This is a genomic window from Streptomyces sp. NPDC037203 (assembly GCF_055605065.1).
The window spans coordinates 481,532-536,799 of sequence record NZ_JBVJUC010000001.1 but is presented as its reverse complement, the minus strand read 5'-3'; the positions used below and the strand labels follow the sequence as shown (position 1 = coordinate 536,799).

51 protein-coding genes (1 of these 51 cut by a window edge) are annotated in these 55,268 nt (G+C 73.8%); 23 read left to right on the top strand and 28 right to left on the bottom strand.

The genetic code is table 11. From position 1 onward, the window contains the following. Positions 1-110: 110 nt before the first annotated feature. On the top strand, positions 111-575 hold the full coding sequence (locus tag ACZ7EC_RS02240) for a pyridoxamine 5'-phosphate oxidase family protein (protein WP_471056578.1): 465 nt from the start codon (positions 111-113) through the stop codon (positions 573-575). Between the two features lie 20 nt (positions 576-595). On the opposite strand, the gene ACZ7EC_RS02235 is transcribed toward ACZ7EC_RS02240, so the two are convergent. Both ACZ7EC_RS02235 and ACZ7EC_RS02230 read right to left on the bottom strand, forming a co-directional pair. After that, complete coding sequence (locus ACZ7EC_RS02235; RefSeq protein WP_471056575.1) at positions 596-949, bottom strand: DUF4235 domain-containing protein; 354 nt, start codon at positions 947-949, stop codon at positions 596-598. 28 nt (positions 950-977) lie between these two features. After that, a complete protein-coding gene (locus ACZ7EC_RS02230) occupies positions 978-1,994 on the bottom strand; it encodes a glutathione S-transferase family protein (protein ID WP_471056572.1) in 1,017 nt (338 codons plus the stop codon). Positions 1,995-2,129: 135 nt separating this feature from the next. On the opposite strand from ACZ7EC_RS02230, the gene ACZ7EC_RS02225 reads away from it, so the two are divergent. Continuing rightward, complete coding sequence (locus ACZ7EC_RS02225) at positions 2,130-3,185, top strand: cation diffusion facilitator family transporter (RefSeq protein ID WP_471056569.1); 1,056 nt, start codon at positions 2,130-2,132, stop codon at positions 3,183-3,185. Positions 3,186-3,264: 79 nt separating this feature from the next. Here ACZ7EC_RS02225 and ACZ7EC_RS02220 read toward each other — a convergent pair whose 3' ends face one another. Continuing rightward, entirely contained in the window at positions 3,265-3,714 is a 450-nt protein-coding gene (locus tag ACZ7EC_RS02220) for a nitroreductase family deazaflavin-dependent oxidoreductase (RefSeq protein ID WP_471056566.1), read from the bottom strand. Between the two features lie 192 nt (positions 3,715-3,906). Between ACZ7EC_RS02220 and ACZ7EC_RS02215 the strand changes: the two genes are divergently transcribed. The 3 genes from ACZ7EC_RS02215 to ACZ7EC_RS02205 all read left to right on the top strand — a co-directional run bounded on the left by ACZ7EC_RS02215 (position 3,907) and on the right by ACZ7EC_RS02205 (position 5,985). Beyond that, positions 3,907-4,341 carry a nuclear transport factor 2 family protein gene (locus ACZ7EC_RS02215; RefSeq protein ID WP_471056563.1) on the top strand — a complete coding sequence of 145 codons (435 nt, stop codon included), beginning with the start codon at positions 3,907-3,909 and terminating at the stop codon, positions 4,339-4,341. Between the two features lie 183 nt (positions 4,342-4,524). Continuing rightward, the gene (locus ACZ7EC_RS02210) at positions 4,525-5,754 is read left to right on the top strand and encodes a cytochrome P450 (protein ID WP_471056560.1); all 1,230 of its coding nucleotides are present in this window, start codon (positions 4,525-4,527) and stop codon (positions 5,752-5,754) included. 12 nt (positions 5,755-5,766) lie between these two features. Then, positions 5,767-5,985, top strand: a complete 219-nt coding sequence (locus ACZ7EC_RS02205; protein WP_471056557.1) for a ferredoxin — start codon at positions 5,767-5,769, stop codon at positions 5,983-5,985. Positions 5,986-6,271: 286 nt separating this feature from the next. On the opposite strand, the gene ACZ7EC_RS02200 is transcribed toward ACZ7EC_RS02205, so the two are convergent. Together ACZ7EC_RS02200 and ACZ7EC_RS02195 are read right to left on the bottom strand one after the other, a co-directional pair. After that, on the bottom strand, positions 6,272-6,829 hold the full coding sequence (locus ACZ7EC_RS02200) for a carboxymuconolactone decarboxylase family protein (RefSeq protein ID WP_471056554.1): 558 nt from the start codon (positions 6,827-6,829) through the stop codon (positions 6,272-6,274). A 50-nt stretch (positions 6,830-6,879) separates the two neighbouring features. Continuing rightward, on the bottom strand, positions 6,880-8,334 hold the full coding sequence (locus ACZ7EC_RS02195) for a CoA transferase (protein ID WP_471056551.1): 1,455 nt from the start codon (positions 8,332-8,334) through the stop codon (positions 6,880-6,882). A gap of 154 nt (positions 8,335-8,488) precedes the next feature. Between ACZ7EC_RS02195 and ACZ7EC_RS02190 the strand changes: the two genes are divergently transcribed. From ACZ7EC_RS02190 to ACZ7EC_RS02180, 3 genes are read left to right on the top strand one after another with little or no spacing between them, the layout of a single operon-like run. Further along, the gene (locus tag ACZ7EC_RS02190) at positions 8,489-8,752 is read left to right on the top strand and encodes an acyl carrier protein (RefSeq protein ID WP_397982547.1); all 264 of its coding nucleotides are present in this window, start codon (positions 8,489-8,491) and stop codon (positions 8,750-8,752) included. A gap of 25 nt (positions 8,753-8,777) precedes the next feature. Then, positions 8,778-13,298, top strand: coding sequence for a type I polyketide synthase (locus ACZ7EC_RS02185; RefSeq protein WP_471056547.1), 4,521 nt, complete (start codon positions 8,778-8,780; stop codon positions 13,296-13,298). Further along, positions 13,295-14,857, top strand: a complete 1,563-nt coding sequence (locus ACZ7EC_RS02180) for a long-chain-fatty-acid--CoA ligase (RefSeq protein WP_471056544.1) — start codon at positions 13,295-13,297, stop codon at positions 14,855-14,857. Before ACZ7EC_RS02185 ends, ACZ7EC_RS02180 begins: the two co-directional genes overlap by 4 nt. Before the next feature lie 149 nt (positions 14,858-15,006). Here the strand turns inward: ACZ7EC_RS02180 and ACZ7EC_RS02175 are convergent, their stop codons facing one another. From ACZ7EC_RS02175 to ACZ7EC_RS02165, 3 genes are all read right to left on the bottom strand, one after another. Next, positions 15,007-15,972 carry an alpha/beta hydrolase gene (locus tag ACZ7EC_RS02175; protein ID WP_471056541.1) on the bottom strand — a complete coding sequence of 322 codons (966 nt, stop codon included), beginning with the start codon at positions 15,970-15,972 and terminating at the stop codon, positions 15,007-15,009. A gap of 229 nt (positions 15,973-16,201) precedes the next feature. Next, a complete protein-coding gene (locus ACZ7EC_RS02170; RefSeq protein WP_471056538.1) occupies positions 16,202-17,656 on the bottom strand; it encodes a flavin-containing monooxygenase in 1,455 nt (484 codons plus the stop codon). A 393-nt stretch (positions 17,657-18,049) separates the two neighbouring features. Beyond that, a complete protein-coding gene (locus ACZ7EC_RS02165) occupies positions 18,050-18,919 on the bottom strand; it encodes an AfsR/SARP family transcriptional regulator (protein ID WP_471056535.1) in 870 nt (289 codons plus the stop codon). 348 nt (positions 18,920-19,267) lie between these two features. Here ACZ7EC_RS02165 and ACZ7EC_RS02160 point away from each other — a divergent pair, with 348 nt between their 5' ends. The 3 genes from ACZ7EC_RS02160 (at position 19,268) to ACZ7EC_RS02150 (ending at position 21,646) form a co-directional block, all read left to right on the top strand. Continuing rightward, entirely contained in the window at positions 19,268-20,266 is a 999-nt protein-coding gene (locus ACZ7EC_RS02160) for an LLM class flavin-dependent oxidoreductase (RefSeq protein WP_471056531.1), read from the top strand. Then, positions 20,263-21,039, top strand: a complete 777-nt coding sequence (locus ACZ7EC_RS02155; RefSeq protein WP_471056528.1) for a thioesterase II family protein — start codon at positions 20,263-20,265, stop codon at positions 21,037-21,039. The genes ACZ7EC_RS02160 and ACZ7EC_RS02155 overlap by 4 nt, the downstream gene beginning before the upstream one ends. Positions 21,040-21,103: 64 nt before the next feature. Then, positions 21,104-21,646 carry a flavoprotein gene (locus ACZ7EC_RS02150; RefSeq protein WP_471056525.1) on the top strand — a complete coding sequence of 181 codons (543 nt, stop codon included), beginning with the start codon at positions 21,104-21,106 and terminating at the stop codon, positions 21,644-21,646. Here ACZ7EC_RS02150 and ACZ7EC_RS02145 read toward each other — a convergent pair. Continuing rightward, entirely contained in the window at positions 21,643-22,500 is an 858-nt protein-coding gene (locus ACZ7EC_RS02145; protein ID WP_471056522.1) for a hypothetical protein, read from the bottom strand. The genes ACZ7EC_RS02150 and ACZ7EC_RS02145 overlap by 4 nt on opposite strands. Positions 22,501-22,639: 139 nt before the next feature. Continuing rightward, a complete protein-coding gene (locus ACZ7EC_RS02140; protein ID WP_471056519.1) occupies positions 22,640-23,446 on the bottom strand; it encodes an endo alpha-1,4 polygalactosaminidase in 807 nt (268 codons plus the stop codon). 101 nt (positions 23,447-23,547) lie between these two features. Here ACZ7EC_RS02140 and ACZ7EC_RS02135 point away from each other — a divergent pair, with 101 nt between their 5' ends. Further along, entirely contained in the window at positions 23,548-24,516 is a 969-nt protein-coding gene (locus tag ACZ7EC_RS02135) for an aldo/keto reductase (RefSeq protein ID WP_471056517.1), read from the top strand. 93 nt (positions 24,517-24,609) lie between these two features. On the opposite strand, the gene ACZ7EC_RS02130 is transcribed toward ACZ7EC_RS02135, so the two are convergent. From ACZ7EC_RS02130 to ACZ7EC_RS02115, 4 genes are all read right to left on the bottom strand, one after another. Beyond that, the gene (locus ACZ7EC_RS02130) at positions 24,610-25,101 is read right to left on the bottom strand and encodes a universal stress protein (protein ID WP_471056514.1); all 492 of its coding nucleotides are present in this window, start codon (positions 25,099-25,101) and stop codon (positions 24,610-24,612) included. 15 nt (positions 25,102-25,116) lie between these two features. Then, positions 25,117-26,370 (bottom strand): SLC13 family permease, encoded by a 1,254-nt coding sequence (locus ACZ7EC_RS02125; protein WP_471057808.1) that lies wholly within the window; start codon positions 26,368-26,370, stop codon positions 25,117-25,119. A gap of 101 nt (positions 26,371-26,471) precedes the next feature. Beyond that, positions 26,472-27,170: a DUF4232 domain-containing protein gene (locus tag ACZ7EC_RS02120; protein ID WP_471056511.1), complete on the bottom strand. Its 699-nt coding sequence runs from the start codon at positions 27,168-27,170 to the stop codon at positions 26,472-26,474. Between the two features lie 159 nt (positions 27,171-27,329). Next, positions 27,330-28,715 carry a serine/threonine-protein kinase gene (locus ACZ7EC_RS02115; RefSeq protein ID WP_471056508.1) on the bottom strand — a complete coding sequence of 462 codons (1,386 nt, stop codon included), beginning with the start codon at positions 28,713-28,715 and terminating at the stop codon, positions 27,330-27,332. A gap of 46 nt (positions 28,716-28,761) precedes the next feature. On the opposite strand from ACZ7EC_RS02115, the gene ACZ7EC_RS02110 reads away from it, so the two are divergent. After that, positions 28,762-29,310, top strand: a complete 549-nt coding sequence (locus ACZ7EC_RS02110; protein ID WP_471056505.1) for an RNA polymerase sigma factor — start codon at positions 28,762-28,764, stop codon at positions 29,308-29,310. 46 nt (positions 29,311-29,356) lie between these two features. On the opposite strand, the gene ACZ7EC_RS02105 is transcribed toward ACZ7EC_RS02110, so the two are convergent. Continuing rightward, positions 29,357-31,735, bottom strand: coding sequence for a SpoIIE family protein phosphatase (locus ACZ7EC_RS02105; RefSeq protein ID WP_471056502.1), 2,379 nt, complete (start codon positions 31,733-31,735; stop codon positions 29,357-29,359). Positions 31,736-31,903: 168 nt separating this feature from the next. Between ACZ7EC_RS02105 and ACZ7EC_RS02100 the strand changes: the two genes are divergently transcribed. The 3 genes from ACZ7EC_RS02100 to ACZ7EC_RS02090 all read left to right on the top strand — a co-directional run bounded on the left by ACZ7EC_RS02100 (position 31,904) and on the right by ACZ7EC_RS02090 (position 33,394). Then, positions 31,904-32,143 carry a hypothetical protein gene (locus ACZ7EC_RS02100; protein WP_471056499.1) on the top strand — a complete coding sequence of 80 codons (240 nt, stop codon included), beginning with the start codon at positions 31,904-31,906 and terminating at the stop codon, positions 32,141-32,143. A 3-nt stretch (positions 32,144-32,146) separates the two neighbouring features. Then, on the top strand, positions 32,147-32,524 hold the full coding sequence (locus ACZ7EC_RS02095) for a toxin Doc (protein ID WP_046426714.1): 378 nt from the start codon (positions 32,147-32,149) through the stop codon (positions 32,522-32,524). A 435-nt stretch (positions 32,525-32,959) separates the two neighbouring features. Further along, positions 32,960-33,394 carry a protease inhibitor gene (locus ACZ7EC_RS02090; protein WP_471056495.1) on the top strand — a complete coding sequence of 145 codons (435 nt, stop codon included), beginning with the start codon at positions 32,960-32,962 and terminating at the stop codon, positions 33,392-33,394. Positions 33,395-33,609: 215 nt separating this feature from the next. Here the strand turns inward: ACZ7EC_RS02090 and ACZ7EC_RS02085 are convergent, their stop codons facing one another. The 5 genes from ACZ7EC_RS02085 to ACZ7EC_RS02065 form a co-directional block, all read right to left on the bottom strand. Beyond that, complete coding sequence (locus ACZ7EC_RS02085) at positions 33,610-33,825, bottom strand: CDGSH iron-sulfur domain-containing protein (RefSeq protein WP_471056491.1); 216 nt, start codon at positions 33,823-33,825, stop codon at positions 33,610-33,612. Continuing rightward, on the bottom strand, positions 33,806-34,480 hold the full coding sequence (locus ACZ7EC_RS02080) for a HemK2/MTQ2 family protein methyltransferase (protein ID WP_471056488.1): 675 nt from the start codon (positions 34,478-34,480) through the stop codon (positions 33,806-33,808). The genes ACZ7EC_RS02085 and ACZ7EC_RS02080 overlap by 20 nt, the downstream gene beginning before the upstream one ends. Before the next feature lie 14 nt (positions 34,481-34,494). Then, positions 34,495-35,490 carry an iron-containing redox enzyme family protein gene (locus tag ACZ7EC_RS02075; protein ID WP_471056481.1) on the bottom strand — a complete coding sequence of 332 codons (996 nt, stop codon included), beginning with the start codon at positions 35,488-35,490 and terminating at the stop codon, positions 34,495-34,497. Positions 35,491-35,518: 28 nt separating this feature from the next. After that, positions 35,519-35,710, bottom strand: a complete 192-nt coding sequence (locus tag ACZ7EC_RS02070; protein WP_471056477.1) for a hypothetical protein — start codon at positions 35,708-35,710, stop codon at positions 35,519-35,521. Positions 35,711-35,905: 195 nt separating this feature from the next. Beyond that, positions 35,906-37,411: an MFS transporter gene (locus tag ACZ7EC_RS02065; RefSeq protein WP_471056474.1), complete on the bottom strand. Its 1,506-nt coding sequence runs from the start codon at positions 37,409-37,411 to the stop codon at positions 35,906-35,908. A gap of 257 nt (positions 37,412-37,668) precedes the next feature. On the opposite strand from ACZ7EC_RS02065, the gene ACZ7EC_RS02060 reads away from it, so the two are divergent. The 3 genes from ACZ7EC_RS02060 to ACZ7EC_RS02050 are packed head-to-tail and all read left to right on the top strand — an operon-like array spanning position 37,669 to position 40,192. Continuing rightward, positions 37,669-38,520 carry an SDR family NAD(P)-dependent oxidoreductase gene (locus tag ACZ7EC_RS02060; protein ID WP_471056471.1) on the top strand — a complete coding sequence of 284 codons (852 nt, stop codon included), beginning with the start codon at positions 37,669-37,671 and terminating at the stop codon, positions 38,518-38,520. Between the two features lie 6 nt (positions 38,521-38,526). Then, positions 38,527-39,438, top strand: a complete 912-nt coding sequence (locus tag ACZ7EC_RS02055) for a DMT family transporter (RefSeq protein WP_471056468.1) — start codon at positions 38,527-38,529, stop codon at positions 39,436-39,438. A 43-nt stretch (positions 39,439-39,481) separates the two neighbouring features. Next, positions 39,482-40,192, top strand: coding sequence for a polysaccharide deacetylase family protein (locus tag ACZ7EC_RS02050; RefSeq protein ID WP_471057805.1), 711 nt, complete (start codon positions 39,482-39,484; stop codon positions 40,190-40,192). 27 nt (positions 40,193-40,219) lie between these two features. Here the strand turns inward: ACZ7EC_RS02050 and ACZ7EC_RS02045 are convergent, their stop codons facing one another. Beyond that, on the bottom strand, positions 40,220-41,284 hold the full coding sequence (locus ACZ7EC_RS02045) for an MGDG synthase family glycosyltransferase (RefSeq protein WP_471057802.1): 1,065 nt from the start codon (positions 41,282-41,284) through the stop codon (positions 40,220-40,222). A gap of 238 nt (positions 41,285-41,522) precedes the next feature. On the opposite strand from ACZ7EC_RS02045, the gene ACZ7EC_RS02040 reads away from it, so the two are divergent. Continuing rightward, positions 41,523-42,344, top strand: coding sequence for a ribonuclease BN (locus tag ACZ7EC_RS02040; protein WP_471056465.1), 822 nt, complete (start codon positions 41,523-41,525; stop codon positions 42,342-42,344). Here the strand turns inward: ACZ7EC_RS02040 and ACZ7EC_RS02035 are convergent. The 5 genes from ACZ7EC_RS02035 to ACZ7EC_RS02015 form a co-directional block, all read right to left on the bottom strand. After that, positions 42,341-45,166: an NHLP bacteriocin export ABC transporter permease/ATPase subunit gene (locus ACZ7EC_RS02035; RefSeq protein ID WP_471056462.1), complete on the bottom strand. Its 2,826-nt coding sequence runs from the start codon at positions 45,164-45,166 to the stop codon at positions 42,341-42,343. The two genes, ACZ7EC_RS02040 and ACZ7EC_RS02035, sit on opposite strands and share 4 nt — an antisense overlap. Beyond that, positions 45,166-47,391, bottom strand: a complete 2,226-nt coding sequence (locus tag ACZ7EC_RS02030; protein WP_471056459.1) for an NHLP family bacteriocin export ABC transporter peptidase/permease/ATPase subunit — start codon at positions 47,389-47,391, stop codon at positions 45,166-45,168. The genes ACZ7EC_RS02035 and ACZ7EC_RS02030 overlap by 1 nt, the downstream gene beginning before the upstream one ends. Next, positions 47,388-48,194 (bottom strand): hypothetical protein, encoded by an 807-nt coding sequence (locus tag ACZ7EC_RS02025; protein WP_471056456.1) that lies wholly within the window; start codon positions 48,192-48,194, stop codon positions 47,388-47,390. Before ACZ7EC_RS02025 ends, ACZ7EC_RS02030 begins: the two co-directional genes overlap by 4 nt. A gap of 103 nt (positions 48,195-48,297) precedes the next feature. Then, a complete protein-coding gene (locus ACZ7EC_RS02020; protein WP_037652534.1) occupies positions 48,298-48,513 on the bottom strand; it encodes a hypothetical protein in 216 nt (71 codons plus the stop codon). A gap of 547 nt (positions 48,514-49,060) precedes the next feature. Then, the gene (locus tag ACZ7EC_RS02015) at positions 49,061-51,208 is read right to left on the bottom strand and encodes a SpoIIE family protein phosphatase (protein ID WP_471056453.1); all 2,148 of its coding nucleotides are present in this window, start codon (positions 51,206-51,208) and stop codon (positions 49,061-49,063) included. A gap of 191 nt (positions 51,209-51,399) precedes the next feature. Here ACZ7EC_RS02015 and ACZ7EC_RS02010 point away from each other — a divergent pair, with 191 nt between their 5' ends. Further along, positions 51,400-51,687, top strand: a complete 288-nt coding sequence (locus tag ACZ7EC_RS02010) for a hypothetical protein (RefSeq protein ID WP_471056450.1) — start codon at positions 51,400-51,402, stop codon at positions 51,685-51,687. A gap of 67 nt (positions 51,688-51,754) precedes the next feature. Continuing rightward, the gene (locus tag ACZ7EC_RS02005; protein ID WP_471056447.1) at positions 51,755-52,123 is read left to right on the top strand and encodes a DUF6479 family protein; all 369 of its coding nucleotides are present in this window, start codon (positions 51,755-51,757) and stop codon (positions 52,121-52,123) included. Between the two features lie 448 nt (positions 52,124-52,571). Here ACZ7EC_RS02005 and ACZ7EC_RS02000 read toward each other — a convergent pair whose 3' ends face one another. After that, entirely contained in the window at positions 52,572-53,156 is a 585-nt protein-coding gene (locus ACZ7EC_RS02000; protein ID WP_471056444.1) for a hydrolase, read from the bottom strand. 101 nt (positions 53,157-53,257) lie between these two features. Beyond that, entirely contained in the window at positions 53,258-53,695 is a 438-nt protein-coding gene (locus ACZ7EC_RS01995) for a MarR family winged helix-turn-helix transcriptional regulator (RefSeq protein ID WP_471056441.1), read from the bottom strand. A 190-nt stretch (positions 53,696-53,885) separates the two neighbouring features. Here ACZ7EC_RS01995 and ACZ7EC_RS01990 point away from each other — a divergent pair, with 190 nt between their 5' ends. After that, a protein-coding gene (locus tag ACZ7EC_RS01990) for an FAD-binding and (Fe-S)-binding domain-containing protein (RefSeq protein WP_471056438.1) crosses the window boundary here: on the top strand, positions 53,886-55,268 show its start. 1,692 nt of this gene lie beyond the right edge of the window; 1,383 of the gene's 3,075 nt are visible here — the first part of the coding sequence; the start codon lies at positions 53,886-53,888; the stop codon falls past the right edge of the window.

Here is a 55,268-nt window from a genome sequence, read left to right as displayed (position 1 = left end):
CCGGGCGCCCTGCGGGGACGCGCCGTCGCACCGCGTGCGTACGCCCGGCCCCGGCCGCCACACTGGAGCGCATCCGCGTCCCGGAGCGCACGCACAGGAGGCCGACCACGATGACCCCGCCCCCCGCCCGCACCGCCGAGCAGCGCAAGAAGGACACCCTGCACCGACTGGACCACGACGAGGACGCCTGGGTGGCCACGGCCGGCCCCGACGGCGGCGCGCCCCACCTGGTGCCGCTGTCCTTCGTCTGGGACGGCGCCCTGCTGCTGCTCGCCACCGCGGCCGACAGCCCCACCGGCCGCAACCTCGTCGACAGCGGCCGGGTCCGGCTCGGCATCGGGTCGACCCGTGACGTCGTCCTCGTGGACGGCAGCGTGCAGGCGGTGACGCCGGAGGAGCTGCCGGAGGAGGACGCCGAGGTCTTCGCCGGCAAGACCGGCTTCGACCCCCGGCGGCTCGCCACCCGCTGTCTGTACTTCCGGGTCGTCCCCGAGCGGATCCAGGCCTGGCGCGAGGCGAACGAACTGCCCGGCCGGGACCTCATGCGCGACGGCCGCTGGCTGCCCGCGGACTGAGACCGGCCGGGGCGGCGCCGTCAGCGCCGACCGCGCTTGCCGCCCTTCGCCGCCTTGCCTTCCCCGCTGTGCTTGTCCTTGTCCGTGTCCTCGGCCACCGGCCACACCCCCGTGGAGCGGGCGATGGCCTTGGCGCCGGTGCGGTCCACGGCGCTGCGCACCACCGCGAAGATCGCGCCCTGGATGGCGGCGGCCAGCAGGATGTCGCGCATCCGGCGGTCCTCGTCCAGGGCGCTGGGTGCGTCGTCCTCGTGCCGTATCGCCTTCCACGCCTGCTTGAACGCGAGGCTGGCGACCGCGCCGCTCGCCCAGCTGAGCACGAAACCGATCGGCTGGTAGACGAAGGGGAGCTTGTTCTTCTTCGACTTGGACATGGGTGACTCCTTCCTCGTCAGTGCGTTCTCATACCGCGCGGCCCGCGGGCGCCACCTCTTCGCCCGGCGGCACTGGGCCCGGCGGCGTCCCGTCGCCGAACGGGCGGCCGCCCAGCTCCTCGCGGTGGTGCGGACTCAGCCAGGACGCGAGATCCGGGCCGAGCGGCACGATGCCGGTCGGGTTGATCCCGCTGTGCACCTGGTAGTAGTGCCGCTTGATGTGGTCGAAGTCGACCGTGTCCCCGAACCCCGGCGTCTGGAACAGGTCGCGGGCGTACGCCCACAACACCGGGTCCTCCGCCAGCTTCCAGCGGTTGCACTTGAAGTGGCCGTGGTAGACGGGGTCGAACCGGACCAGCGTGGTGAACAGCCGGATGTCCGCTTCCGTGAGGGTGTCACCGACCAGATACCGCTGTCCGGCCAGCCGTTCGGCGATCGTTTCCAGCCGCCGGAAGACGCCCGCGCACGCCTCCTCGTACTCCTTCTGGTGGGTGGCGAACCCGGCCCGGTACACGCCGTTGTTGACGTCCTCGTACACCTCGGCCATCACCGTGTCGATCTCGTCCCGCCGGGCCGCCGGATACAGGGCGGGGGCGCCCTCGCGGTGCAGGTCCGTCCACTCGGTGGCGAGGTCCAGGGTGAGCTGCTGGTAGTCGTTGGTCACCAGCTTCCCGCTCTCCACGTCCACCACGGCGGGCACGCTCACGCCGCCCGGATAGCCGGTCTCCCGGCGGTCGTACGCCTCGCTGAGGTAGCGGATGCCGAGCACCGGGTCCCGGCCGTCCGGGTCCAGGGTGAACCGCCAGCTGCGGTCGTCCTGGATCGGGTCGGCGACCGCCATCGGCAGCGCCTTCTCCAGCCCCAGCAGCCGGCGGGAGATCACCGCCCGGCTCGCCCAGGGGCATGCGCGCGACACCACCAGCCGGTAGCGCCCCGCCGCCACCGGCCAGCCGTCCCGCCCGTCCGCCGTGATCCGGTCCCGGAAATGGCTGCGCGACCGGCTGAACGTCCGGTGGCCGTAGGCGCGGTTGCCGTCACCGCCCATGTCTCCTCCTCGCCGCCGGGCCCCGAAAGCTCGCCGCCGGGCCCCGGCGCACCGACTTCTCCGTCGCAGCACCGACTTCCCCGTTTCCGGGCGCCCGCACGGTGTGATTCCCCCGCCTCCGGGCAGTCGGGCCCCGTGAGCGGAACATCATCGAAGCGACAGGAGCACCAGGCCGCCCCGGCGGCCACCACCCCCGCCGACGGGCCCACCGAGAGCCGTCTGAAGGCCCGCGCCCGGCGCACACGGGCCACCGACCGCCGTACCCGCGTCACCGTCCTCGTCGCCCTCGGCGCCAATCTGCTGATCGCCGCCGCCAAGGCCGCCGGCGGTGCCCTCTCGGGCTCACCCGCGCTGCTGTCGGAGGCCGCGCACTCGGTCGCCGACGCCTTCAACGAGGTGTTCCTGCTGGCCGCCCTGCGGCGCAGCCGCCGCCCCGCCGACGCACGGCATCCCTTCGGCTACGGCAAGGAGCGCTTCTTCTGGTCCCTGCTCGCCGCCGTCGGGATCTTCGTGATGGGCGGCTGCTTCTCCTTCTTCCAGGGCGTCGAGGCGCTGCGCGAAGGCACACAGGAGACGAGCCGCGGCTATGTGGCGGGCCTGATCGTGCTGGGCGTGGCGCTGCTCGCCGAGGGCGGCTCGCTGCTGCGGGCGCTGCACCAGGTGCGCCGCCGGGGCGGCCGGGCGGCGCTGCGCGATCCGGCGCTGCGCACGGTGGTCGCCGAGGACGGCACGGCCGTGCTCGGCGTGCTGCTGGCGATCGCCGGGATGGCCCTGCACCTGGTCACCGGGCAGGTCGCCTGGGAGGCGTCCGCCTCGCTCGCCATCGGGGTCCTGCTGGTCTACGTCGCCTACCGGCTGGGCCGCGAGGCCCGCGACCAGCTCATCGGGCAGTCCGCCGACCCGGAGCTGAGCGGCCGTATCCGCGCGCTGCTGCGGGCGCAGCCGGAGATCGACAGCGTGGAGGCGCTGTTCACCATGAAACTGGGCCTCGACTCCACCCTGGTGGCCGCCCGCATCGACCTCGCGCCGGGCCTGGACAGCGAACGCGTCGAGGAGGTCGCCGACCGCGTCAAGCGCTCGCTGGCCGCGATGTTCCCGGCCGCCGACCAGATCTTCCTCGACGTCACCGACGGCCGCGACGGCGAGGCACGACAGAGCCCCGCCGCGACGGGGGAACGCGGCGGGGCCTGACGCCACGACTGCCCGCCCGGAAGGCGGTTCACACCTTCCGGGCGGGGAATTCTCCGGCGGGCGGGGCCGGGCGGACCGGTCAGCTGCCCTCGACCGGCTCCAGCACGAACACCGGGATCTCCCGGTCGGTCTTGCGCTGGTACTCCGCGTACGGCGGGAACGCGGCGACCGCCCGCTCCCACCACTCGGCCTTCTCGGCTCCGGTGACCTCACGCGCCCGCATGTCCTGTTTGACCGGGCCGTCCTGGAGCTCGACGTGCGGATCGGCCTTGATGTTGAAATACCACACCGGATGCTTGGGCGCGCCGCCCTGCGAGGCGACCACCGCGTACCTGCCGTCGTGCGCCACCCGCATCAGCGGCGTCTTGCGGATCTTCCCGCTTTTCGCGCCGCGGGTCGTCAGGATGATGACCGGCAGCCCCGTGTCCCGCAGGGTGTTCCCCTTGGTCCCGCCGGAACTCTCGTACAACTCCACCTGATCGCGCACCCACTGCTCCGGGCTCGGCTCGTACTCACCATCGAGAGGCATGGATCCGTCCCCTTCGTCGTTCCCGCGCATGCGCGCGCACCGGTTCTCGGTGCCGGCGCCCGCATGCCTCGTCCGTACGGTGCTTCCCCGCACCGCAGCGATCATTACCCCGGAGGTCATCGCGTCACCCTCACCGCCCTTGGCACAGTGGGCTCCGTCCGAGACCGGCACCGACTCCAGGGAGCGCCCGCCATGACGTACGACCCCGCCGCCGCCACCCGCGCCACGGTCCGTGAACTGCTCGCCAGGATCGGCGCGGGCGCCCCGGAGCGGATCGCCGAGCTGTACGCCGAGGACTGCGACTGGCGGCTGAACTGGCCGGAGGAGGAGCACGGCCGCCCGCAGACCCCGTGGATCCGGCACCGCGCCACCCGCGCCGACGCCGCCGACCACTTCCGGGAGCTGGCCGCCCACCACGTCCCGGAGAAGGCGGACACCGCCGTGGAACGCGTCCTGACCGACGGCGAGGACGCGGTCGTCCTCGGCGTCATACGGCAGACGGCCGCACCGACCGGCCGCTCCTACACCGCCCGGTTCGCCCTGCACCTCACCGTCCGCGACGGCTTCGTGGTGCGCCACCACGTGTACGAGGACAGCCTCGCCGTGGCCCGCGCCTTCGCCCCGTAGGGGAGCGCCGGGACGCGCTGAGCGGCGGTTGCGCCGTCTGGCCGGAAACGGACCTCCGTACCTTCGCGATCCGGACGGATCGGGGGGATCCTTGAAGTGGCCGAACTTGCCATCGACCCATAGGTGCCTGAGGCATCTAATGAAGATCGGCACGCTGCACCTCTTCGTCTGCGAGGTCTTTCCATGACGGAACTGACGGACATCACCGGCCCGGCGACCCCGGCCGACCCCGTCGCCTTCCCGCAGGACCGCACCTGTCCCTACCACCCGCCGACCGGATACGCGCCGCTGCGCGAGCAGCGGCCCCTGGCCCGCGTCACCCTGTACGACGGCCGCGAGGTCTGGATGGTCACCGGCCACGCCATCGCCCGCGCCCTGCTCGCCGACCCCCGGCTGTCCAGCGACCGGCGCCGCGCCGAGTTCCCTTCGGTCTCCCCCCGCTTCGAGGGGGTCCGCGACCGCCGGGTGGCCCTGCTCGGCCAGGACGACCCCGAGCACCAGCGGCAGCGGCGGATGATGATCCCGTCGTTCACCCTCAAACGCGCCGGCGGGCTGCGGCCCGGCATCCAGCGGATCGTGGACGGGCTGCTGGACGCCATGATCGAACAGGGCCCGCCCGCCGAGCTGGTCTCCGCCTTCGCGCTGCCCGTGCCGTCGATGGTGATCTGCGATCTGCTCGGTGTGCCCTACGCCGACCACGAGTTCTTCGAGGAGCAGTCCCGACGGCTGCTGCGCGGCCCCACCGCCGAGGACAGCCAGGGCGCCCGCGACCGGCTGGAGGAGTATCTCGGCGGCCTCGTCGACGCCAAGGCCCGCCAGAGCGAGCCCGGCGACGGCGTCCTCGACGACCTCGTCCACCAGCAGCTCGCCCAGGGCACCCTGGAGCGCGCCGACCTCGTCTCGCTCGCGGTGATCCTGCTGGTCGCGGGCCATGAGACCACCGCCAACATGATCTCCCTCGGCACCTTCACACTGCTCCAGAACCCCGGCCGGCTGGCCGAGCTGCGCGCCGATCCGGCGCTGCTGCCCGCGGCCGTCGAGGAGCTGATGCGGATGCTGTCCATCGCCGACGGGCTGGCGCGGGTGGCACTGGAGGACATCGAGATCGGGGGCACCACCATCCGGGCCGGCGAGGGCGTCTTCTTCTCGACCTCGGTGATCAACCGGGATCCGGGCCAGTACGCGGACCCCGACGTCCTGGACTTCCACCGGCCCACCCGGCACCACGTGGCGTTCGGCTTCGGCATCCACCAGTGCCTGGGCCAGAACCTGGCCCGCGCGGAGCTGGAGATCGCCCTCGGCACGCTGCTCGCCCGGCTGCCGGGCCTGAAACTGGCGGCACCCGCCGAGGAGATCCCGTTCAAACCCGGCGACACGATCCAGGGGATGCTGGAACTCCCCGTGACCTGGTAAGAGGCTCAGCTCATGCACATCGAGATCGACAAGGACGTCTGTATCGGCGCCGGCCAGTGCGCGCTGACCGCACCGGGCGTGTTCACCCAGGACGACGACGGGTTCAGCATGCTGATCCCCGGCCGCGAGGACGGCGCGGGCGATCCGAACGTCCGCGAGGCGGCCCGTGCGTGCCCGGTGAGCGCGATCACCGTGACGGACACCGCCCCGGCGGAGGCACAGGCGGAGTAGAGCCTCTCGTTCGGATCATGCCGGGCGCGCGGGGTCCGGCACCGCGCGCCTCGAGCGGCCGGTGAGCCGCGCGAGCAGAGCGGCGGCGTCCCCGGACCGGCCGTCGTACCGACCGGGGCGCCTCGCGCCGTAGCGACCGGGGCACCTCGCGCCGGACCGGCCATGCCGGAGCCGCCGGTGGTCCGGGGAACGGCGGCCCGGTGGTGTGGCTGCCGCTCCGGCCGGCCGGGGCGGCGAGCTGGGCCCCGGCCTGCCCGGATCGCCGCGACCGGCCCGTTCCGGCGACTCACTTGGCGTGCATGCTCTGCGCCATCCGTACCAGTTCGTCACTCTCCGCCGCGTCGATCTCGACGTCCAGGACCGTGCAGACACGCGCCAGCAGGAAGTAGAAGCCCGCGAGGACCAGGGTCTCGACGATCTGCTCCTCGGAGTAGTGGGCGCTGACGGCCGCGTACCGGGCGTCGTCCACGACCGGCGAGGCGGCTGCCGCGGCGGCGAAGCTCACCAGCGCCCGCTGGGCCGGGGTGAAGACGTCGGCGTCGTAGCGGCGGGCGCGCAGGGCCGCGCGCTGGTCGTCCGTGACACCCGCGGCCCGTGAGATGGGCACGTGCTGCGCCCACTCGTACTCGGCCTCGAAGACGGTGCCGTAGGTGAGGATGAGCAGTTCGCGGTCGACCGCGTCGAGGCTGGCGTCGGCGAACAGCGCGGCGCCCAGCCGGGCGATCTGCGTGACCGACCGGGGTGCGTGCCCGAGCGTCCGGTACACGTTGATGACGCGCCCCTGACTGAGCGAGCGCAGGGATTCGGGCAGGGCCTCGGTGTCGAGGCAGGGGATCCGGGCCATCAGGTCTCTCCTTGGGGCGGGAAGGGCCGGGGCGGGCCGCGCGGTGGGTGTCAGGACGTGCGGTCGTCGAGCCAGCGGGGCTGCGACGAGCCGCGGGGGACCAGCAGCGGGCCGCGCCAGGCGGGCGGCGTTTCGCTCAGCGTCACCGGCGGTGCCACCAGGGAGAGTTCGCCGAGCGGGGTCGTCCGGGTGAGGCGCCGGGGTGCCGGCAGCGGTGCCTCGGGCAGCAGCCGCTCGGCCTGCTCGCGTGTGAACGTGCCCAGTTGGTAGGCCCAGTTGGAGACGCCGGCCAGGGAGACCCGGACCCGGTAGCTGCCGCCCTCGTCGGCGCGGCGCAGGACCGCGCTCATGACCCCGGCGGCGACGAGATAGGCGGCCAGGTAGTCGTTGAGCATGCGGCCGGGCGGCAACTGCGGACGCCCGTCCTGCCGTTCGCTCCAGTTGACCCCGGTCAGAGCCTGCGCGTGCTGGTCGAAACCGCCCCGCTCCTGCCAGGGGCCGCTGTGGCCGTAGGCGCGCACGGAGACATGGATGAGACCGGGGGAGAGCTCGGCGCACTCCTCGGGGCCGAGCCCCAGCCGGGCCATCTTGGCGGCCCGGTGGTTGTGCACGAACACGTCCGCGGTGCGCAGCAGTTCCTCGAAGGTGCGCCGGCCGTCGGCGCCGGGGCCCAGGGCGAGCCGGGCCGAGCGCAGACCGACACCGGTCTCGTTCCAGCACAGGTCGTGGTCGAAGGCGTTCGGTTCGCACACGTGCAGCACGTCCGCGCCCTGCTCGGCGAGGACCCGGCCGGCCGCGGTGCCCGCGAAGACGTGGGTGAACTGGAGGGAGCGCAGGCCGGACAGCGGCTGGGCGCCGGCCGGCAGCGGACGCGGCGGGGCGTCGCCCACGCGCTCGACGGCCACCAGTGGCTCGTCCAGCACGGCCTGGCCCTGCGGATGGGCGAGGAACTCCTCCCGGCTGCGCACGATCGCGAGGGGCACGCCGCGGGCGGCCGCCTCCTCCTCCAGGTCCCAGGAGACCCGGTTCGCGACGGCGGCGCCGATGTGCTCGCGGGTGTGCGCCGTGCCGAGCATGTCGAGGAAGGCGTCGCGGGTGCTCGGATAGCAGGCGATCGGGATGGCCCAGCGGTCGTCCGCCGTGCGGTAGAGGTCCCACAGCGCGGGGGCGAGACCACCGCCGAGCCCGAGCACGCTGCCCATGTTGGAGCCGTAGCCGTTCAGCGTGTTGCCGCCGCCGAGATAGGGCGTGAGCTGGTGCACCGCCTGGGCGAGGTCAAGCCCGAGGCGCTGCGGGCGGCCCGTCGCGCGCTGCCAGATCTGCGCCGCGCCGACGGCGGCGGACAGCAGGGCGATGCCCATGGCCGAGCCCAGCCGGATGGTCGACGGCACCAGCGGATCCCGTCCGCGCACGACGAGTTCGCTGACGGCGTCGTCACGCGACAGGCCGAGCGGCTTCAGAGTCCTGTCTAATTCACCGATCAGATCGAATTCATTTTCTTCCATGCCGGAAACATAGCACCGACAGGATGGGCGTAAACCGGTCGGCCGCTATCATCAGCCGGCTATCAGTTCACTATCAGGAAGGGCTGGTTCGGTTGCTCTGAAGCAGTCGATTCGTAGAGAGGCGGTGACGTGGATGTCGCATGATTTTCCCGCCGTGGAGGAGCTCGATCACCTGCCGGAGCACGAGCGCCGGGAACTCATCGAGGACCTGGTGGTGGCGGAGTTCAAGAGCGCTCTTTTCATGACCGACCGTGAGGAGTTCGCCCTGGACGTGGGCTTCTTCGACCTGGGACTCACCTCGCTGCGGCTGAGCGAGGTGAAGCTTTCGCTGGAGCGGAAACTGGGGCGGGAGATTTCGACGGCCGCCCTTTTCGGCCATCCGACCGCCGGTCAGTTGATCGACCATCTTTGCGCCTGATCTTTTTCCTGACCGGAGGGAATAAATGTCGGACACATCGAATCCCGAGGCGGCCGAGCTGGCCGCCGTACGCGCCGAACTGCGGCGCAAAGAGGAAGCGCTCGCCGCCAGTGCGGAAGCGCTCGCCGCGCTGGAACGCGAGAAATACGAACCCATCGCCATCGTGGGCATGGGGCTGCGTATTCCGGGCGGGAACGACGACGTCGACACCTTCGCCGACTTCCTGCGCGAGGGCCGCTCGGGCATCGGGCCGCTGCCGGCCGGGGAGCGCCGCCAGATGGCCCCGGACGACACGGCGGACGGCGACCGGCCGCGCGGCGGTTTCGTCCGCGACGTCGACCGCTTCGACGCCGCCTTCTTCTCGATCTCCCCCAAGGAAGCCCCCTACATCGACCCCCAGCAGCGGCTGGCCCTGCAGACCGCCTGGGAGGCGCTGGAGCACGCGGGCATCGACCCCACCTCGCTGCGGCACGGCGTCACCGGCGTGTTCATGGGCGTCACCACCCTCGACTACATCTTCGAGTCCACCGACCTCGCCCCCGCCGACCTCGACGGCTACCTCGCGCCCGGACTGAGCCACAGCGCCGTCTCGGGCCGGATGTCGTTCTTCCTCGGGCTGCGCGGACCGTGCATGACCGTCGACACCACCTGCTCCTCGTCGCTGACGGCCACCCATCTCGCCGTGCAGGCCCTGCGCGGCGGCGAATGCTCGATCGCGCTCAGCGGCGGCGTCAACGTCATCCACAACGCGCAGAACCACACCATCCTGAAGCTGGGCGGGGTGCTGTCCGCCGACGCGCAGTGCAAGACCTTCGACGAACGGGCCGACGGCTACGCCCGCGCCGAGGGCTGCGGAGTGCTGGTCCTCAAGCGGCTCTCCGACGCGCTGCGCGACGGCGACACCGTGCACGCCCTGATCCGGGGCTCCGCGGTCGGCCAGGACGGTGAGAGCGCGGGCCTCGTGGCCCCCAACGGCGCCGCCCAGGAGCAGGTCATGCGCTCCGCGCTGGCCCGCTGCCGCCTCACCCCCGGCGACATCCACTACGTCGAGGCCCACGGCACGGGCACGGCGCTCGGCGACCCCACCGAGATGGACGCCATCAGCGACGTGTTCGCGAAGTCCCACAACAAGGAACGGCCGTTGCTGGTGGGCTCGTTGAAGACCAACATCGGGCACATGGAGGGCGCGGCCGGGGCCGGCTCGCTCATCAAGGCGGTGCTCCAGCTGCGGGAGCGCACGGTCTTCCCGCACCTGAACCTCGTCACTCCCTCCCGGCGCATCGCCTGGGACGAGGCCCCCGTCGCCGTGCCGACCGAGTGCCGCCCCTGGCCCGGGTCCGGCCCCGGCCGCGCGATGGTCAACGGGTTCGGGGTGACGGGCACCATCGCCTCCGTCATCCTGGAGGAGGCACCGCCCGCGCCCGCCGGGGAAGCCCCCGCCGACGCCCGCCCGAGCGCCGTGCTCACCCTGTCCGCCAAGAGCCGCGCCTCGCTGCGCCGGCTCGCCGAACGCTATCTCGACCACCTGGAGCGCCACCCCGAGACCCCGCTCGCGGACCTGTGCCGCACCTCCAACACGGGCCGCGCGCACTTCCGTTACCGGATCGCCGAGGTGGTGGGCGACCGGGCCGACGCCGTACGGGCCCTGGGCCGGCGGGTGGAGTCCCTGGCCGCGGGCAGTACCCGCGGCGGCGGCTCGGCAAGCGCCCCGAAGGTGGCGTTCCTCTTCTCCGGCACCGGCACCCAGTACCCCGGCATGGGCGCCGCGCTCTACCGGCAGTACCCGGCCTTCCGCGCCGCGCTGGACGAGTGCGACGCCATCCTCACCCCGCTGCTCGGTGTCCCCCTCGGCGCGCTGATCCGCGGTGAGTGCGCGCGCCCCGAGCGCATCCACGAACCCCGTTACCTCCAGCCCGCGTTGTTCAGCCTCGAATACGCCATGGCCCGGCTCTGGCTGTCCTGGGGCGTGCGCCCCTCGGTGCTGATGGGCCACAGCCTGGGCGAGTTCGCCGCCGCCGCCGTCGCCGGACTGTTCTCCCTGGAGGACGGCGCCCGGCTGGTGGCCGCCCGCGGCCGGCTGAGCGAGGCGGTGCGCAGCGACGGCGGCATGGCCGCGGTCGGCGCGCCCGCCGCCGAGATCGCCCCGCTGGTCGAGGACTACCCGGATCTCACCATCGGCGCCGTCAACGGCCCCGGCCAGTGCCTGCTCACCGGCGGCAGCGAGTCGCTGGCGGACGCGGGCCGCAGGCTGGCCGAACGCGGAGTGAAATTCACCCCGTTGAAGGGCGCCGTGCCGTACCACTCGCCGCTGATGGCCCGGATCGTGGACGAGTTCCGCGAGGTGCTCGGGGGCGTCGAGTTCCGCACACCGGGCATGGCCCTGGTGTCCAATGTGACCGGACGCGTGGCCCGCGGCCGGCAGATGGCGGACCCGGAGTACTGGATCAGGCACCTGCTCGAACCGGTTCAGTTCGAGGCCGGTGTCCAGGCGGTGGACCAGCGCGGGCGGCACGTCTTCGTGGAGATCGGCCCGTCCGGCGCGCTCACCGCGCTGGCCAGGACCTCGGCCGTCGACGCCGACCACGTCTGGCTGAGCAGCACCTTCCGCGACGACCGCGACGGCGACATGATCCGCCGCTCCCTGGCCAAGGCGTACGAGGCGGGCGTGCCCGTCTCCTGGACCGGCTACCACGAGGGCGCCCCGAGCCGCCGGATCCCGCTGCCGTCGTACCCCTTCGACGGCAAGCGGTACTGGCTGCCCACCCCGCAGCGCCGCGCCGCCGAGGCCGCCTGGCAGGCGGAGCGGACCGGCACGGAACAGGGCGCGAACGCCGGCCTGTTCTACGAGCAGCACTGGGTACCCCAGATCCTGCCGGACACCCGCCGGGAAGGCCGGCGGGTCCTCGTCGCCGGGGACACGGACCGGCTGCCGCGCGGGCTCGCCGAGGCGGCCGCCGCGCAGGGCGTCACCCTCGACGTCGTACCCGGTCACGCGGACCTCGCCGGGGCGCTGGCCAGCGAGCCGCCCACCGACGTGTGCTGGCTGTGGCGCGCCCACACCGGCGCGGAGCCGGGCGCGGCGCGGCTGCGCGCCGAGTCCGAGGCCAACTACCGCGATCTCCTTGCGGTGCTGGAGACCCTGGCCGCCTCGGGCTTCGGCCGGGGCCAGCGGCTGTGGCTGGTCACCGAGGGCGCACAGCACCTGCCCGGCGACAAGAGCACCGAACCGGCCGCCGCGGCCACCCTGTGGGGCTTCGGCCGCGCCCTGGGCGCGGAGTTCCCCGGCTACCGGGTGACCCTGGTCGACCTGGAGCCCGGAGGCGACGGCGGCCCCGGTCTGGTGGGGGAGTGGTCGGCCGCCGGGGAGAGCGAACTGGAGATCGTCCACCGCGACGGCGGGCGCTGGGTACGACGGCTGCGCACGGCCGACCCCGTGCCCGCCGACTCCCGCCCCCTCACGGTCCGTTCCGACCGCACCTATGTGGTGGCCGGTGCCACGGGCATGGTCGGACGGGCCCTCGCCCGCCGCCTCGTCGCCCTCGGCGCCCGCCATCTGGCCCTGCTGAGCCGCACCGGCGGCCCCGCCCCGGACTTCGGCGACGGCGTCACGGTCCAGGTCCATGCCTGCGACCTCGGCTCCGCGCCGGACGTGACCCGCGTCCTGGCCGGGCTCGCCGCCACCGCGCCCCCGGTGGGCGGTGTCGTGCACGCCGCCCAGGAGGCCGCGCGGGACCTGCCGCTGGCCCAGCAGACCTGGGAGAACCTGGACGCCACCTTCCAGGCGAAGGTCTACGGCGCCTGGCTGCTGCACGAGGCCACCGCCGGCCTGCCCGAGCTGGACTTCTTCCTCGGCTGCTCCACGGCCGGTGCCCTGTTCGGCGCCGCCACCCAGACCGGCGCCGGCGCGGGCGCCGCCTTCCTCGACCATCTGATGGCCCAGCGCGCCGGTGCCGGACTGCCCGCCACCGCCGTCAACTGGGGCCCGTGGGCGCCGCGGGAGCCGGGCCGGCAGCTCAGCTCCTCCCTGGTGCGCAGCTGGGAGGGCCAGGGCATCACGCTCCTGGAGGAGGACGAGGCCACCGACGCGCTGCCCGCGCTGCTGGACGCCGGACGCGCCCAGGTCCTCATGGGCCGCTGCGACTGGAAGCGCTTCGTCGCCCGCAGGGCGCCGAGCGCGCTGTTCGCGGAGCTGGTCCCGGACGGCCCCGCGGACGGCGTGCCGACCGGTGTCGACGCCCTGTCCGAGGCGCCGGGGGCCGCCCGTTCGGCCGGGATCAACGCGATCGTGCGGGCCCGGCTCGCGGACGTCCTGCGCTTCGAGTCGGCCGACGACATCGAGCCCGACGCCGAACTGGCCGCCCTGGGCATGGACTCGCTCAACGCGGTCGAGATCCGCAACGCGCTGGAGGCGGCCTTCCGGATCACCCTGCCCGCGTCGGTCACCTTCGACCGGCCCGGCGTGGACCTGCTCAGCGCATACATCGACGAACTGCTGTCCGGTGCCCGGGCGCCGGAGCACGAGGCGGGAACGGGAGCACACCGATGACCACAGCGACGCGACCGCGCACCCTGGGGGAAGTGATCGCCCTCCAGGCCGACCTCCGGCCCGATCAGCCGGCCGTCCTGTGCGCCGGACGGGCGCTCACCTACCGGGAGCTGGACCGGGAGAGCGCGCGCACGGCCGAGGTGCTGCGCGCGGCCGGGGTCGTACCCGGCTCGCGGGTGGGCTACCTCGGCAAGGAGGCCGTCGAGTACTGGGAGCTGGCCTTCGCCTGCGCACGGACGGGCGCGGTCCTGGTCCCCGTCAACTGGCGGCTGACCCCGCAGGAGGTGGACCACATCCTGCGGGACTCCACCACCGAGGTGCTGCTCGTGGACGAGGAGCACCTGCGGGTGGCCACCGAGGTCCGCGAGGGGCTGCCCACGCTGCGCACCCTGCTGTGCCTGGACGCCGACGCGGCGGGTGCCGAGTCCCTGGCCGCCCGCAAGGACGCGGTGTCCGCCACCGGGGAGCAGGCACCGGCGGACGGCGAGACCCCCGTCGTACAGATCTACACCAGCGGCACCAGCGGGCTGCCCAAGGGCGTCGTCCTGCCGCACCGTAGCTTCTTCAACGTCGCCGAGGCGATGGACGACAACGGCCTCGACTGGCTCGACTGGAAGCCCGGCGACCGCAGCCTGATCGGTCTGCCGGGCTTCCACATCGGGGGCCTCTCCTACGCGATGCAGGCGTTCAACGCCGGTGCCACCGTGGTCTCGCTGCCCGCCTTCATCAGCTCCGACGCGGTGCGCGTGATCGAGGAGGAGAAGGTCACCACCGGCATCGTGGCGCCCGCCATGCTGGAGCTGATGCTTCTCGAACCGGCCGCCGCCAGGGGCGCCCTCGGCTCGCTGCGCAAGCTCGTCTACGGCGGCTCGCCGATCGGCGAGGACCTGCTGAGCCGGGCGATCGACATCATGGACTGCGACTTCCTCCAGATCTACGGCAGCAGCGAGACCGGCAACTTCGCCGTCTGCCTGCCGCCCGCCGACCACGTCCCCGGCAGTCCGCGGCTGCGCGCGGCGGGCCGCCCCTATCCGGGGATCGAGGTGCGCATCGAGGACCCCGAGGGCCGGGTGCTTCCCGCCGGGCAGGTCGGCGAGGTCTGCGTCCGCACCCCCGCCCGGATGCTCGGCTACTGGCGGCTGCCCGAGGCCACCGAGCGCACCGTGGTGGACGGCTGGGTGCACATGGGGGACGCAGGCTACCTCGACGAGGACGGCTACCTCTACGTCCGCGACCGCGTCAACGACATGATCATCGTCGCGGGCGAGAACGTGTACCCGAAGGAGATCGAGGACGCCCTCGCCCAGCACCCCGCCGTGGCCGGAGCCGCCGTGGTGGGCCTGCCGCACGAGCGCTGGGGCGAGTCCGTGCACGCACGGGTGGTCCTGGAACCGGGCCGGCAGGCGGGACCCAGGGACCTGCACCTCTTCCTGCGCGGCCGGCTGGCCGACTTCAAGATGCCCACGTCGTACGACTTCGCCGACGCCCTGCCCCGCAACCCCAGCGGCAAAGTGCTGCGCCGGGCGGTACGCGACGAACTCGCCACCGCGCGGGACTGATCGCGACCCCTCCCGTACGACGCCGGCCCGCCCCCTTGCCGAGGGGGCGGGCCGGCGCCGGTGACCCGGTCGCTGTGCGCCCGGACGCCTTCCGCCCCGGACGGGACTCCGTCCGGGGCGGAAGGCGTGCGGGAAGGTGCGGACCAGGGTCAGCCGTGGAGGTGGCGGCGCAGGTAGGCGTGCCAGGTCTGTTCGAAGGTCCGGGTGAGGGCCGACTGGGGGGCGAACACGTCCCACGAGTGGTAGGCGTGGGCGTAGACGTGCAGGTCGACCGGGACGCCGGCGGCGATCAGGCGCTGCGCGAAGGCGATGTTCTCGTCGCGGAAGACGTCGAGCTGGGCGACGGCGATGAAGGTGTCCGGCAGACCGGCGACATCCGTGGCGCGGCCGGGAGCGCAGTACGGGTGCACGTCCGGCGCTCCCGCCCGCTCACCCAGCACCGCGGCCCAGGCGTACAGGTTCTCCCGGCGGTCCCACACGCCGAGGTCCACGATCTCGTGGCTGGACGGGGTCTCGTTGCGGTCGTCCAGCATCGGGTAGTTGAGCGACAGCAGCCGCGGGCGGCGCTCACCGCGGTCGCGGACCATGAGCGCGGTGGCCGTGGCGACCGCCCCGCCGCCGCTGGCCCCCGCGAGCCCGATCCGGTCCGGGTCGATCCCGTGCCCGGCGGCGTGCGCGGCGAGATACGTGTACGCCAGGTGGCCGTCCTCGGCCGCGCCCGGTGCCGGGGTGCCCGGCGCCAGCCGGTAGTCGACCGCGGCCAGTACGACGTCGAGCCGCAGGGCCAGGTCGGCGGCGTACGCGCGGGCGGTGCGGTCGTGGGCGCTGCCGAGGACCTGTCCGCCGGCGTGGAAATACACCAGCGCCGGCCGGGCCCGGCCGGCGTCGCCGGGGTGGAACAGCAGCACGTCGAGCAGGCTCCCGTCCGCGCGCGCGAGGTGCAGCGTCTCGGTCTTGACGCGCGGGTCCGCGTCCGGCGCGGGAAGCCACTCCTCGGCCGCCGCCACCCGCGCGCGGCACGCGGGGATGTCGGAGAGGTCCAGCAGGGCGCCGTTCGGGGCCTTGGGCAGGGCGGCCAGCGCGGCGGCGAGTTCGGGGTCGATGTCGTAGGCCATGGTCTGTTTCCTTCCCGGAAGCGGAACGAGGGGAGGTCGCCCGAGGCGGGGAACGCGGCCGGACCGGCGACACCGGCGACACCGGCGACACCGGCGACACCGGCGTGCGGCGGCCGTGAACGCCGTGCGGCACCGGGGCGTTGCCGCCGCTCGGGAACGCCGAGCGCGACGCGGCCGCGGTGCCGCCCGGAGCCCCGTCCGGTCCCGCCGGGAGCGGAACGGGAGGCGTCTAGCGGGTGTAGTCCCGCGGCTCGAAGACGGCGGTGCGCTCCCGGTACGCCTCGATGCTGGCGGGCCAGTTGTTGACCACACGCCCGTCGCCCGTCTTGTACCAGCTTCCGCAGCCGGCGGCGAAGGCGGTGCCCGCGAGGTCCCGCTGGAGCTCCTCGTTGTAGCGCCGCTGCACCTCGGGCGCGACGTCCAGGGTGCGCGCCGGGTCGCCGTCGAGGGAGCCGAGCGCCTTGAGGACGTAGTCGATCTGACACTCCACCATGAACAGGATCGAGTGGTGGCCCAGGTTGGTGTTCGGGCCGTACAGCATGAACATGTTGGGGAAGCCGCTGACCGACACGCCGAGATACGCCTCCGGGCCCTCCTTCCACGCCTCGCGCAGCGTCAGCAGGTTCCGGCCGACGATCTCCGCCCCGCCGGTGCGGTCGAGCGGCTGGAAGCCGGTGGCGTGCACGATCACGTCGACCTCGTGCAGCCGTCCGTCCGCGGTCCTGATGCCCTCCGGCTCGATCCGCGTGATCGGCTCGCAGACCAGGTCGACGTTCTCGCGGGAGACCGCCGGGTAGTAGTCGTCGCTGATCAGCACCCGCTTGCAGCCGAAGGCGTAGTCGGGGGTGAGCCGGTCGCGCAGCCGCTCGTCGGCGACCTGCGCGGCCAGGTGCTCCCGCGCCACCCGCAGGAACTCGTCGCGCACCGGGTTGCCGTCGTCGCGCAGGCCGACGGCCCAGCCGTCGCGCTCGCGGTAGAGGCCCTCGCGCAGCGCGGCGTAGCGGTCCGGCCGGGCGAGCAGTTCGGCACGCTCGTCGTCGCTCAGCGCCTGGTCCTGCCGCGGCAGCAGGTAGTTGGCGGACCGCTGGAACACCGTCAGCCGCTCGGTGTCCGCGGCGATGGCGGGCACCAGCTGGACGGCGCTGGCCGCGCTGCCGATGCAGGCGACCCGCTTGCCCGTCAGGTCCAGGTCCTCGGGCCAGCGGGCCGTGTGCACCTGGGTGCCGGTGAAGCGCTCCGCCCCCTCGATGCCCGCCCAGGCCGGCAGGTTGAGCTGGCCCCACGCGGTGATCAGCACACGGGCCCGCACCTGTTCGCCGCGGGCGGTGCGCAGCAGCCACCGGCCCTCCTCGTCGGACCAGGTGGCGTGGGTGACCTCGGTGCCGCAGCGGATGTGCTCCGTCAGGCCCTGGCTCTCGGCGAACCGTTCGAGGTTGTGCAGGATCTCCGGCTGCCCGGCGTAGGTGCGGCTCCAGTCGGGCTGTTCGCCGAAGGAGTACCAGTACAGATGGGACTGCACGTCGCAGGCCGCGCCGGGATACGTGTTGTCGCGCCAGGTCCCGCCGATCGAGGCGGCCTTCTCCAGCACCGTGAACGCCTGCCGGCCGGCCTCCTTGAGACGGGCGGCCATGCCGAGGCCCGACATCCCGGCGCCGATGATGACGATCTCGAAGTCCTCGTCCATAGTCATCCCCTTCGTAGTGCCTCTTCCGCGCTCCACCCTGACCAGGTGCGCTGATCGACGGCTGAAGAATGACTGATGAACCGGCAAGAAAATTTGCTCGAAGGAATTGCAATAGAAAAGGATGCAGAAAAGTAACCCTCGCCGACTCGGGAAAGGAAGGCACCTGGAAAGGCTTTGACAGCGCTCTCCGGTCTTCTGTCGGCTTTCTGTGCGGGGTATGCGCGGGGAATAGTCTGGCGCGGCGCGCTGACACGGAGCTGACGCGGCGCCGACTTCCCGGATCCGACCACCGGGGGAATGCGGAACGAGGCTGCGGCAGCACGCCCCCGGCGGTTTTCCGGGCGTACTGCCGCAGCCTCGTCGCGTCGGTACCGCGGCGCTCGGGCGCCGCCGCTAGGCGGGTACGGCGGCGTCCAGCGAGGGTGCCTGGTTGAGGATCTGCTGGAGCCGCTGGCGCAGCTTGAGCGAGGGCTCCATGCCCAGCTCGCTCGCCAGCCGGTGCCGCGTGCTGTTGTAGGTCTCCACCGCCTCGGCCTGCCGCCCGGTCCGGTACAGGGCCAGCATGAGCATCTCCGTCAGCCGCTCCCGCCAGGGGTGGATGGTGCGCATGCGCTTGAGCTCACTGATGCTGTGCACCGGGTCCGCCAGCTGGATCTCCAGCCACAGCTTGTCCTCCACCGCGCACAGCTGCTCCTCCTCCAGCGCCAGCGCCACGCTCTGCGACATGGGCCCCTGGGCGACGTCCTGGAAGGGCGCGCCGCGCCACAGTGCCAGCGCCTCGCCGAGCAGGCGGTGTGCCTGCTCGGGGGCGTGCCGGGCGCAGGTGCGGGCCTGGCCGACCAGCCGCCGGAAGGCCGCCGCGTCCGTCTCCTCGCCGCCCAGCTCCAGCACGTACCCCGACGAGCGCGTGAGCAGCTCGGGCGCCCGCCCGTCCGGTCCCGCCAGTTGCTGGAGGGTCCGGCGTAACCGGTAGACGTGGGCCTGGAGCGAGTTCTCGAAGGTGGGCGGGGGGTTCTCCCCCCACAGCTCGGTGTACAGCTGCTCGGCGGCCAGCGGCCGGCCGGGGCTCACCAGCAGCGCCGCCAGCAGGGTGCGTTGCCGGTTGCCGCCGACGGTGTGCGTACGGCCGCCGGTGCGCACCTCCAGGGGGCCGAGGAACGCGCACATCGGACGGGTCTGGACTTCGCTGTGCTCCGAAGGCCGGGAAGGCAGTCTCTGTTCGTTGTTCGGATGTGTGTCCTCGAACTGCGAATAGCTGATCACTTTGTCCTCCTGCCGTGCCGTACGCGGTTCCTTTAATTGACTCCAGTAATCTTCGCAACCGCAAGTATCGACAAGGAGATGCCGTCACTTCCAAGCCAGTGCGTGTCCAATGCAACAATGCTGATTTCTGCCGGTGATGTAGGGGTGAATGGGTTCAAAATGGACATCTGGATTGCGCGTTCCTTACGCCAGGCTGCCGATTATCGAGCCCAGCCACGGCCGGTTAAGATACCGAACGGGCGGATTTCCCATCGCCGCGCTCTCTTTCATCACACGATCAGGAACCTGTCAGGTGCGGTTGCTTGGATCGCGGGTACCGCCGACCGCGACCAGAGAAAGAGGTGCCCGATGGGGGCCGTCCGTGAGCCGCTGCGCGTGGGGGTCCTGTTGCCGACCCGCGAGCAGGCGATCCTCGGCGAGCACAGCGCCTCCTCCCTGCTGGACTTCGCACGGCGCGCCGAGCAGCTCGGCTTCGACTCCCTGTGGACCGGCGACTCGCTCACCGCGCGCCCGCGGCTCGACCCCCTGGTGGTGCTGTCCGCGGTGGGCGCGGTGACCCGCCGGGTACTGCTGGGCACCGCGGCCATGGCGCCGGCGCTGCGGCACCCGCTCACCGCCGCGAGCATGGTCAGCAGCCTGGACCACGTCAGCTCCGGCCGGCTCGTCCTCGGGGTCGGGTCCGGCTTCCCGGTGCCGGACACCGACGGGGAACCGGCCGGCGCGGGCGACCCGGCGGCCGTCCGGGCCGGCACCCTCGACGAGGTCACCGCCCTGTGGCGGACGGCCTGGAGCAGTACCCGGCCCGGCGCGCCCAACCACTTCTCGGGCCGGCACTGGCAGGCGGAGGGCCTGGACCGGCTGATCTGCCCGGCCGCCCCCGACGGGCCCCCGCTGTGGCTCGCCACCGGCGCCGACAGCGCCCGCGCGCTCGAACGGGCGGCCCGGCTCTACGACGGCTGGCTGTCCTCCCGCACCTCGGCCGAGTCCTACGCCGGTGCCCGGCGCCGCCTGGAGGACCTCTGCCGGCGCGCGGGACGCCGGGCCGGCGCGGTGACCCCGGCCCTGTACCTGACGGTCACGGTCGGCCCGGACGAGCGGCGCGCCAGGGTCGAGCTGGACGACTACCTCGAACACTGCTACGGGCGCGCCCTGGAGCAGATGTCGGCCCTGCGCGCCTATGCCTGGGGTCCCAGCGAGCACTGCGCCCAGCGCCTCGCGGACTACGTGCGGGCGGGCGCCCGGCACATCCTGCTGCGCATCGGATCGCTGCGGCCGGAGACACACCTGCGGGAGATCGCGGACGTCCTCGTGTCCACGGCCCGCCAGACAGATCAGGAGAGCACATGAGCGCCACCGGCAGCACCCGGCGTGCCCGCTGGTTCACCACCGCCGGGGCCGATCCCCACGCCGACCACCAGGTGTTCCTGTTCCCGCACGCCGGCGGCACCGCCCCGGCCTACCAGGCGTGGGCCGCCACCCTGCCCTCCACGATGGACGTGCGCACCCTGCAACTGCCCGGTCGGCAGGAGAGGTTGGGCGAGGAGCCGTTCGCCGACCTGGCCCCGCTGCTGGACGCGCTCCTGGAGGTCTTCGAGGCCGAACTGGACGGCAGGCCCTATCTTCTGTTCGGCCACAGCTTCGGGGCACTGCTCGCCTACCGGCTGTCCGTGGCCGCCGTGTGGAACGGACTGCCGGCCCCCGCGCTCCTCGCCGCCTCGGCCTGGGCCCCGGCTCTGGAACCGGCCGCCGAACTGGACCGGGTCGCCACCATGTCGGACGCCGAACTCCTCGACCGGGTCGGCCAGTTGGGGCTGATGCCGGAGGGTGCGACGCTCGACCCGGCCACCCTCGCCTCGATCATGCCCGCGCTGCGCGCCGACTTCCTGGCCGCGGGCAGCCTGCGCGAGGACGGCGAACCGGCGCCCTGCCCGGTCGCGGCCTACTGCGGCACCGCCGACCCCATCGTGGCACCCGGCGCCATGGCCGCCTGGGCGGACCACTCGGCCGACTTCCTCGGCGCGACCGAGTTCCCCGGTGGGCACTTCTACCTCTTCGAGCACACCGCGGCCCTCCAGCACAGCCTGGACCGCCATCTGCGCCGCCTGTCCGCCCGGATCTGACGACCGGCACGACGAGACCCCGCAAGCACGGCCGTGCGCGGTCTGCGGTCGATACGCTCTCCGGGTGACCGAACACGCCGGGGCAACCGGGAAGCCGTTCCTGTACGTCGTCGTCTGCGCGGCCGGTGTCGCCGCGGGGGTCGGGGAGTTGATCGCCGCCGCGCAGGAGCGGGGCTGGGATGCCGGGGTCATCGCCACGCCGGTCGCGATGGGCGGTTTCTTCGACGCCGGGGCCGTCCGGGCCCTCACCGGCAGGACCGTGCGGTCCGCGTGGCGGAGCCCGGCCGACCCGCGGCCGTTCCCGGCGGCGGACGCCGTGGTGGTCGCGCCCGCCACCTTCAACACCGTCAACAAGTGGGCGGCGGGCATCGCCGACACCCTCGCCGTCAGCACCCTGTGCGAGACCGCGGGCCTCGGCGTGCCCATCGCCGTACTGCCCTGTGTGGCCGACGCGCTGGCCGCCCACCCCGCCTACCGGGACAGCCTGGAACGGCTGCGCGGCATGGGGGTGCGCTTCGGGGCCCGGTACACCGGCGAGCCGGACCCCGGCGGGCGCCGCCCGGCGTTCCCCTGGACGAGCGCCCTGGACCTGCTGGAGCGCTCCTAGGAGCAGGTCAGCTTGGGCCCCTCCAGCATGCCGCCGGTGTACAGCGCCTGGCCGTCCGGCATCCAGTAGCCCAGCTTGGAGACCACCGTGGAGCAGGTGGCGCCGACGCTGATCCGGACCCGCACCTGCTCCGGGTGACCGGGCTGGAGCTCGGTCAGCGCACAGTCCAGGGAGTACGGCAGCCGGGTCTTCGCCGGGTACTTTCCGACCAGCGGGTTGACGCACCGAGCGTCGGCGGTGGCGATCCGCACGCCGCTGCCCGCCTCGCCGATCAGCCCGAACCGGGCGCTGCCGTCGCCCTCCGCGCTGTCCCGGCGCACCGTGTAGGTCAGCGTGGTCGTGGTGCCGCGGCGCAGCGTCGTCCGGTCGACGGTGATGGCGTGCGTGGGCGGCGCCTTGGGGGCGGTGAGCGTCAGGGTGGCCCGCACCTCGCCCGTGAGGTCCACCCCGGAGGGCGCGGACCGTACCCGCACGGTGGCCGTGATGTCGTACGTACCGGGCCCCGGATAGTCGCCCGAACCGGGCAGCATGCCGCCGGCCAGGGTCTTCCCGGAGCGCTTGGCGGTCCAGCTGCCGTTGGTGCGGCAGCTGTAGCGGGCGCGGGTGCCGGCGCGGCCGCAGGACGCCGGGGCGGAGACGGCGAACTGGGGGGTGCCGCTGCCCGCGCACAGGTTGACCAGCGCGTACTCCCCGTGGTCGCCGCGCAGCGTCCCGGCGACCGCGCACAGGGTGGCCGGATCCTCGGCCTTCGGGACGGGGGCCGCGGCCGGGTGGCCCCAGGCCGGGGTGACGAGGGCCACGGGCAGCAGCGCCGCCCCGGCCAGTGCTCTCAGGGTGGTCGGACGAGTCGGCACCGCGTTCCTCCCAGGAGGCGGTCGTGACCGGCCGGTCGCCGGTCGCCTGCCCATGAGGATCGTCCGACGGTACGACCGCCCGTCGCCTCCCACGCCGAACGGTCACCTGGGGGCAGCAACCCTTCCGCCCCGGCGGCCTCTAGCGCACCGCCCGTACGTACCCCGCGGTGCCCGGTGTGGAGACGTCGCGGTCGCGGCGGACGATGCTCAGCCGCTTGCCCCAGCCGGCCAGGGCCTTGCGCAGTCCGGACGCCGTGTACTCGATGTCCACCACCCGGTCCCCGAACGCCTTCGCGTACACCCCGCACTCGTCGTACTGCCCGCACTCCTCCGTCACCGCGAAGTCCAGTCCGGCGCGGCCCCGCCGGTCGGCGAGTTCGGAGGTGTTCTTCTGCGCGATGGCCAGGTGCCGGTCGTGCGCGTGCCGGGCGAGCAGGGCGATGAACGCGGTCGCGTCCGAGGCGGTGAGCAGTCCGCGGGAGCGGGTGTAGCTGTCGTAGTTGTCCGGCTCCACGGCGTCGAAGCCCTTGCGCGCGCAGCCGTCGATCCAGGAGTCCACCCGCCGCGCCACCCGCTCGCGCTTGGCCGGGGTGCCGATGTCGAGCAGCGCCTCGTTCCAGTCCGTGTCCATGACCACCTTGCCGTGCTTGTCCCGCAGCAGCAGGTCGCGGGGCCAGGAGGCGCGTTCGGCGGGCTGGGCCTGGAAGGCGTTGACGTAGCAGATGTTGTACAGGCCCGGCGCGGGGGAGTCGGACCGGTCGCGGCTGACGATGCGGACGCCGGACGGCGGGGGGTAGGCGCCGCCGATCTGGTAGTCGAACCCCGCGTGCCGGGGCGGCAGCCGCACCGAGGGCGGCTGCGCGCCGTCATCCCCTCCGGTGGCGGCGCAGCCCGTCAGCAGGGAGACGGTGACGGCCAGGACGACGAATGGTGCGGCGCGGAACATGCCAGGATCAAAGCGTTGACGCGCTCGGACAGTCAAGCCGGTGCCCGGCCAGGTCGTAGGCTCGGTGGTGATCACCCGTCCCGAAGGCAGGAGCAGCAACGATGCAGTATGTGAAGCTCGGTTCGACGGGCCTGGACGTGTCGCGTGTCTGTCTGGGCTGCATGACCTACGGGGTGCCCGAGCGCGGCAACCACGCGTGGACCCTGGACGAGGAGGCCGCCCGTCCGCTGATCCGGCAGGCGCTGGAGGCGGGCATCACCTTCTTCGACACCGCCAACGTCTACTCCGACGGCACCAGCGAGGAGATCGTCGGCCGGGCGCTCAAGGACTTCGCGCACCGCGACGAGATCGTGCTGGCCACCAAGGTGCACGGCCGGATGCGGCCCGGCCCCAACGGCGCCGGGCTGTCCCGCAAGGCGATCATGACCGAGATCGACCACAGCCTGCGCCGCCTCGGCACCGACTACGTCGACCTCTACCAGATCCACCGCTTCGACCACGCCACGCCCGTCGAGGAGACGATGGAGGCACTGCACGATGTGGTCAAGGCGGGCAAGGCCCGCTACATCGGAGCGAGTTCGATGTACGCGTGGGAGTTCGCCAAGGCCCAGTACACGGCGGAGCGGCACGGCTGGACGAGGTTCGTCTCCATGCAGGACCACTACAACCTGCTCTACCGCGAGGAGGAGCGGGAGATGCTGCCGCTCTGCGCCGACCAGGGCGTGGGCGTGCTGCCGTGGAGCCCGCTCGCGCGGGGCCGGCTCACCCGCGACTGGGGCACCGTCACCGAGCGCAGCGAGCACGACGACTTCGGCAGCAAGCTGTACCAGGAGGGCGACCGCGAGATCGTGGCGGCCGTCACCCGGATCGCCGGTGAACGCGGGGTGCCGCGCGCCCAGGTGGCCCTCGCCTGGCTGCTCCACCAGAGCACCGTGACCGCCCCGATCGTCGGCGCCGGCAAGCCCCGGCACATCGAGGACGCGGTCGCCGCCGTCGAACTCACCCTCAGCGACGAGGAGATCGAGGAGCTGGAGCGGCCGTACACACCGCGGGCGATCAGCGGTCACTGAGCGCCGCGAAGGACCGGACGGTGGGCCGGGCGGCGCGAAACCCCGTGCCGCCCGGCCCCGCGCCCGGCGACTCCCGCAGCGGAGCGGTCGTTCTCAGGGGTGGTGCGGCGGCGGAGGCGGGATCGTCGCGAGGCCCGGCGCCGGTTCGGGCCAGACCAGCAGGACCGGGCAGGGGGCGTGGTCGACGGCGAAGCGGACCGCCGGGCCGAGGCTGCGCGGCCCGAGCCGGGAGCGGTCCCCGTCGCGCGCCAGCACCAGCAGATCGGCGCTCTCCGCGGCAGCCACCACCTCCCGTTCGACCCGGCCCGCCCGCTCCTCGCGCACACAGGGCCGGCCGAGCCGCTCGGCCGCCGCCGCCAGCAGTTCGGCCGCCGAGGAATTGCCCAACTCCTCCACCAGGACACCTGGATCGCGCTCCCGGTGCCCCCGGCCCAGCAGCCCCGCGAACGCGCCGTGCGCCACGCCGGGCACATCGGGCCCGCTCACGTGCAGCAGCACCACCTCGGCGGACTCCGGCGCATGGGTGCGCACGGCGTCCACGCAGGCGGGCCAGGTGCCCTCGACCAGCCAGGCGATCACCCGCATCGGATCGGCCTCCCGTCAGAAAACGTGCAGCGACCCCCACAGTGCCACCACCGCGACCGCGAGGGAGGACGGCACGGCGAGCAGACCCAGCCGGGTGAACTCGCCGAGGTTCACGCCGTGCTCGTGCTGGTGCACGATCCGCCGCCACAGCAGCGTGGCCAGCGACCCGGCGTAGGTCAGGTTCGGGCCGATGTTCACCCCGAGCAGCACCGCGAGCACCGCACCGGGACCGGCCGGGGCCGCGAGCGGCAGCAGGACGAGGACGGCGGGCAGGTTGTTGACGACGTTCGCGAGGACGGCGGCCAGCGCGGCGGTCCCCAGCAGCGCGGGCAGCCCGGTGCCGCCCGGCACCACGTGCCCGAGCACATCCGCGAGCCCGTTGTCCACCACCGCCCGCACCACGATGCCCAGCGCGAGGACGAACGCGAGGAACGCCGGGGCCGCCGCCCGCACCACCGCGAGCGGGGTCGCCTCGCGGCGCAGCAGCGCCCGCCCGGCCAGCACCAGCGCCCCGGCCGCCGCCACCCAGGCGGGCTCCACACCGAAGGCCGAGGCCACCACGAACCCGGCCAGCGTGCAGGCGACGGTCACCAGCGCGAACCGGGGGAAGACCGGCGGCTCGCCCGTGTCCCGGCCCGCCGGAGCCGCCGCCGCGAGGTCACCGGCGAAGAACCGCCGGAACACCAGGTACTCGACGCCGATCGCCGCCAGCCACGGCAGCGCCATCAGCGCCGCGAACCGGGTGAAGCTCAGCCCGCTCGCCGCGAAGGCCAGCAGGTTCGTCAGATTGGACACCGGCAGCAGCAGCGACGCCGTGTTCGACAGATGCGTGCAGGCGTACACATGCGGCTTGGGGCGTACGCCGGTGCGCGCGGCAGTGGCGAACACCACCGGGGTGAGCAGCACGATCGTGGCGTCCAGACTGAGTGCGGCGGTGATCGCGGAGGCGAGCACGAACACCGCCGTCAGCAAGCGCACCGGGCGGCCCGCCGCCCAGCGGGCCATCCACGCCCCGCAGGCCCGGAACAGGCCCTCCACGGCGCAGAAATGGGCGAGCACGAGCACCGCCGCGAGGAAGCCGACCACCGGGCCGAGCTGCTCGGCCTCGGCGCGGGCGTGGTCGAGGGAGATGGCGCCGGTGCCGATCGCGATCCCCGCGGCCGGGACCGCCATCACCGCCTCCGGCCACCCGAAGGGGCGTACGACGGCGAAGACGAGCACCGCGACGAGCAGTACGGCGGCGAGTGCTTCGGCGAGCGGGCTGTTCAGGGCGCGTCCTTCCGGATGTGGTCAGGCTGTCCCGTCCATGAAAACACCCGCACGTGAGAGCGGACGCCCCGGCCGTACGGCGACGGCCGGGGCGGACGGCGTCAGGGCGCGGTGCCGGGGCTCAGCACGGTCAGGAAGACGGCCGAGGAGTTGCCGGAGACGGGGACCTCGCCGCCCGTCCACGTCACCTTCAGATGGTCGCGTTCATCCGGCGGGGTGATCAGCAGCGCCGCCGGCCGGGCCGTCTTCGCGCCGCTGACCCCCGGATTGGAGAAGGTCAGCCCGGCCCACGCGCTCTGGCCGGGCCTGAGGGTGACCGTCTTCGACGAGCCCGACTCCCGTCCGGGGTTGGGGCCGAGCTGTCCGCCGGAGGCGCTCACGAAGGCCGCGCCGGGGAAGCCCCGCACCGTGCAGGTGCGGCCCGAAGTGTTGGTGAGCACCACGGGGAAGTTCTCCTGCCCGGCGCCCGGATCGTTGCGGCCCACCGAGGCGCGCAGTTCGGAGGTGTGGCAGCGGGTGCTCGCCGCGGCGGTCCGGCCGCCGCCCGAGGTGTCGGACGCCCGCGTCGCCGCCGACGAGGGGGCGCCGGTGGGCGCGGAGGTGCCGGGGGAGGACGCGGTCGTGGTGCCGGTGGCCGCCGGTGAGGAGCCGGCGGTCGCGGGCGCCGCCGTACCCGAGGACGTCATGGGGGCACTGCTGTGCACGGTCTGGCCGTTGCCGCAGGCGGTCAGCAGGCCCAGCACGGCGACCGAGCCCGCGAACAGGGCTCCGCGCCGCGCGGACCGGGGGGTGTACACCATGTCGCTCAACACTCCTGGTTGGTCGGGGCACGCGACGGACGCGTGCCTACGGTGCCGAGTGCGCCGTCACCCCACTCCGATGCACGGACCGTGGGAAAAGTTCGGAACACGGGGATTCCTTTTCCCGCTTCGGACCCGGCCCGACCCTCTCCTCACCCCTCAGCGCACCCGCAGAGAGCGCAGTACGCCATCGGTGGCGTCGCCGTCACCCCGCTGGCGTAGCTGCATGTACACCTGCGGCTCGGTGGCGCCGCCCGCCGGGACGAGCGCGGACTCGGTGATCGAACCACCGTCCGGACAGCCGCTCCAGGCCCGCACCAGGCCGTGCCAGTCGGGGCCGCGGAAGGCGTGGCTGCCGGTGTAGTGACAGCCGGTGTGCGTGAGCGCCCTCACTCGTGCGGTGACATCGCCGTGCGCGCTGACCCCGACGAACACACCGTCGACCGGGGCTGCCGGATCGGGCCAGCGGGCCAGGTCGTCGGCCACCACCAGGCCGGGCTCGTCCCCCGCGCCCAGACCCAGCGCCCGCGGGTTCCAGCCGCCGTCGCGCAGCTCGCGGTCCCAGGCCGCCGGCACCCGCACGCTCACCCTGCCGCTCGCGTCCGCCACCCGCGGCTGCTCCGGGGCCCCGCCGTGGTGCGGCAGCACGGTCACCGCAACGGCCGCCACCACGGCCGCGGCCAGCGCGGCCACGGACAGCGTCACCGCGTTCAGCCGGCCGCGGACCCGGTCGAGCCACCGCCGCTCCCGCCGCGGCGCCGCCGCCAGCCGGTCCAGCTCCGCCGCGAACTCCCGCGCGCCCGGCCAGCGCCGCGCCCGGTCCGGCTCCAGCGCCCGCAGCAGCGCCCGCGCCACCTCGTCGCCGAGGTCCGGCCGCAGCCGCGCGGGCGGCACCACCTTGCCGGGCGGCCCCGGCACGCTGCCGGTGACCAGCTCGTAGCCGACCGCGCCCAGACTGTAGACGTCGGCCCGCTCGTCGATGCCCGCGCCCGGCTCCGCCTGCTCCGGCGGCCGGTAGCCCGCCGAGCCCGCCGCCAGGGTGAGCACCGAGCCCTGCGCCAGGCTCTTGGCGAGCCCCAGGTCGGCCAGCAGCACCCGCCGGGTGCCGTCCGGGGCGGTGTGCAGCAGCACGTTGGTCGGCTTGATGTCGCGGTGCACGATCCCCGCCTCGTGCAGCGCGGCGGCGGCCCGCGCCGCCTGCGCCGTCAGCGCCAGTGCCTCGGGCACCGGCAGCGGGCCGTTCCGCAGCAGACCGGCGAGGGTGCCGCCGTCGGCGTACTCCATCACGAAGTACGGCCTGCCGTCCGGGAGTTCACCGATGTCGTAGACCTGCACCACCCGGCTGGAGCCGGCCCGGCGCAGCAGCCGCGCCTCGGACAGGAAGCGGTCCCGGACGTCCAGCCGGTGCGACCAGTTCTCGGCGAGCACCTTCACGGCCACCGGTGCCTGGAGCTCCGGGTCGTGGGCGAGCCACACGGTGGCGAAGGCGCCGGTGCCCAGCGGCCGTTCGAGGCGGTAGCGGCCGATCCGCTCCAGGGAGTGCATACGACTATCATGCCTGCCCTGAGATCGACTCGAAGGGGGCTGTGACGTGCGGGACGAGGCGCCGGTGGAGGAGCTCGCCCGGTATGCCGCCGCCGGGGACCCGGCGGCCCTGGAGCGGCTGCTGACCGAGCTGCGGCCCGACGTCGTACGCCGCTGCGGACGCTTCCTGCCCTGCAGGGAGGATGCCGAGGAGGCCGCACAGGACGTGCTGCTCCAAGTGGCCCGGCACATCGGCACGTTCGAGGGCCGCAGCCGCTTCGGCACCTGGCTGTACACCGTGGTCGCCAACTGCTGCCGGCAGAAGTACCGCGAGCTGAAGCGGCGGGCCGCCGAGCAGCCCGCCGCCATCGAGCCGGCGCACGCCGTCGACCCGCGCACCACCAGCGTCATCGCCGGCTCACGGGTGGACCTGCTGGAGGCGCTGGAGCGGCTGGAGCGGGAACATCCGCAGCTGGTCGCGCCGCTGGTCTACCGGGACATCTGCCAGCTGGACTACGCCGAGGCCGCCGAACGCGCGGGCATCCCGCTCGGCACCTTCAAGTCCCGCCTGCACGAGGCCCGCAAGCAGGTACGGCCCTGGCTCACCGGCCTGTGACGGCGTCCAGGCCCCTTCTTCCGGAACCTGATCCGGAAGAAAGGCCCTAGCGCTCCTCCTCGAACAGCGGCAGCTCGGCCCAGATCGTCTTGCCGTCGGTGGTGTGCCGGCTGCCCCAGCGCTGGGTGAGCTGGGCGACCAGCAGCAGCCCCCGGCCGCCCTCGTCGAACGTCTTGGCCCGGCGCAGGTGCGGGGCGGTCGGATTGGCGTCCGAGACCTCGCAGATCAGCGTGGCCGCGTCATGGATCAGCCGGAGCCGGATCGGATGGGCGCCGTAGCGGATCGCGTTGGTGACCAGCTCGCTGACGACCAGCTCCGTGGTGAACGCGGCCTCGCCGAGCCCCCAGGTGTCCAGCTGCTCCACCACCTGCTTGCGGATCGGCGCGACCAGCGCCGGGTCCGCCGGGATGTCCCAGGTCGCCACGCGGGAGGCGGGCAGGCCCTGGGTGCGGGCGAGCAGCAGCGCCACGTCGTCGGCGGCGCCGCCGGCCGGCAGCAGGGTGCGCAGGACGCGGTCGCAGGAGACGTCCAGCGAACCGGCGCCCGCGCTCAGCGCCTGGAACAACAGCGCGCGCCCGGCGTCCCCGTCCCGCTCCCGCGACGTGACCAGACCGTCCGTGTACAGCGCGATCACGGTGCCCTCCGCCAGCTCCACCTCGGCGGACTCGAACGGCAGCCCGCCCAGGCCCAGCGGCGGCCCCGCGGGCAGCTCCAGCTCGTGCGGGCTGCCGCCGGGCGGCAGCAGCACGGGCGGCGGATGCCCGGCGCGGGCCAGCGTGCAGCGGCGCGACACCGGGTCGTAGACCGCGTACAGACAGGTCGCGCCGACCTCGCCGGTGCCGCCGTCGCCGCCCGCCTCCTCGGCGAGCCGCACCACCAGGTCGTCCAGGTGCGTGAGCAGTTCGTCCGGCGCGAGGTCGATGTCCGCGAGGGTGCGTACGGCGGTGCGCAGCCGCCCCATGGTGGCCGAGGCCTGGATGCCGTGCCCGACCACGTCCCCGACGACCATCGCGACCCGCAGCCCCGACAGCTGGATCACGTCGAACCAGTCACCGCCCACCCCCGCCCGCGCCGCCGGCAGATACCGGGAGGACGCCTCCAGCGCCGCCGTGCGCGGCAAGGTGCGGGGCAGCAGGCTGCGTTGCAGGGCGAGGGCGGTCTCCCGCTCCCGCGAGTAGCGCCGGGCGTTGTCGATGCAGACGGCGGCGCGGGTGGTGATCTCCTCGGCCAGCAGCCGGTCGTCGGAGTCGAAGCCGTCCGGATGCCGGTGCCGTACGAAGACCGCGACCCCCAGGGTGAGCCCGCGGGCCCGCACCGGGACCGACATCGTGGAGTGGATGCCGAAGGCCCGCACCTGCCGGGTGCGGGCGCTGTTCCAGTTCATCCAGGGATGCGTGTCGCCCGCGGACTTCGAGGCGATGATGGTGTGTCCCGCGGTCAGCGAGTCCGCCTGCGGGGAGCCGCCCGGATAGCGTTCGGTCTGCCCCGCCTGCATCACCGCTTCCGGCACTCCATCGAGGACGGAGCGGTGGGCGGCCCGGCGCAGCGTCACCGGGGTGGCGACGCGGGCCGGGGGCTCACCGCCGTACTCCTCGGGGTCCAGCAGGTCGACGGTGACGAAGTCGGCGAGCGCCGGCACGCACATGTCGGCCAGCTCCTGTGCCGTGCGGGTGACGTCGAGGGTGGTGCCGATGCGCACGCTCGCCTCGTTGACCAGCTGGAGCCGCTGCCGCGCCCGGTGGTTGTCGCTGACGTCGTGCGCCGCCAGGCACACGCCCCGCACCCGGCCCGCGCGGTCCTTCACCGGCGCCATCCGGGCGAGCCACGCGTGCGCCCGGCTCTCGCCGCCCGCCCGCATGAACGTCTGCACGTCCAGCGGCCGGCCGGTGTCCAGCACCTCGCGCATGCCCCGCGCCAGCTCCTCGCTCTCCGGCCCGTCGACCAGCTCCGTGAAGCGCAGGCCCCGCGCGTGGTCCTCCGGCAGCCCGGAGACCTCGGCCATGGCGTCGTTCATCCGGAGCAGCCGCAGCTCCTCGTCGTACACCGCGGTCGCGCACGGCGACTGCACCAGACCCGCCTCGCCCAGCGGATCGTCCGCGGCGGGCGGCCCGGTACGGCGCACCGGGGCGACCAGGACCCACCGGCTCCCCGCGCCGTCGGCGGCCGGGCGGTGCCGGGCGAGCAGCCATACGTCGACGCTGTGGCCGTCGAGGTGGCGTACGGCGAGCATGCCGTGCCAGCGGGAGCCGCGCGGCAGGACGGGCGCGGGCCCGGTGAGCAGGCTCGCCGCGGGGCGGCCCACCACCGCGTCGGCCCGGTGGCCGAGCAGGCGCCGCGCGCCCTCGTTCCACTCGATCAGTGTTCCGTCGTCATCGATGACAGCTCGGGCCGTCGCCGCCTCGTCGAACGGATAGACCCGGCTCATCGTCGCCGCTCCCAAGCGCACACTCACAGTCGACAGGTGGCACCCCTCGCGACCCCAGCCTAGTGCTTCCCGCACCCCGGCGGACGCCGGGCCCCGGCCGGTACCGCACGGGATGCGAGGTGACCTGCGGATATTTACGGGTGAGTACCCGAGCGGTACGGTTTGGCCATGCCAGCTCTCAACGTGGAGTTCAGTGACCGGGAACTAGAGGACCTGCGGCAGATCGCCAAGGAGCGCGGTACGTCGATGAAGGCCCTCGTCCGCGAGGCCGCCGCCGCCGACATCGCCCGGCACCGGGCGCTGAAGGAGGGCGCCGCGGCGTTCCGCAGCTTCTTCACCGCGCACGCCGAGGAGTTCGCCGCCGCGTTCCCCGAGGACGAGCCGCCCGCACGGGGCCAGGCCGCCTGAGTGATGCCGCCCGTCATCCACATCGATGTCCCGTGGCTGCTCCAGCGGCATGAAGAGGTCCTGCCCGAGCAGCCCGCGGTGGACGACTTCTCCGCGCTGGTGGCCGCCGTCGCCCGGCACCGGGTCGATCCGCCCCGGCTCGGCGTGGACTCCGACCCCGCCTGGCGGGCCGCCGCCCTGCTGCACACCCTGGCCCTGCTCAAGCCGCTGCCCGCGGCCAACGCCCGCTTCGCCTGCGCCACCGCGGTCGCCTACATGTTCGTCAGCGGCGCCGGCATCGACCCGCCGTACGGCGCGCTGGTGGACCTCGCCCGCGACCTGATCTCCGGCAAGACGGACGTGTACGGCGCCGCGGACCGGCTCCGCTCCTGGCAGATCTGAACGCCGGGCCCGGCGGCGGCAGTCGGCGTCCGGGCCCGGCCATCTCCCGTCACGGTCCGGCCCGTTCGTCCTCAGCCGTCCTCGCCCCCGGCGCCGTGCGCGCCCTCGTGCCATCGCTCCGTGGTGATCACCGGGTGAACACAAGGAGTCATGAAGGGGGCTCCGGGCGGCCGTGTCGGAATGTTTCCGGACGATTAAATAACCGCTGATTTTCAGCCAATTGACGACTTCCGCAGGGCCGCCACCGCCCAGTTCCAGGCCTCCGGCGTTCGAATTCCGTGACTTCACGCCACTGCTTCAACACGAAATGTTACCGAAACCTGTGGGGTCGATGTGTGTTTCCGGCGGGGACTCGGCAGAGTGGCGCTCGCCGGTCCGACGTCCCACCGGAAACGGAACCGGCACCCGTCTAGTTCGAGCGGAAGGATGCACACCATGCGGAACACCGCGCGCTGGGCAGCGGCCCTCGGCCTCACGGCCGTCGCCGTCTGCGGACCCCTGACCGGGGCCGCCGTCGCCGCCCCGGACGCCGCCCCGGCCTCGCTCTACGCCCCCTCGGCGCTGGTGCTGACCATCGGCCACGGCGGCGACGCGGCCACCGCGACCCCGGAACGCGCCGTCACCCTCACCTGCGCCCCGTCAGCCTCCGGAACCCACCCGGCCGCCGCCGAGGCGTGCGCCGAACTGCGTGGAGTGGGCGGTGATTTCACGGCCCTCAAGGCCCGCGAGGGCGTCTGGTGCAACAAGCTGTACGACCCCGTGGTCGTCACCGCCGAGGGCGTGTGGCAGGGAAAGCGGGTCTCCTACGAGCGCACGTTCGGCAACTCCTGTGAGCGGGACGCCGTCGGCGGCAGCCTCTTCGCGTTCTAGCGGGAGCTGCCCGAGGACCGGGATCGCAGGGTCTCCGTACACACCGGATCAGGACCGTGACTGGGGAGTGCGGACCTCTCGGAACGGGGAACCCGCGATCTCGCGCCGGACCGCCGGGCGAAGTGGGGTCGCCCGCCGGATCGCCGGCACACAGAGCCGCTCCCCGGACAGGCCCGTGGGGGGCCTACCGGGGAGCGGCGAAAAACGAACGGTGCTCAGGCCTTGCGCCGGTGACTGGTGTCGCACCACGGGTAGCGGCGACTGCGCCGGCAGGTGCACAGAGCGACACGGAAACGGTCGGAGGACACCGTCGTACCGTCCTCCAGTTCGACCTCGACCGGACCCTCCACGAGCAGCGGCCCCCGCCGCTGCACGGTGATCCGGCGGGCCCGCCCGGACTCGCGGTCGCGGTCAGCGGATTCGTTCGGCACGGATCACCACCAGCTCCTCCGTCTTCTCGTGCGGTGCGAGCAGCCCGCGCCGGCGCAGCCACTCCTCCCGCGAGCGCAGCACAGGGCCGAGCGCGATCCAGCGCCGCCGCACCACCGCCGCCTTCAGACCGGCCTCGCGCAGCAGTTCCAGTGTGCGATCGGGATCGCTCAGCGCGGACTGCACGATCAGCACCACGCCCCGCGGCGCCAGCAGCCGGGGGGCGCCCCGGCAGATCCGGTCCAGCAGCAGCCGCCCGTCGTGGCCCGCGTCCCAGGCACGGGACCGGCCGCGCGGCCCGCGCCCGCCGTGCGGAGCCGGGACGTAGGGCGGGTTGGCGAGGATCAGGTCGTACGACTGCCCGTGCGCGGGGGCGAAGAGGTCGCCGCGCCGGATCCGCACCGGCAGCCGGAACAGCAGCGCGTTCAGCCGGGCCGTCCACACCGCCCGCCGGGACACGTCCACCGCGGTCACCTCGGCGCCCCGCCGGGCCGCCGCGAGCGCCAGAGCGCCGCTCCCGGTGCCCACGTCGAGCACCCGCGCCCCGGCCCGGAGCGTCTCCTCGCGCAGGGCCTCGGCCAGCAGTGCGGTGTCATCCTGTGGGGCGTAGACGCCCGGAAGCAGCAAAGCGATCACGTTCCGCGAGTACCCGTACATTACGGAAATATGGTTCACGCGGCGCTCGGCTGCTCAAGGGGGACGCGCAGCGCCGAGCGGCCCGCGCGCCAGTCGCCGAGCAGCCGCCGGGCGAGCCGGCCCTCCAGGTACTCGGTCGCGTCGATGCCGAAGGCGATGTCCGCCGCCAACTCCGGTTCCTCCTCCAGCAGTCCGCCGATCACCTCGTGCCGGACCACCTGCTCGTGCACGGCGTCCGCCTCCACGTGCTCGTCGTAGAAGAACTGCGCGGCCGGCCCGGCGCCGGTGCGGCGCAGCGCCTCCGCGAGCCGCCGGGAGCCGGGGGAGGAGGTGATCTCCACCTCCGCGAAGTGGCCGACGAGGGCGCCGCGCAGGGCTCGGTGCAGACCGAACAGGGACATCAGGTTGACGACGGCCAGCATCTCGGCGGGCGCCGCGTCCAGGTAGCGGCCGTACGCGGTGTCCAGGCCCAGGTCCCGCATCAGCTCCGCGAACAGCCGCGCGTGCACCCGCTCGGCCCGGCCGCCGCCGAACTCGTCGTACTCCACCGCGGCCATCGCCGCCTTCGCCCGGCCCCACAGCCGGGGCAGCACCCAGGCGTGCGGGTCGGCCTCCTTCAGGTGGTACAGGGAGCGCAGCGCCGCGTACTCGCGCAGGTGCCACGATTCGCCCTCGGCACACAGGAAATGGGTGACGCCCGTGCCCTCGGCGGGTTCCACCAGGAGCGCGCCGAGCGCGTCGTCCAGGCTCTCGTGTCCCGGTGTGTCGGCGCGCAGCGCGGCCAGGAAGCGCCGCTCCAGCGCGGCGCGCACCCGCAGCAGGTCCGGATCCCACTCGGCCTCGGCGGGCACGCCCGCGAAGCCGCGGTAGTGCAGCTCGTAGCAGAGGTACAGGGCGAGCTGCGGGTCGTCGGCGTACGGGTCCCCGCAGTCGGCGGGGTCGGGGAGCGGTCCGGTGCGGCTCAGATGGGCGATGAGCGCCGCGGACAGTGGCCCCCGTGCGGGCGGCAGCTCGGGTCCTCGTGGGTTCATGGTGGCCAGGTACCCGGATCCGGGCAGGTCAGTGGTGCCGTCCGGGTGTCGTGCGGTCGCCGCTCGACTGCTCCTGGGCGCCGGTGTTCGGGGAGATGGCGTCCCCCGCCTCGCCGCCGCCCCGGCCCTTCTCGCCGCGCAGCTCGGCCTCCTCGGCCTCGTGCACCACTTCCTCCAGCGCCGTCTCGGGCCGCTTGCCGTGCTCGTCCCCGCCGGACATGGCGTCTCCTTCCCGTAGGTGGTCGTCCCCTTAAGGGGCGTCCTGACCCGCTCCCGGTACCCGGACCCGCCGGGATCACGCCTGGGTCCCGGCCTGGCCGGGCACGGGGGAGGGGCCGCCGTCTCCCTGCGGACGGCGGCCCCTCCCCGGACCGGATCGGGCGGGCCCTCGGCGGCTCTGCCGGGCCGGCCGGTCTCACATGTGGACGACCGGCGCCGCGCCCGCCTCCTGCCGCGGCACGCCGCGCCGGTAGAGCAGGAAGGCGAGGACCGTGCCCGCGGCGAAGAAGCCCGCCGACCACCAGAACGCGGTGGTGTAGCTCTCGATCGTGGCCTGCGCCTGGACCAGCTTGCTGGTGGCGTCACGGCCGCTCAGGTAGTGCGTGGCGGCGCTGGTCGCGAGGGTGTTGAGCAGGGCGGTGCCGACCGAGCCGCCCACCTGCTGCATGGCGTTGACGCTCGCGGAGGCCACGCCCGCGTCCTCGGCGGCGACCCCGCCGGTGGCCAGCTGCATGGCGGGCGGCATCACCAGGCCGAGGCCGAGGCCGGTCACGATCAGCTGCGGCAGCACGGCGCCGCTGTAGTGCGAGCCGAGGCCGATACCGGTCAGCCAGGCCATGCCGGCCATCGCGATGGCGAAGCCCAGCGGGATGACCGCCTTCGGGCCGAGGCGCGGCACCAGGAGCGTGGTGCCCAGCTGCGCGGCCACCATCAGCGCGCCGACCATCGGCAGGAACGCGACACCGGTCCTGGTGGGGCTGAAGCCGAGGTTGAGCTGGAGGTAGTAGGTGAGGAAGAGGAACACGCCGAACATGCCCGCACCGGTGATCAGCACCGAGACGAAGGAGGCCGCCCGGTCGCGGTCCAGCAGGATCCGCAGCGGCAGCAGCGGGTGCGCGGCGCGGGTCTGCCACCAGCCGAACGCGGTGAGCAGCAGGGCGCCGGCGAGCAGGAAACCCCAGGTCAGCGGGGAGTTCCAGTGGTGGGTCTCGGCGTTGGAGAAGCCGTAGACCACGGAGAAGAGTCCGGCGGCGACCAGGACGGTGCCCGGCACGTCCAGCTTGGCGTGGCCCGCGTCGCGGTGGTTGCCGAGCAGGATCCAGCCGCCCGCGAAGGCGATGACCGCGATGGCCACGTTCACGTACAGCGTCCAGCGCCAGTCCAGGGCATCGGTGAGCAGCCCGCCCAGCAGCAGGCCGACCGCGCCGCCGGCGCCGGCGATCGCGCCGTAGACGCTGAACGCGCGGGCCCGCTCGCGGGCCTCGGTGAAGGTGGTGTTGAGCAGCGACAGCGCGGCCGGGGCGAGGAGCGCGCCGAAAGCGCCCTGGAGGGCGCGGGCGGTGACCAGCATGGCGAAGCCGTTCGCGGCGCCGCCGAGTGCGGAGGCTCCGGCGAAGCCGACCACGCCGACGAGGAAGGCGGGCTTGCGGCCGAACAGGTCGGCGATGCGGCCGCCGAGCAGCAGCAGCGAGGCGAAGGCCAGCGCGTAGGCGGTGACGATCCACTGCCGGTTGCCGTCGGAGAAGCCCAGGTCGCGCTGGGCGGAGGGCAGGGCGATATTCACGATCGTGGCATCGAGGACCACCATCAGCTGGGCGACGGCGATGACCGCGAGGATCCACCACCGCCGGGGCGAGGCGTCGTCCGGTGCTGCCGCCCCGGCCCCCGTGCGGGGCGCGTCGGACAGGGTTTTCTGGGACATGGGGAACCACTCCAGGGAAGTCGTTCACGTGCGAGTCGTACGGTTTACATAAACGAAACGGTTTCGTACGCATCGAGCCTAGACCAGCTCCAGCGAAACGGCAACGTTTCGCTGAAGCCGGCGAGGGCCGGCCCACCGCCCCCGTCCGCGCCGCTTCCACGTGCGCGCAGATCGCGGGTGTGGCGCCCTGGATACACCGCGAAGGTTCGGCCCATGAGCTCGCGGACCCCGAAAGCCGTCGCAGTGAGGTCGCCACCATGTCCCACGCCCCGTCCCCCGCAGGTCCGTCGAACCGTGCTCGCCCGGTGACGGAGTCCGGCCCGGCGGCGGTTGTCGGCGCCGGGCCCGCCGACCAGCGGACGCCCCCCGCCACCGCCCTGGTGACCGGCGCCTCCTCCGGTATCGGCGCCGCCGTGGCCCGCCGGCTGGCCGCCGAGGGGGGCTGGCGGCTGGTGCTCAACGGCCGCGACCTCACCCGCCTGGAGCAGGTGGCCGCCGGGATGTCGGCCCTGACCGTCGCCGCCGACCTCGGCAGGCCCGGCGCCGACCGCCGGGTGACCGAGGCCGCCCTCGGCCACCTGGGCCACGTGGACCTGGTCGTGGCGGGCGCCGGCGTCGGCTGGGCCGGCGATTTCACCGGTATGCCCCACGCCCGCATCGACGAGTTGGTCGGCACCGATCTGCTGGCCACCCTGCACCTCGTGCGCGGCCTGGTCCCGCACATGGTCGCGGCCGGCTCCGGGCGGATCGTGCTGCTCGGCTCCGTCGCGGGCAGCGTGGGCGTGCGCGGCGAGGCCGTCTACTCCGCGGTCAAGGCCGCCGTCGCCGTGTTCGCCGACGCGTTGCGCTACGAACTGCGCGGCACCGGCGTCGGCGTCACCCATGTGGTCCCCGGCGTGGTGGACACCCCCTTCTTCGACCGGCGCGGCGCCCCCTACGGGCGCTCCTGGCCCCGCCCGGTGCCGCCCGAGCGGGTCGCCGACGCCGTGCTCACCGCCGTACGGCGCGGCACCGACGAGGTGTACGTGCCGGGCTGGCTGCGGCTGCCCGCCCGTGTGCGCGGCACCGCGCCGGGGCTCTACCGGCGGCTCGCCGCCCGCTTCGGGTGAACGCCGGTGCTCGCGCTCACGGTCGCCCTGGCCCTGTGCTCGGCGCTGGCGAACGCCGCCTCCTCGGTGCTCCAGCGCCGGGCCGCGGCGGTGGACGCCCCGGCGGAGCCCGGCGGCGCGGGCGCGCTTTTGCGGGGGCTGCGCCGGCTGCTGCGGCGCCCGGACTGGCTGGCCGGTGTCGGCCTGCTGATGCTGTCGGCCCTCATGCAGGCGTGGGCGCTGGCCGTCGGCAGCCTGTCCCTGGTGCAGCCGCTGCTCGCCACCGAGCTGCTGTTCACGCTGATCGTGGGCGGCCTCGTCTTCCGCCGCCGCCCCGACCGCCGCACCTGGCTGGCGTTCGCCGCGCTCGCCGTGGGGCTGGCCGTCTTCCTGCTGTCGGCCGCGCCGCGACCGGGCCGCGACGACGCCACCTCCCGCGCGTGGCTGATGGCGGGCGGGGTGGCCTGCTGTGTCGTCGTGCTGCTGGTGCTGGCCGCCCGCACGGTACGGGGGCCCGCCCGCGCGGCGCTGCTGGGCCTCGGCTCCGCCGTGTCCTTCGCGACCACCGCGGCGCTGCTCAAGGAGACCGTGGGACGGCTGCGGCTGGGACCCGCAGCGATGTTCTCCCACTGGTCGCCGTACGCCACCGCCGCCGTCGGCCTCGTCGCCTTCCTGCTGCTCCAGAGCGCCCTCGGCGCCGGCTCACTGGCCGCCTCCCAGCCCGCGCTCACCCTGGGCGACGCGCTCACCAGCGTGGCGCTCGGCTGGGCGCTGTTCGCGGAGTCCGTGCAGCTCGGGCTGCGGATCATCCCGGAACTCATCGGCATCGCGCTGATCGGCGCCGGCAGCGTCGGGCTGGCCAACGCGCCCTCCGTGCTGCGGGGCTGGGACACGCCCGCCGAGGCGGACGACGCCCGGACCGGAACGCGCCGTGAGTGAGCGCCCGACCGCGTGGCGGGCGCCCGCCCCGTCCGCGCGCACCCTGCGGACGGCCGCCGTCCTGCTGCCGCTCGGGCTCGCGGGCGCCCATATCGGGCCGGCCGCCACCTGGCTCCCGGCCGTACGGCTGCCGCTGTTCCCCCGGCTCGCCGGCACCGGAGCGCGCCACCATGTCGCCCTGACCTTCGACGACGGACCCGACCCGGTCGCCACGCCCCGCTTCCTGGACGCCCTGGACGCGCTCGGCGTGCGCGCCACCTTCTTCGTGCTCGGCGAACACGCGGTGCGCCACCCCGCGCTGGTCGCGGAGACCGCCCGGCGCGGGCACGAGCTGGCGGTGCACGGCTGGAGCCACGACCGGCCCTGGCGCCCCGCCCTCGCCGGCGAACGGGTGGGCGTCGCCCGCACCGCCCGCGCCGTGCACGACCTCACCGGCCGGCGCCCCCGCTGGTACCGGCCGCCCTACGGCATCCTCACCACGCCCCGCTGGCTGGCCGCTCGGCAGGCCGGGCTGCGGCCGGTGCTGTGGTCGGCCTGGGGCAAGGACTGGTGCGCGGACGCCACCGCGGAGTCGGTCCACGCCCTGGTCACCGCGCAGTTGCGGGGCGGCGGCACGATCCTGCTGCACGACTCGGACCGGCAGTCCGCGCCCGGCTGCTGGCGCTCCGCGCTCGACGCCCTGCCCGGCATCGTCCGGGACTGCCGGGAGGCGGGGCTGACGGTGGGGCCGCTGGGAGGGCACGGGATCGGCTGAGCGGCGGCCCCGCGGGGGAGCCGCCGCTCAGGAAGCCGGCGGAGCTGCGGCATCGGCGAGTCGCGCCACCGCCGCCATCGGGTCCGACCGGAACAGGGCGCGGGCCCGCGCCGCCCTCTCCGGGGCGGCCGACGGAACCTCCGCCAGGGCCTTGAGCAGCGCGGACGGGTCCGGGGCGAGGTCCGACAGGCCGAGTTCGGCCATCCGGCGGACGCCCTCCAGACCGTGGCCCGGCAGGGGCCGGTAGCCGATGACCGGCAGGCCCGCCGCGAGGGCCTGCACGGCGGTCTGCCCGGCCGCGTTGTCCAGCAGGGCGTGGGACGCGCCGAACAGTCCGGGCATGTCCGCGACCCAGTCGAGGGCGAGCACACCGGGAAGGCGGCCGACCCGCTCGTACAGCCGCCGGTTGCGGCCGCACAGCACCACCGGCAGGTATCCGGCGCCGGCGAGCAGCACGGCGGTCGCGTCCGGCCGGGACGCGGCACCCCAGGCGCCCGCCGACAGCAGCACCGGCGCACGCCCCGGCGCGTGCCCGGCGAACCGCTCCCGCCAGTGCGCCGCGCCCGGAGCCGGCGCCAGGAACCCCGGTGCCACGGCGGGACCGGTCGGTGCGGCCGGCACCCCCAGGCGCCGCCGCACCTCGCGGGCAGCCGCCTCCGTCACGCACAGGTAGCGGTCGTTGCCCGGATGCAGCCACTGCCGGTGCACGGCGAAGTCGACCAGGTAGACCGCGCTCGGCACCCGCAGCCGCCGCCGGGCCCGCAGATGCCCGGTCAGCTGGGCGGCCAGATGGAAGACCGACACCACCACGTCCGCCTCCACCCGGTCCACGAGGGCGAGCAGCCGCTCCCCGGCGAGCCGCGCCAGCGGCACCCCGCTCGGCCGGGTGCCGCCTTCACCGCGCAGGAACGCGTCGTAGATCCCGGCGTACACCCAGGGCGCGTGCCGGACCACCGCCTGGTACCAGCCGCGCAGCCCCGCCCCGAGTCCGCGGGGCAGCAGCGCCAGCACGTCGACGACGTACGGCTCATGGCCGTAACCCGCGGCGCGGCGCGCCAGTTCGGCGGCGACCGTGTCGTGGCCGGCCCCCATGCTCGCGCTCAGGATCAGCGTCCGGCGCCGCCGGGACACCTCGGCAGATGCACACACGGGGACCGATTCTGCGGGGCGGAGCCGGTCTCACGGGCCAACCGGGGGCCGTGTCGCGGCGCGTCGCCGGACCCGACTGGCCCTCTCCTCGGTGGCGGGACGCCCGGACCGTGCCACAGTGAAGCCAGGCGCGCGTTCCTGCCGGACCCGCACGCGCGTGGCGGTGCGTACAGGAGGTGCCGTGAGTCGGTTGCGGCGCGGCCTGCACCGCGCTTGGCGGTGGATCCGCGTCCAGGCCCTGTTCGAGCACGGCCGGGAGCTGGAGCTGATGCACCGGGCGATGGGCTTCGCCACCCTCGCGCTGGTGACGCTGGCCCCGCTGCTGATCGTGGTCGCCGCCGCCGACCCGCTGGTGCAGGGCGGGTTCGCCTCCTGGCTGACCGACGGGATGGGGCTGTCCGGACCGTCGGCGCGCGTGGTCACGGACGTGATCAGCCCCCCGCTCCACGTCATCGGCACCACCAGCGCCTGGAGCGCCGTACTGCTCGCGGTGTTCGGCGTGTCCTTCGGGGGCAGCGTGCAGAACGCCTACGAACGCATCTGGGGCCTGGCCGCCGGGCCCTGGCACCGGGTGTGGCGGCAGGCCACCTGGCTCATCGTGCTGACGGCGTACCTCTACCAGGAGGTGGCGACCAAGGCGGCGCTGCACGGCTCCCAGCGGATCCTGCTGTCCGGGCTCAGCGGTGTGCTGTTCTTCTGGTGGGGGCAGCACTTCCTGCTGGGTGACCAGGTCCGCTGGCGGCAACTGCTGCCGGGCGCGCTGGCCACCATGGTGGGCCTCGCCGGGCTGCGCGCCTTCTCCTACCTCGTCTTCACGCCCCTCATCGTCACCAACGCCCTGAGCTACGGCGCGGTCGGCACCGTCCTCGTCCTGGAGTCCTGGCTGATCGGCGTCGGCTTCGTCATCTACGGCGGCGCCCTGTTCGGCCGCTGGTTCTGCGAGCACCACTGGATGCCGATCCACCACGGGGGAGAACACGGGGGAGAAGATGAGGAGGGTTAGGCCAGTTGCCGTCGGACCAGTTCGTGCAGGCGGCCCGTGGGGTCCGCGAGCAGGTCGGCGGGGCTGCCCTGTTCGACCACACGGCCGTCCTCCATCACGATCACCCGGTCCGCGTCCAGCACCGTGGACAGCCGGTGGGCGATGACGACACGGGTGGCGTTCAGCTTGCGGGTGCTGTCGATGACGACGCGCTGGGTGTCGTTGTCGAGCGCGCTGGTCGCCTCGTCGAAGAAGAGGATGCGGGGGCGGCGGATCAGCGCCTGGGCGATCATCAGCCGCTGGCGCTGCCCGCCGGAGACCGAGCCGCTGCCGGAGACGATGGTGTGCAGGCCCATCGGCATCCGTGCGATGTCCTCCGCGAGCCCCGCCATCTCCGCCGCCGCCATCGCCTCCTCGGGGGTGTACGGCTCGGCGCCGCAGATGACGTCCAGGAGGGACCCGGTGAACGGCTGGGCGTGCTGGAGGACCACCCCGCACTGGCGGCGCACCGCCGACTGGTCGAGGGCGGCGAGGTCCTGGCCGTCGTACAGGACGCTGCCGGACAGCGGCCGGTCGAAGCCGATCAGCAGCCGCAGCAGCGTGGACTTGCCGCAGCCGCTGGGGCCGACCACCGCGACGAACTCGCCCGGCCGGACCGCGAAGGACACGTCGTCCAGGACGAGCGGGCCGTCCTCGGAGTACCGGAAGGACAGCTTGCGGGCCTCCAGCGCGCCGGACAGCGGACCCGGCAGAGTGCTCGCGGAGCGGACCTCCGGGGCGGCCTCCAGGACCGGCCGGATCTCCTCGAACAGCGGCAGCGCGGCCACCGCCGACACCAGCGCCCCGGTCAGCTGGGTGACCGAGGTCAGCACCATCGTCACCGAGGTGCTGAAGGTGAGGAAGTCCGCCGCCGACAGCGTGCCCCTCGCCGGTCCCGCGAGCAGCATGAACATCAGCAGCGAGCACACCGGCAGATACACCGCGCCGAGCACGGTGGTGAGGTTCTTGATCCGCCCGGCCTTCTGCTGGAGCTCCCGGCTGCGCGCGAACTCCCGCGCCCAGGCGGCGTACGCGTAGTTCTCGGCGGCCGCCACCCGCAGCTTGGGCAGCCCCCGCAGGGTCTGGAACGCCTGGTTGTTCAGCCGGTTGCCGAGCGCCGTCAGGCGCCGCTGCCAGCGCACCTGCCACAGTCCGAGCCCCAGGAACACCACCGCGATGACGGCCAGCATGCCGATCGCCGCGAGCGCCATCGGCACGCTGTACCACAGCAGCAGACCGAGGTTCATCGCGCCGACCGTCACCGACTGGGCGACCACCGGCCCGACCCCCGCCAGCATCCGGCGCATCGCGCTGATCCCCATGGCCGCACTGGCGAGTTCGCCGGTGGAGCGCTGGGTGAAGAACCGGGTGGGCAGCCGCAGCAGCCGGTCCCAGACGGCCGGTTGCAGCGCCGCCTCGATCCGCCCCTCCAGGCGCAGGATCGACAGGTTCTCCAGCAATGTGAACGCCGCCGACACCACCCCGCTCACCATCACCGCCAGGCACACCTGGACGATCAGGCCCGTCTCGGCCCTCGGCACGTACTCGCCGAGCACCTTGCCGGTGGCGATGGGCACCAGCGCGCCGATCGCCACCGTCACCAGGCCCGCGAGCAGCAGGGCGAGCAGATCGCCGCGGGCGCCGCCGAGCGTGAACCGGAGCAGGCCGAGCGGGGAGAGCGCCCGGTCGGGCAGCGGCCGGTAGAACATCACCGCGCGCGGTTCGAACTCGTCGGCGTTCCCCTTGCCGACGGGGGTCTCCCGGCCGGTGCCGGGGTGGACGGCCGCGTAGCCGCCGCGCCGCCACAGCAGGGCGACCGGCGCCCCGGACAGCGCCCGCCGTCCCACCAGCGGGCCCACGTTCTCCCGCCACCAGCGGCCTTCGAGACGGACCGCGCGGGTGCGCACCCGCGAGGCCAGCGCCACCCGCTCGACCGGGTCGAGTCGCTCGCTCCCGGTGCCGCCGCGCGCGGGCTCGGCGAGCGTGATCCCGGCCGCGCGGGCGACCAGCGCGCAGGCCGCGTAGGTGGCGTCGGCGTCGGCGGCCGTCGCCGGGCGCCGCGGGCGGCGGCCGATCGAGGCCAGCAGGGTGCGGTCCGCCTGGACGCCCGCCGCCTCGCCCGCCTTGATCCCGGCGGCCGTGCGCGTCTCGTGGCCGCGCTCCAGCTGCTCGATCCAGCGGTCCAGCGCGGTCAGCAGCCGGTACTGCTGGTCGACCAGCGACTGCCACAGGGCCGGGTCCACCAGCAGATCGGCGGCGGCCTGAGCGCCGTACAGGGAGCCGTACCGGACGCTGCCGGGGGGCACCTGCATCCAGAACACGTCGTCGTCCGCTAGGGCTTCGGGCCGCTCCTCGGCCAGCGGCGCCTGGAAGAGGACGGACAGTCCGCGGCCGACGCCGAGCGCGAGGGCGTACTCCAGCGGGCTGGACGCGGGCGGCACGTACTGCGGCTGCCCGTACTCGTCGTACGACCAGGTCTCGGTACCCGCCTGCTGGTACAGCTCGCGCAGGTTCACCCGGTGCACCACGCAGTCCCGCACCGGGCGGGCCACCAGGGTGTGCCGGGGGCCGGCGACCGGGCCGAGCAGCAGCGCGCCCGCTTCCAGCCGGCCCAGGTGGTGCCACTGGCCCTGCTGTCCGGCGTCCACCGCGAACAGGTCCAGGGCGCCGGCCGCCACCAGCCACAGCACCTGGGGGCCCTCCAGGTCGAGGCGGGTGAACCCGGCGCAGTCGACCCGGCTGCCGAGCCCGCCCAGCGCCCCGAGCACCAGGTCGCCGTCGTACTCCTGCCGCACAGACGTCATCAACGCTCCCTGACCAGCGCCGCGTACGCGCCGCCGCGTGCCACCAGCTCCGCGTGCCGCCCGCGTTCGACCACCGTGCCGTGCTGGAGCACGACGATCTCGTCGCTGTCGCGGACCGTGCTCAGCCGGTGCGCGATCACCACACAGGCGCAGCCGCGCCGGCGCAGGTTGTCCATCACCACCAGCTCGGTCTGCGCGTCCAGCGCGCTGGTCACCTCGTCCAGCACCAGGATGCTGGGCCCGCGCACCAACGCCCGTGCGATCTCGAGGCGTTGGCGCTGCCCACCGGAGAAGTTGCGGCCGTCCTGCTCGACCTTCCCGTGGATGCCGCCGGGCCGCCGCGCCACCACCTCGTACAGGGCCGCGTCCTTCAGCGCCTCGACGACCGCCTCGTCCGGGATCGACGGGTCCCACAGGGCGACGTTGTCGCGGACCGAACCCTCGAAGAGGAACACCTCCTGGTCCACGAAGGAGACGGAGGCGGCGAGCGCCCCGCGCGGGATGTCCTCCAGGCGCCGCCCGTCGATGCGGATCACCCCGTCCCACGGCGCGTACAGTCCCGAGATCAGCCTGGACACTGTGGACTTGCCGCTGCCCGAGCCGCCCACCAGCGCCACCTGCTGACCGGGCCCCACGGTCAGGTCGAAGCCGGTCAGCAGCGGCTTGTCCAGCGGGCTGTAGCCGAACGTGACGTTCTCCAGCTCCACCTGGCCGCGCAGCCGGCGCGTCTCGCCGCCGGCCGCGGCCCGCGCGTAGAGCGGATCGGGCTGGAAGTTCTCCACGTCCTTCAGGCGGGCCACGTCGGCGGTGAAGTCCTGGATGCGGCCCGCCACCCCGTTGAGCCGGGTCAGCGGCGCGGTGAAGCGGGTGACCAGCGCCTGGAAGGCCACCAGCAGACCCACCGAGATATGCCCCTCGACGGCGCGCAGACCGCCGATCCACAGGATCAGCGCGCTGTTGAACGTGGCCAGCGTCGGCGCGACGATCCCGAGCCAGGCACTCGGCACCCCGAGCCGCTGCTGCTCCTCCAGCGTGGCGGCGTGCTGCCCGGCCCACTTGCGGAAGTACCCGTCCTCGCCGCCGGTCGACTTCATCGTCTCGATCAACTGGAGCCCGGTGTAGGCCGTGTTGGTCAGCCGGGCGGTGTCCGCGCGCAGCTTGGCCGTGCGCGTCGCGCGCAGCCGCCCGACCAGCCGCATGGCGGCGAGGTTCAGCAGGGCCACGCCGATGCCGAGGAACGTCAGCTGCGGGTCGTAGGTGTACAGCAGCACCGCGTACAGCACGACCACGATCGCGTCCACACCGGCCGCCGCCAGGTCGCGGGCCAGGGTCTCCGCCACCTGGTCGTTGGACTGGAGGCGCTGCACCAGGTCGGCGGGGGAGCGCTGGGCGAAGAACGTCACCGGCAGCCGCAGCAGATGGCGCAGGAAGCGGGCGCTGGTCAGGGTGGAGGAGATGATCCGGCCGTGCAGCAGATTGGCCTGCTGGAGCCAGGTCAGGACCAGCGTGAGCAGCACACAGGCGGCCATCGAGGTGAACAGCACGCCCAGCAGCGAGGTCTGGCCGCCGATCAGGTACGTGTCGATGTAGGTGCGGCTGAGCGCGGGTACGGCCGCGCCGACCGCGACCAGCAGCAGGCTGGCCAGCACCGCGGCGGGCAGGGTGCCCGCGGTGCCGCGCAGCCGGGCCGGCAGCGCGCCGAGCACACCCGGCCTGCGCCCGCCCCGCGTGAAGTCCGGGCCGGGCTCCAGCACCAGGACGACGCCGGTGAAGCTGCCGTCGAACTCGTCCAGCGGCACGAAACGGCGGCCCTTGGCAGGATCGTTGATGTGGATGCCGCGCCGGCCGAGGCGGCGGCCCATGCCGTCGTAGACGACGTAGTGGTTGAATTCCCAGAACAGGATGGCCGGGGCGCGCACCTCGGCGAGGGCGGCCAGATCCATCTGCATGCCCTTGGCGGTCAGGCCGTAACTGCGGGCGGCCTTCAGCAGGTTGCTGGCGCGCGAGCCGTCGCGGGAGACCCCGCAGGCGATGCGCAGCTCCTCCAGCGGGACGTGCCGGCCGTAGTGGCCGAGGACCATCGCGAGACAGGCGGCGCCGCACTCGACGGCCTCCATCTGGAGCACGGTGGGCGTACGGCCCGCGCGGGCGCGGGACTTGGGGGCCGGACGCCGGGCGGGGGCGGCGCGTCTGCGGCCGCGGCTCTGCGGGGGAGCGGACGTCACGGGAGCAGCCAATCGACGGGGTGCTGGTCGGCCAGCCGGATGGAGGCGGAGGCGAGGGTCATGGAGTCCAGCCGGAACGGCGGCCCACCGGCGGTCGACCACCGGTAGCCGCTCCTCGTCGCGCGCGAGCCGGTCAGCCGCACGGTCACCGCGACCGGGCGGCCGTCCTTGGTGAACTGGCGGCCGAGCTGGCCGTCGCCGAGGAACGCGGCGATCGACTGCGCGGACTGCGCGGTCCGGTCCACCGAGCGCACCTCGCCGCGCAGCACGCCGTAGCGCTGTGCCGGAACGGCGGAGACGGTGAGGTCCACGGGGGCGTGCGCGGGGATGGCGGCGGCGCTGTCGGCGGGCACGTACACGGTCGCGTACAGCGGGTCGTCCGCGTGCGCGACCTTTTCGACGGCGGCCACGTCGGTGCCGGTCTGCACGATCTGCCCAAGGGTGGCGGCGAGCGTGGTGATCCGGCCCGCGGCGACCGTGCGGACCACCGAATCGCCTTGCGCGGTACGGACCTTGACCACGGGGGCGTTCGCGGGCAGCCGTGCGCCCTGCCGGGCGAGGACGGCCGTCACCTGTCCCGCCACGGGGCTCTGGAGCACATAACTGCCCTCCCCGTGGGTGAGGATGGCGCCCGCGCTCACCGTGGAGGCGACCGAACCGGTCACCGCCCACACGGAGGCCGCGGCCATGACGGCGACGGTGACACCGAGCGCGAGCCGGCCCTGCGGGCGGGCGAGCCGCACCGGGAGGTCCAGCTCCTGGGGCGACTGGAGCTTGGCGAGGGCCTGTTGGCGGAACTGCACGGAACGTCCCTCACCTGTGGGGGAGTCACGGATGTGTCGGGGCGCCCGAGAGCCCCGGAGCCGGGGATGGCTCCGGGACCGACGGGGAGTGGGAAAGGCTCGGTCAGAGACCGGCGACCAGGCCGGTGACCGGGGCCACGTTCAGGCCGGTGACACCCTCGACCGTGCCGATGGCCGTGTTGGCCAGGTCGGAGACCGGGGCGATGCCGTTGACGGCGCCGGTCACGGTGTTGAGGGCGTTCACCTGGAGACCACCGGAAACGGCGTCCAGCTCGGCGTCGGCGATCTCGGCGGTCTGGACCTGGGGGGTGGAGTTCATGATGGAACTTCCCTTCATATGGGTATTCACAAGGGGAGAACGGCCCTTCCGTTCGTCAGGAGGAGGGCCGCGACCGCGGGTGGCAGGCTCCGTCGCCGGGGCCCGCCGGCCCCCCGCGGTGCGAAGGATCAAAGCACGCCCGCCGGACGCGCTTCCACTCGATCAGGGCTCTCACCAGGGGACTTGTGCCGCGCGCGGGTCCAAGCGTGCAGGCGCGGGCACGGCTTGTCGGCGACTTTTTCACATGCCGCACGGCATCGTCGCGGCCGCGGGCTTGCCTCGGGCGCCGTCTTCGGCCCGCCCGCGCGCCGGAGGCGGGCATGGGCGCGCGGATGTGCAGAAGCGCTGACCGCCGTGGCTTGGTTGAGTATTCAATGTGCAGATTCCCTGAAGCAGGGCTTCCGGTATGCGACGGAAACCGACCGCTGTCGATCGATCGCGGAGCGTATCGGTTCGGCGCCGCCACGGATTGCATGCCCCCCTCGGATTGCATGCCGCCACGGATTGCGGTGCCGCCTCGGTCCGCAGCCGTCTCGGGTACGGGGGCTCAGTCGCCGCGCGCCCGCAGCAGGAGCAGCGCCACATCGTCCAGCCGCGCCCCCGCCGGGACGCTCCGGCGCACCAGTTCGTCCGCGAGGGTCTCCAGCGGCAGGTCGTCCAGCTCCGCGAGGCGGGCGCCCAGCTCCGCCAGGGCGTCCTCGATGTCCACGCCGGGGGATTCCACCAGTCCGTCGGTGTACAGGACGAGGACCGAGCCGGGCGCGAGCGGGACCTCGGTCGTCGGATACGCCGCCGAGGCGTCGATGCCGAGCAGCGGGCCTCCGGCCAGGTCCAGCACCCGCACCCGGCCGTCCGGGCGCCTGAGCAGCGGCGGCGGATGCCCGGCACGCGCCATCACGGCCCGCCCGGCCGCCGGGTCGAGGCGCAGATACAGACAACTGGCGAACAGGTCCGCGTCCAACTCGATCAGCAGCCGGTTGATGCTGACCATCACCTCGTGCGGGCCCTGCCCCACCGCCGTGTACGCCCGCACCCCCGTGCGCAGCTGACCCATCAGCCCCGCCGCCGTCACGTTGTGCCCCTGTACGTCCCCGATCACCGCCGCCGGCAGCGGCCGGGCCGGCACCAGGTCGTAGAAGTCGCCGCCGATCTCCATGCCATGAGTGGCCGGCAGATACCGGGCCGCCGCCTCCACGCCCGGCAGCGATGCCAACGAATGCGGCAGCAGCGCCTGTTGCAGCCCGTGCGCCAGCTGGTGCTCGGCGTCGTAGAGCATCGCGCGCTCCAGCGCCTGCGCGATCAGGCCGCCCAGAGCGGTCAGCACGGCCCGCTCGTCGGCGGGGAAGGCCCGCGCCTCGGGATAGGCCAGCACACAGGTGCCGACCGGCCGCCCGGACGCGATCAGCGGCAGATACGCCCACGCCGCGAAGTCGTCCGGGCTCTCCCCCCGCTCCGGGTAGAGCCGCCCCAACTGCTCCCGCGACTCGAAGAACGCGGGCACCCCGCTGCTCAGCGCCCGCATGCCCGGTGTCCGCTCCGACAGCGGCAGCCCCTCGAACCGCTCCACCACGCGCGGATCGTCGTACCCGCGATGTCCCAGCAGATGCAGCCGCCCGCCCTGCGCCGAGGCCAGCACCAGTGCCCGGCAGCCCACCGCGGGCGCCACCTCGTCCCACACCAGCTGCACCACGTCCCGCACCCCCACCGCCTCGGTCAGCGCGCCCGCCAGGCTCAGCACCTGGGAGATCGTCACCAGCCGGGACGGCCCCGCCGCCACCGGCGGGCCGGCCGGCGCCACCTCGGCCATCGGGTGCGCCCGGACGATACGCATGCTCAGCCCGGTCAGGCTCGGATACAGCCGGAACGACAGCCAGTCACCAGGCGGGCGCAGTGCCACGAACGACGTCGGCTGCTGGCTCAGCAGCGCCGCCCGGTAACGGTCCTCGTACGTCGGATCGTTCAGCCAGGGCACCGACACCCACGGCAGCGTGCCGAGCAGTTCGTCCGGGACCTTGCCGAGCAGGGTGGCCGCCGCCGGGCTGACGTAGCCGATCCGGCCGTGCAGATCCAGCGACGCCAGGCCGTACGGCAGCCGGGCCACCATCCGGGTGGCCTCCACGGAGCCCAGGGTGCCCGCCACTCCGGGGCCGGGCGCGGCGAGCAGATCGTGCTCCGGACCCAGCGGCCTGCGCTCCCGCGCGGCACGGGCGAGCCGCAGCGCCAGCCGCCCGCAGGCCGCCGTCAGCCGGTCGCGCTCCTGCCCGGACAGCTCCGGCGGATGGCTGCCGGGCCAGGTCACGAACACCGCGCCGTACACCTCGCGCTCCGTGGCCACCGGCAGCGCGGCCAGCGCGAACGGGTACGGCAGCACCACCGCGATCCGCGGATAGCGCCCCGCCATCTCCTCCTCGCCGCCCACCCAGACCAGCCGCCGCTGCCGCACCGCCTCCGCGACCGGGAGCGAGGCGCCGAGCCCGAGGCGCTCCCACGGTGCCGCGAACGCCCGCGGCAGGCCCGCGTGAACCGCCATCTCCAGGACCGGCTCGTCCCGCCTGAGCAGATACACGGCGCCGGAGTGGGCGTGCACCTCCTCCATCATCGCGGCCAGCGCGACCGACAGCACCGGCTCGCCGCCCGGTGTCCCGGCGGCCGCCGCTGCCCGCGGGGGCCGTGGCCCGTCGGACACGCCGACCACCTCCTCCTACGGCCGCGTGTCGCATCCGGGACCAGACTCCTCCGCGACGGCGCGCGGCGCACGGCGAGCGTCCGGGTTGCGCGCCCCGACCGTGGCGCGATCTGGGCGCGCCCGCCGGCCCCGGTCGCGCGGCAGGGCTTCGTCGCGCCGTGGACAGGCGCGCCGAGCGGACCGCGCCTAGATTCGATGGGGTGGCACACACCTTCGAAGAACTGGTGCAGAAGCAGCGGGCGGCCGAGGCGGCCCACGCCACGGTCGAGGACCTGCGCGAGACGTACGGCCCGCCCGCCGAACGGGGCATGACCGGCGCCCAGTCGGGCACCTACGAGACCGCCCTGCGCGCCTGGCGCGACCTCGCCCGCGATGTGCAGACCGCGGTGAGCGAGTACGCCAAGGAGACGGGCCGCCCGCGCGCCGACATCGAGGCCGAGGTGGCACGCGCCGCGGCGGACCAGGGGCGAAGACCGCCGGCGGGCTGACGGACGGCCGCGGAAAAGGCCCATGTGCGGGCTGGTATCCGTCGCCTCCTGCGGGTACACGGCGTCCATGAACACTGCCATGTACGAAGCGGCCACCGGTCGGCAGTCCTTCGGTTACGTCCTCATCCTGGTCGCCGGGGTCGTCCTGGTCGCCGGACTGATCTGGGCGTTCCGGCTGGGCTTCAAGGTACGTCAGCGCGAGCCCGCCCCGCCGCGCCCGGAGGAGCAGCCCACGCTGCCGCCGACGGGCCCGGTCCACGAGACCAGCGAGATGCGCGAGCCCCGTGATGTGCCGAAGACCGAGGACGGGAGCGAGCGGCTCACCCCGCACCAGCTCGGCAACATCCGTTCCCAGCGCGCCGACGACCAGCGGCGTCCGCGCTGGTCGCCCGGCTCCAGCGGGTCCTTCGGCGGCGGTGGCGGCGGCCGTACCTGAGCGGCCCGCGCCGCGCGGCGGCGTTTGCCCGCCGGGCCGGACGGTTACCCGTGGCAAAACGGTTCGGACCAGGTCCGCGCGGGTGCCGATGCTCCGGCCCCGCCGGCCGCAGGACGCAGAGAGTGGATGACACGACGTGATCGCGCAGACGAGCGGGAAGCCGGGCGCACCGGAGACCGAGACGGGATGGGTCCGGGCGCACAGCCGGCGGGACCGGCGGGAGCTTGGGGTGCGCACCTGTGTCCCCGCCGTCCTGGACCGCACCGGTCCCCGGCCGGGGGCGGACGGCTGTGAGGAAACCATCGTGCGTGGGGAGGACTGAGCGGACGGGACGCCAGGCGGTCGCGCCTCGCGACACACCGGCGGCTTCGGACGACGCACTGGGCCGGCCCCTCGTCCGTACGAGGGGCCGGCCCAGTGCGTCGTCCGGTGACGGCACTCGGGGTCCTCAGGCGTGCGTCTTCGCCAGCAGCTCCAGGATCTCCGCCGTCGTGCCCGTCTCGCCCAGCCGCGGGAAGATCTTCTCGACGCTGTGCGCGTGCGTCGCGGCGTCGCGGTCGGCCATCGCGTCGGTGGCCAGGGTGACGTGGTAGCCCATGGCGTAGGCGTCACGGGCGGTGGACTCCACGCCGATGCTGGTGGCGACGCCGGTCAGCACGATCTGCGTGACGCCGCGGCGGCGCAGCTGCACATCCAGGTCGGTGCCGAACAGGGCGCTCCAGTTGTGCTTGGTGACGTGGATGTCGCCCGCGTGGCCGGTCAGTTCGTCGACGATGACGTCCCAGCCCTCCGGGAGCGCCGCGCCGCCGCTCTGCTGCTCGGTGCGGCCCGGCATGACGTCGGAGAAGTCGGCGGCGAAGGACACCCGGACCAGGACGACGGGCAGGTCGCGGGCCCGGAACGCCTCGGCCAGCTCGACCGAGCGGGAGAGCACGTCGGCGGCCGAGTGCGGCTGGGTGGGGGAGCCCACGATGCCGCGCTGGAGGTCGATCACGACAAGGGCGGTACGGGGGTCGAGCGTGGTGAGCGACATGAGTCGGTCAGGCCTTTCGGGAGGTCTTGGGGCGTACGGGGTCGTACAGGGTTGTGCGCCGGCGCGCGGATGGTGCGGGCCGGGCGCGGGCTTTCCGGTGGCTACGGCTGCGACAGCCGCTGCATCAGCTCCAGGGCCGTCAGGATCGTCTGCCGTTCCTCGTCGCTGTACCGGTCCTGGAAGGCGCGCGCGAGCCACTCCTCGCGCATCTGCTTGTTGCCCTCGACACGGGACCGGCCGGCGTCGGTCAGGGTGACCAGCTGGCGGCGGCCGTCGTCCGGGTCGGGGGTGCGGCGGATCAGACCGTGCTGCTCCAGCGCGGCCAGCGTCGTGGCCATGGACTGCGGGCGCACCCCCTCGGCGGCGGCCAGTGCGCTCGCGGTGGCCGCGCCGTGCTTGCCGGCCAGGCTCAGCGCCGACTCCTGCGACGGAGTCAGGTCCGCGTCCTGGGCGACCTCGCGGATGCGGCGCCGCAGCCGGCTGAACACCACCCGCAGATCGCGCGCCGACCGGACGGCCGCCTCGGAGATGTCTTCCATGCCGTCACCCTAGGTCCATCAGGAGGAACTGTCCAGCCGGAACTGTTCAGCTTTGCCTGACGGCCTCGCGGGTACTCGTCCGGCGGCCCGCGAAGGCGGCCCGAAGGACCCCGCCGGGGCAGGCGGGTGGAGAGAGCGGTCACGGAAGGCGGCCGGAGCGGAACCGATCCGGCGGACGCGAGGAGCACGGATGAGCCCTGGGGACATGAGCGGCACCCGCGAGCGGACCGACCGTGCCGCACTGGCGGCGGCCCTGCGCGCCGAGGTGGACGGCGAGGTCCGCTTCGACGCCGGCAGCCGTGGCGCCTACGCCACCGACGGGTCCAACTACCGGCAGGTGCCGCTCGGCGTCGTCGTCCCCCGCACGGTGGAGGCGGGCGCCCGCGCGGTCTCGGTGTGCGCGCGGTTCGGGGCCCCCGTGCTGTCCCGTGGTGGCGGCACCAGCCTGGCCGGGCAGTCCACGAACACCGCCGTCGTGATCGACTGGAGCAAGTACTGCACCGGCCTGATCAGCGTGGACACCGAACGGCGCACCTGTGTGGTGGAGCCCGGTATCGTCCTCGACGAACTCAACGCCCAGCTCGCCCGGCACAAGCTCCAGTTCGGGCCCAAGCCGTCCACCCACAGCCACTGCGCGCTCGGCGGCATGATCGGCAACAACTCCTGCGGAGCCTCCGCCCAGGCCTACGGCAAGACCGTCGACAACGTCCGGCGCCTGGAGATCCTCACCTACGACGGCACACGCGCCTGGGTCGGCCCCACCCCTCCCGCCGAACGGGCCCGGATCATCGCCGGCGGCGGCCGGCTCGCCGAGATCTACACCGGCCTCGACCGCATCGCCACCGACTACCTGGCCGACATCCGCCGCGGCTACCCGAAGATCCCGCGCCGCGTCTCCGGCTACAACCTCGACTCGCTGCTGCCCGAGAACGGCTTCGACGTGGCCAAGGCGCTCGTCGGCAGCGAGGGCACCCTCGTGACCGTGCTGCGCGCCGAACTCGACCTGGTGCCGGTGCCGCCGTACCAGTCGCTGCTCGTCCTCGGCTACGACGACATCTGCGCCGCCGCCGACGACGTCCCCCGTCTCCTGGAGCACTGCTCGCCCACCCAGCTGGAGGCCCTGGACGGGCGCATGGCCCAGCTGATGCGCGAGGAAGGCGCCTACCTCGACTCCCTCGACGTCCTTCCCGAGGGCGACAGCTGGCTGATGGTCCAGTACAGCGGCCACAGCCAGGAGGACGTCGACGAACAGGCGCACGCCCTGCTGGCCGCCGTCGGCCGCGACGCGCACGACCCCGCCGTCGCCTTCTCCGACGACCCCGAGCGCGAGCAGAAGATGCTCAGGGCCCGCGAGGCCGGGCTCGGCGTCACCGCACGCCCGCCGGACGGCCGCGAGACCTGGGAGGGCTGGGAGGACTCCGCCGTACCGCCCGAACGCCTCGGCGACTATCTGCGCGACCTCAAGAAGCTGTTCGAGGAGTTCGACTACGACCACCCGTCCCTGTACGGCCACTTCGGGCAGGGCTGTGTGCACACCCGTATCCCCTTCGACCTGAGGGCCGCCGAGGGCGTC

What these genes read in the sequence shown, in the direction of transcription:
- ACZ7EC_RS02155 (WP_471056528.1), top strand. Translation starts at nt 20,263, where the DNA reads ATGAGCGCCACCGGCAGCACCCGGCGTGCCCGCTGGTTCACCACCGCC.
- ACZ7EC_RS02045 (WP_471057802.1), bottom strand. Translation starts at nt 41,284, where the DNA reads ATGGGGGCCGGCCACGACACGGTCGCCGCCGAACTGGCGCGCCGCGCC.
- ACZ7EC_RS02100 (WP_471056499.1), top strand. Translation starts at nt 31,904, where the DNA reads ATGCCAGCTCTCAACGTGGAGTTCAGTGACCGGGAACTAGAGGACCTG.
- ACZ7EC_RS02215 (WP_471056563.1), top strand. Translation starts at nt 3,907, where the DNA reads ATGACGTACGACCCCGCCGCCGCCACCCGCGCCACGGTCCGTGAACTG.
- ACZ7EC_RS02240 (WP_471056578.1), top strand. Translation starts at nt 111, where the DNA reads ATGACCCCGCCCCCCGCCCGCACCGCCGAGCAGCGCAAGAAGGACACC.
- ACZ7EC_RS02115 (WP_471056508.1), bottom strand. Translation starts at nt 28,715, where the DNA reads ATGCACTCCCTGGAGCGGATCGGCCGCTACCGCCTCGAACGGCCGCTG.
- ACZ7EC_RS02175 (WP_471056541.1), bottom strand. Translation starts at nt 15,972, where the DNA reads ATGGCCTACGACATCGACCCCGAACTCGCCGCCGCGCTGGCCGCCCTG.
- ACZ7EC_RS02075 (WP_471056481.1), bottom strand. Translation starts at nt 35,490, where the DNA reads ATGAACCCACGAGGACCCGAGCTGCCGCCCGCACGGGGGCCACTGTCC.
- ACZ7EC_RS02195 (WP_471056551.1), bottom strand. Translation starts at nt 8,334, where the DNA reads ATGGAAGAAAATGAATTCGATCTGATCGGTGAATTAGACAGGACTCTG.
- ACZ7EC_RS02000 (WP_471056444.1), bottom strand. Translation starts at nt 53,156, where the DNA reads ATGTCGCTCACCACGCTCGACCCCCGTACCGCCCTTGTCGTGATCGAC.
- ACZ7EC_RS02090 (WP_471056495.1), top strand. Translation starts at nt 32,960, where the DNA reads ATGCGGAACACCGCGCGCTGGGCAGCGGCCCTCGGCCTCACGGCCGTC.
- ACZ7EC_RS02235 (WP_471056575.1), bottom strand. Translation starts at nt 949, where the DNA reads ATGTCCAAGTCGAAGAAGAACAAGCTCCCCTTCGTCTACCAGCCGATC.
- ACZ7EC_RS02205 (WP_471056557.1), top strand. Translation starts at nt 5,767, where the DNA reads ATGCACATCGAGATCGACAAGGACGTCTGTATCGGCGCCGGCCAGTGC.
- ACZ7EC_RS02105 (WP_471056502.1), bottom strand. Translation starts at nt 31,735, where the DNA reads ATGAGCCGGGTCTATCCGTTCGACGAGGCGGCGACGGCCCGAGCTGTC.
- ACZ7EC_RS02140 (WP_471056519.1), bottom strand. Translation starts at nt 23,446, where the DNA reads ATGTTCCGCGCCGCACCATTCGTCGTCCTGGCCGTCACCGTCTCCCTG.
- ACZ7EC_RS02160 (WP_471056531.1), top strand. Translation starts at nt 19,268, where the DNA reads ATGGGGGCCGTCCGTGAGCCGCTGCGCGTGGGGGTCCTGTTGCCGACC.
- ACZ7EC_RS02095 (WP_046426714.1), top strand. Translation starts at nt 32,147, where the DNA reads ATGCCGCCCGTCATCCACATCGATGTCCCGTGGCTGCTCCAGCGGCAT.
- ACZ7EC_RS02185 (WP_471056547.1), top strand. Translation starts at nt 8,778, where the DNA reads ATGTCGGACACATCGAATCCCGAGGCGGCCGAGCTGGCCGCCGTACGC.
- ACZ7EC_RS02070 (WP_471056477.1), bottom strand. Translation starts at nt 35,710, where the DNA reads ATGTCCGGCGGGGACGAGCACGGCAAGCGGCCCGAGACGGCGCTGGAG.
- ACZ7EC_RS02230 (WP_471056572.1), bottom strand. Translation starts at nt 1,994, where the DNA reads ATGGGCGGTGACGGCAACCGCGCCTACGGCCACCGGACGTTCAGCCGG.
- ACZ7EC_RS02065 (WP_471056474.1), bottom strand. Translation starts at nt 37,411, where the DNA reads ATGTCCCAGAAAACCCTGTCCGACGCGCCCCGCACGGGGGCCGGGGCG.
- ACZ7EC_RS02135 (WP_471056517.1), top strand. Translation starts at nt 23,548, where the DNA reads ATGCAGTATGTGAAGCTCGGTTCGACGGGCCTGGACGTGTCGCGTGTC.
- ACZ7EC_RS02005 (WP_471056447.1), top strand. Translation starts at nt 51,755, where the DNA reads ATGAACACTGCCATGTACGAAGCGGCCACCGGTCGGCAGTCCTTCGGT.
- ACZ7EC_RS02060 (WP_471056471.1), top strand. Translation starts at nt 37,669, where the DNA reads ATGTCCCACGCCCCGTCCCCCGCAGGTCCGTCGAACCGTGCTCGCCCG.
- ACZ7EC_RS02020 (WP_037652534.1), bottom strand. Translation starts at nt 48,513, where the DNA reads ATGAACTCCACCCCCCAGGTCCAGACCGCCGAGATCGCCGACGCCGAG.
- ACZ7EC_RS01995 (WP_471056441.1), bottom strand. Translation starts at nt 53,695, where the DNA reads ATGGAAGACATCTCCGAGGCGGCCGTCCGGTCGGCGCGCGATCTGCGG.
- ACZ7EC_RS02200 (WP_471056554.1), bottom strand. Translation starts at nt 6,829, where the DNA reads ATGGCCCGGATCCCCTGCCTCGACACCGAGGCCCTGCCCGAATCCCTG.
- ACZ7EC_RS02220 (WP_471056566.1), bottom strand. Translation starts at nt 3,714, where the DNA reads ATGCCTCTCGATGGTGAGTACGAGCCGAGCCCGGAGCAGTGGGTGCGC.
- ACZ7EC_RS02035 (WP_471056462.1), bottom strand. Translation starts at nt 45,166, where the DNA reads ATGACGTCTGTGCGGCAGGAGTACGACGGCGACCTGGTGCTCGGGGCG.
- ACZ7EC_RS02130 (WP_471056514.1), bottom strand. Translation starts at nt 25,101, where the DNA reads ATGCGGGTGATCGCCTGGCTGGTCGAGGGCACCTGGCCCGCCTGCGTG.
- ACZ7EC_RS02120 (WP_471056511.1), bottom strand. Translation starts at nt 27,170, where the DNA reads ATGGTGTACACCCCCCGGTCCGCGCGGCGCGGAGCCCTGTTCGCGGGC.
- ACZ7EC_RS02170 (WP_471056538.1), bottom strand. Translation starts at nt 17,656, where the DNA reads ATGGACGAGGACTTCGAGATCGTCATCATCGGCGCCGGGATGTCGGGC.
- ACZ7EC_RS02080 (WP_471056488.1), bottom strand. Translation starts at nt 34,480, where the DNA reads ATGTACGGGTACTCGCGGAACGTGATCGCTTTGCTGCTTCCGGGCGTC.
- ACZ7EC_RS02210 (WP_471056560.1), top strand. Translation starts at nt 4,525, where the DNA reads ATGACGGAACTGACGGACATCACCGGCCCGGCGACCCCGGCCGACCCC.
- ACZ7EC_RS02180 (WP_471056544.1), top strand. Translation starts at nt 13,295, where the DNA reads ATGACCACAGCGACGCGACCGCGCACCCTGGGGGAAGTGATCGCCCTC.